General features: G+C 54.5%; 46 protein-coding genes and 1 riboswitch (1 of these 47 cut by a window edge). Of the genes, 19 read left to right on the forward strand and 27 right to left on the reverse strand.

Features of this window, described 5'->3' with window-relative positions:
- The 14 genes from HMPREF0201_RS13320 to HMPREF0201_RS13385 all read right to left on the reverse strand — a co-directional run.
- Positions 1-1,098 (reverse strand): mannose-1-phosphate guanylyltransferase/mannose-6-phosphate isomerase (locus HMPREF0201_RS13320; protein ID WP_016537234.1); only part of this gene is annotated, 1,098 nt, incomplete at its 3' end.
- Complete coding sequence (gene wcaI, locus HMPREF0201_RS13325; RefSeq protein ID WP_016537235.1) at positions 1,095-2,336, reverse strand: colanic acid biosynthesis fucosyltransferase WcaI; 1,242 nt, start codon at positions 2,334-2,336, stop codon at positions 1,095-1,097. The genes HMPREF0201_RS13320 and wcaI, both read right to left, overlap by 4 nt.
- Positions 2,333-2,812, reverse strand: a complete 480-nt coding sequence (locus HMPREF0201_RS13330; RefSeq protein ID WP_016537236.1) for a GDP-mannose mannosyl hydrolase — start codon at positions 2,810-2,812, stop codon at positions 2,333-2,335. The genes wcaI and HMPREF0201_RS13330 overlap by 4 nt, the downstream gene beginning before the upstream one ends.
- 2 nt (positions 2,813-2,814) lie before the next feature.
- Positions 2,815-3,780, reverse strand: a complete 966-nt coding sequence (fcl, locus tag HMPREF0201_RS13335) for a GDP-L-fucose synthase (protein ID WP_016537237.1) — start codon at positions 3,778-3,780, stop codon at positions 2,815-2,817.
- A gap of 2 nt (positions 3,781-3,782) precedes the next feature.
- Positions 3,783-4,904: a GDP-mannose 4,6-dehydratase gene (gene gmd / locus HMPREF0201_RS13340; RefSeq protein ID WP_016537238.1), complete on the reverse strand. Its 1,122-nt coding sequence runs from the start codon at positions 4,902-4,904 to the stop codon at positions 3,783-3,785.
- A 111-nt stretch (positions 4,905-5,015) separates the two neighbouring features.
- Positions 5,016-5,555, reverse strand: a complete 540-nt coding sequence (wcaF, locus tag HMPREF0201_RS13345; RefSeq protein ID WP_016537239.1) for a colanic acid biosynthesis acetyltransferase WcaF — start codon at positions 5,553-5,555, stop codon at positions 5,016-5,018.
- Between the two features lie 16 nt (positions 5,556-5,571).
- Positions 5,572-6,324 carry a colanic acid biosynthesis glycosyltransferase WcaE gene (wcaE, locus tag HMPREF0201_RS13350; protein ID WP_016537240.1) on the reverse strand — a complete coding sequence of 251 codons (753 nt, stop codon included), beginning with the start codon at positions 6,322-6,324 and terminating at the stop codon, positions 5,572-5,574.
- Positions 6,324-7,556, reverse strand: a complete 1,233-nt coding sequence (wcaD, locus tag HMPREF0201_RS13355; RefSeq protein ID WP_016537241.1) for a colanic acid polymerase WcaD — start codon at positions 7,554-7,556, stop codon at positions 6,324-6,326. The genes wcaE and wcaD overlap by 1 nt, the downstream gene beginning before the upstream one ends.
- Positions 7,531-8,748, reverse strand: coding sequence for a glycosyltransferase (locus tag HMPREF0201_RS13360; RefSeq protein ID WP_016537242.1), 1,218 nt, complete (start codon positions 8,746-8,748; stop codon positions 7,531-7,533). The genes wcaD and HMPREF0201_RS13360 overlap by 26 nt, the downstream gene beginning before the upstream one ends.
- Positions 8,745-9,230: a colanic acid biosynthesis acetyltransferase WcaB gene (gene wcaB / locus HMPREF0201_RS13365; protein WP_039898434.1), complete on the reverse strand. Its 486-nt coding sequence runs from the start codon at positions 9,228-9,230 to the stop codon at positions 8,745-8,747. Before wcaB ends, HMPREF0201_RS13360 begins: the two co-directional genes overlap by 4 nt.
- A gap of 2 nt (positions 9,231-9,232) precedes the next feature.
- Positions 9,233-10,081 carry a colanic acid biosynthesis glycosyltransferase WcaA gene (wcaA, locus tag HMPREF0201_RS13370; protein ID WP_039898435.1) on the reverse strand — a complete coding sequence of 283 codons (849 nt, stop codon included), beginning with the start codon at positions 10,079-10,081 and terminating at the stop codon, positions 9,233-9,235.
- A 10-nt stretch (positions 10,082-10,091) separates the two neighbouring features.
- Entirely contained in the window at positions 10,092-12,260 is a 2,169-nt protein-coding gene (gene wzc, locus HMPREF0201_RS13375; protein WP_016537245.1) for a tyrosine-protein kinase Wzc, read from the reverse strand.
- A 2-nt stretch (positions 12,261-12,262) separates the two neighbouring features.
- Complete coding sequence (gene wzb, locus HMPREF0201_RS13380; protein ID WP_016537246.1) at positions 12,263-12,706, reverse strand: low molecular weight protein-tyrosine-phosphatase Wzb; 444 nt, start codon at positions 12,704-12,706, stop codon at positions 12,263-12,265.
- A 6-nt stretch (positions 12,707-12,712) separates the two neighbouring features.
- Positions 12,713-13,852 carry a polysaccharide export protein gene (locus HMPREF0201_RS13385; RefSeq protein WP_016537247.1) on the reverse strand — a complete coding sequence of 380 codons (1,140 nt, stop codon included), beginning with the start codon at positions 13,850-13,852 and terminating at the stop codon, positions 12,713-12,715.
- A gap of 723 nt (positions 13,853-14,575) precedes the next feature.
- On the opposite strand from HMPREF0201_RS13385, the gene HMPREF0201_RS13390 reads away from it, so the two are divergent.
- Positions 14,576-16,156, forward strand: coding sequence for a TerC family protein (locus HMPREF0201_RS13390; RefSeq protein WP_016537248.1), 1,581 nt, complete (start codon positions 14,576-14,578; stop codon positions 16,154-16,156).
- Between the two features lie 45 nt (positions 16,157-16,201).
- Here HMPREF0201_RS13390 and asmA read toward each other — a convergent pair whose 3' ends face one another.
- From asmA to udk, 3 genes are all read right to left on the reverse strand, one after another.
- The gene (gene asmA, locus HMPREF0201_RS13395; RefSeq protein ID WP_039898438.1) at positions 16,202-18,058 is read right to left on the reverse strand and encodes an outer membrane assembly protein AsmA; all 1,857 of its coding nucleotides are present in this window, start codon (positions 18,056-18,058) and stop codon (positions 16,202-16,204) included.
- Between the two features lie 46 nt (positions 18,059-18,104).
- Positions 18,105-18,686 carry a dCTP deaminase gene (gene dcd / locus HMPREF0201_RS13400; RefSeq protein WP_016537250.1) on the reverse strand — a complete coding sequence of 194 codons (582 nt, stop codon included), beginning with the start codon at positions 18,684-18,686 and terminating at the stop codon, positions 18,105-18,107.
- A 125-nt stretch (positions 18,687-18,811) separates the two neighbouring features.
- Complete coding sequence (udk, locus tag HMPREF0201_RS13405) at positions 18,812-19,453, reverse strand: uridine kinase (RefSeq protein ID WP_016537251.1); 642 nt, start codon at positions 19,451-19,453, stop codon at positions 18,812-18,814.
- 357 nt (positions 19,454-19,810) lie between these two features.
- On the opposite strand from udk, the gene HMPREF0201_RS13410 reads away from it, so the two are divergent.
- The gene (locus HMPREF0201_RS13410; RefSeq protein WP_016537252.1) at positions 19,811-23,143 is read left to right on the forward strand and encodes a diguanylate cyclase; all 3,333 of its coding nucleotides are present in this window, start codon (positions 19,811-19,813) and stop codon (positions 23,141-23,143) included.
- Here HMPREF0201_RS13410 and alkA read toward each other — a convergent pair.
- On the reverse strand, positions 23,136-23,981 hold the full coding sequence (alkA, locus tag HMPREF0201_RS13415; RefSeq protein WP_016537253.1) for a DNA-3-methyladenine glycosylase 2: 846 nt from the start codon (positions 23,979-23,981) through the stop codon (positions 23,136-23,138). The two genes, HMPREF0201_RS13410 and alkA, sit on opposite strands and share 8 nt — an antisense overlap.
- A gap of 162 nt (positions 23,982-24,143) precedes the next feature.
- On the opposite strand from alkA, the gene yegD reads away from it, so the two are divergent.
- Positions 24,144-25,496: a molecular chaperone gene (gene yegD / locus HMPREF0201_RS13420; RefSeq protein ID WP_016537255.1), complete on the forward strand. Its 1,353-nt coding sequence runs from the start codon at positions 24,144-24,146 to the stop codon at positions 25,494-25,496.
- 41 nt (positions 25,497-25,537) lie between these two features.
- Here the strand turns inward: yegD and HMPREF0201_RS13425 are convergent, their stop codons facing one another.
- Both HMPREF0201_RS13425 and HMPREF0201_RS13430 read right to left on the reverse strand, forming a co-directional pair.
- Complete coding sequence (locus HMPREF0201_RS13425; RefSeq protein WP_016537256.1) at positions 25,538-25,834, reverse strand: helix-turn-helix domain-containing protein; 297 nt, start codon at positions 25,832-25,834, stop codon at positions 25,538-25,540.
- Positions 25,831-26,013, reverse strand: coding sequence for a hypothetical protein (locus HMPREF0201_RS13430; protein ID WP_176580264.1), 183 nt, complete (start codon positions 26,011-26,013; stop codon positions 25,831-25,833). Before HMPREF0201_RS13430 ends, HMPREF0201_RS13425 begins: the two co-directional genes overlap by 4 nt.
- Before the next feature lie 270 nt (positions 26,014-26,283).
- Here HMPREF0201_RS13430 and HMPREF0201_RS13435 point away from each other — a divergent pair, with 270 nt between their 5' ends.
- The 9 genes from HMPREF0201_RS13435 to yegS all read left to right on the forward strand — a co-directional run bounded on the left by HMPREF0201_RS13435 (position 26,284) and on the right by yegS (position 40,901).
- Entirely contained in the window at positions 26,284-27,537 is a 1,254-nt protein-coding gene (locus HMPREF0201_RS13435; protein ID WP_016537258.1) for an MdtA/MuxA family multidrug efflux RND transporter periplasmic adaptor subunit, read from the forward strand.
- Positions 27,537-30,659, forward strand: coding sequence for an MdtB/MuxB family multidrug efflux RND transporter permease subunit (locus HMPREF0201_RS13440; RefSeq protein WP_016537259.1), 3,123 nt, complete (start codon positions 27,537-27,539; stop codon positions 30,657-30,659). The genes HMPREF0201_RS13435 and HMPREF0201_RS13440 overlap by 1 nt, the downstream gene beginning before the upstream one ends.
- Entirely contained in the window at positions 30,660-33,743 is a 3,084-nt protein-coding gene (gene mdtC / locus HMPREF0201_RS13445) for a multidrug efflux RND transporter permease subunit MdtC (protein ID WP_016537260.1), read from the forward strand.
- A complete protein-coding gene (mdtD, locus tag HMPREF0201_RS13450) occupies positions 33,740-35,155 on the forward strand; it encodes an MFS transporter (RefSeq protein WP_016537261.1) in 1,416 nt (471 codons plus the stop codon). Before mdtC ends, mdtD begins: the two co-directional genes overlap by 4 nt.
- Complete coding sequence (gene baeS / locus HMPREF0201_RS13455) at positions 35,152-36,546, forward strand: envelope stress sensor histidine kinase BaeS (RefSeq protein ID WP_016537262.1); 1,395 nt, start codon at positions 35,152-35,154, stop codon at positions 36,544-36,546. The genes mdtD and baeS overlap by 4 nt, the downstream gene beginning before the upstream one ends.
- Positions 36,543-37,265, forward strand: coding sequence for an envelope stress response regulator BaeR (gene baeR, locus HMPREF0201_RS13460; protein ID WP_016537263.1), 723 nt, complete (start codon positions 36,543-36,545; stop codon positions 37,263-37,265). Before baeS ends, baeR begins: the two co-directional genes overlap by 4 nt.
- A 108-nt stretch (positions 37,266-37,373) precedes the next feature.
- Positions 37,374-37,631, forward strand: coding sequence for a hypothetical protein (locus HMPREF0201_RS13465; RefSeq protein WP_016537264.1), 258 nt, complete (start codon positions 37,374-37,376; stop codon positions 37,629-37,631).
- A gap of 129 nt (positions 37,632-37,760) precedes the next feature.
- Positions 37,761-39,122 carry a prephenate-dependent tRNA uridine(34) hydroxylase TrhP gene (gene trhP / locus HMPREF0201_RS13470; protein ID WP_016537265.1) on the forward strand — a complete coding sequence of 454 codons (1,362 nt, stop codon included), beginning with the start codon at positions 37,761-37,763 and terminating at the stop codon, positions 39,120-39,122.
- Positions 39,123-40,001: 879 nt separating this feature from the next.
- Positions 40,002-40,901 carry a lipid kinase YegS gene (gene yegS / locus HMPREF0201_RS13475; RefSeq protein WP_016537267.1) on the forward strand — a complete coding sequence of 300 codons (900 nt, stop codon included), beginning with the start codon at positions 40,002-40,004 and terminating at the stop codon, positions 40,899-40,901.
- A gap of 40 nt (positions 40,902-40,941) precedes the next feature.
- On the opposite strand, the gene fbaB is transcribed toward yegS, so the two are convergent.
- The 3 genes from fbaB to thiM all read right to left on the reverse strand — a co-directional run bounded on the left by fbaB (position 40,942) and on the right by thiM (position 43,747).
- The gene (gene fbaB / locus HMPREF0201_RS13480; RefSeq protein WP_039898441.1) at positions 40,942-41,994 is read right to left on the reverse strand and encodes a class I fructose-bisphosphate aldolase; all 1,053 of its coding nucleotides are present in this window, start codon (positions 41,992-41,994) and stop codon (positions 40,942-40,944) included.
- A 167-nt stretch (positions 41,995-42,161) separates the two neighbouring features.
- On the reverse strand, positions 42,162-42,962 hold the full coding sequence (gene thiD / locus HMPREF0201_RS13485) for a bifunctional hydroxymethylpyrimidine kinase/phosphomethylpyrimidine kinase (RefSeq protein ID WP_016537269.1): 801 nt from the start codon (positions 42,960-42,962) through the stop codon (positions 42,162-42,164).
- Entirely contained in the window at positions 42,959-43,747 is a 789-nt protein-coding gene (gene thiM / locus HMPREF0201_RS13490) for a hydroxyethylthiazole kinase (protein WP_039898444.1), read from the reverse strand. The genes thiD and thiM overlap by 4 nt, the downstream gene beginning before the upstream one ends.
- A 38-nt stretch (positions 43,748-43,785) precedes the next feature.
- A riboswitch (TPP riboswitch) is annotated at positions 43,786-43,882 on the reverse strand.
- Between the two features lie 227 nt (positions 43,883-44,109).
- On the opposite strand from thiM, the gene lpxO reads away from it, so the two are divergent.
- Entirely contained in the window at positions 44,110-45,012 is a 903-nt protein-coding gene (lpxO, locus tag HMPREF0201_RS13495; RefSeq protein WP_016537271.1) for a lipid A hydroxylase LpxO, read from the forward strand.
- Between the two features lie 44 nt (positions 45,013-45,056).
- Here the strand turns inward: lpxO and HMPREF0201_RS13500 are convergent, their stop codons facing one another.
- Positions 45,057-45,461 (reverse strand): DoxX family protein, encoded by a 405-nt coding sequence (locus HMPREF0201_RS13500; RefSeq protein ID WP_016537272.1) that lies wholly within the window; start codon positions 45,459-45,461, stop codon positions 45,057-45,059.
- A 42-nt stretch (positions 45,462-45,503) separates the two neighbouring features.
- On the reverse strand, positions 45,504-46,115 hold the full coding sequence (locus HMPREF0201_RS13505; RefSeq protein ID WP_244878514.1) for an FMN-dependent NADH-azoreductase: 612 nt from the start codon (positions 46,113-46,115) through the stop codon (positions 45,504-45,506).
- A gap of 269 nt (positions 46,116-46,384) precedes the next feature.
- On the opposite strand from HMPREF0201_RS13505, the gene HMPREF0201_RS13510 reads away from it, so the two are divergent.
- The 5 genes from HMPREF0201_RS13510 to HMPREF0201_RS13530 all read left to right on the forward strand — a co-directional run bounded on the left by HMPREF0201_RS13510 (position 46,385) and on the right by HMPREF0201_RS13530 (position 53,973).
- Entirely contained in the window at positions 46,385-47,311 is a 927-nt protein-coding gene (locus HMPREF0201_RS13510) for a LysR family transcriptional regulator (RefSeq protein ID WP_016537274.1), read from the forward strand.
- Positions 47,312-47,602: 291 nt separating this feature from the next.
- Complete coding sequence (locus HMPREF0201_RS13515) at positions 47,603-49,408, forward strand: hypothetical protein (protein WP_016537275.1); 1,806 nt, start codon at positions 47,603-47,605, stop codon at positions 49,406-49,408.
- Positions 49,409-49,448: 40 nt separating this feature from the next.
- Positions 49,449-50,324 carry a hypothetical protein gene (locus HMPREF0201_RS13520; protein ID WP_016537276.1) on the forward strand — a complete coding sequence of 292 codons (876 nt, stop codon included), beginning with the start codon at positions 49,449-49,451 and terminating at the stop codon, positions 50,322-50,324.
- Between the two features lie 215 nt (positions 50,325-50,539).
- Complete coding sequence (locus HMPREF0201_RS13525; RefSeq protein ID WP_016537277.1) at positions 50,540-51,670, forward strand: ABC transporter substrate-binding protein; 1,131 nt, start codon at positions 50,540-50,542, stop codon at positions 51,668-51,670.
- A 167-nt stretch (positions 51,671-51,837) separates the two neighbouring features.
- Entirely contained in the window at positions 51,838-53,973 is a 2,136-nt protein-coding gene (locus HMPREF0201_RS13530; protein ID WP_039898446.1) for a TonB-dependent receptor family protein, read from the forward strand.
- Between the two features lie 70 nt (positions 53,974-54,043).
- On the opposite strand, the gene HMPREF0201_RS13535 is transcribed toward HMPREF0201_RS13530, so the two are convergent.
- Together HMPREF0201_RS13535 and ascF are read right to left on the reverse strand one after the other, a co-directional pair.
- Positions 54,044-55,474 (reverse strand): 6-phospho-beta-glucosidase, encoded by a 1,431-nt coding sequence (locus HMPREF0201_RS13535; RefSeq protein ID WP_016537279.1) that lies wholly within the window; start codon positions 55,472-55,474, stop codon positions 54,044-54,046.
- Between the two features lie 12 nt (positions 55,475-55,486).
- The gene (ascF, locus tag HMPREF0201_RS13540) at positions 55,487-56,941 is read right to left on the reverse strand and encodes a PTS cellobiose/arbutin/salicin transporter subunit IIBC (RefSeq protein ID WP_016537280.1); all 1,455 of its coding nucleotides are present in this window, start codon (positions 56,939-56,941) and stop codon (positions 55,487-55,489) included.
- A gap of 168 nt (positions 56,942-57,109) precedes the next feature.
- On the opposite strand from ascF, the gene HMPREF0201_RS13545 reads away from it, so the two are divergent.
- Positions 57,110-57,671, forward strand: partial view of a LacI family DNA-binding transcriptional regulator gene (locus HMPREF0201_RS13545; protein WP_016537281.1) — the 5' portion only. 485 nt of this gene lie beyond the right edge of the window; 562 of the gene's 1,047 nt are visible here — the first part of the coding sequence; the start codon lies at positions 57,110-57,112; the stop codon falls past the right edge of the window.

Below are 57,671 nucleotides of genomic sequence, written 5' to 3' on the forward strand. Positions count from 1 at the left end.
ATGATGTTCATGGCGGCCGTCACCTTTGATTCGCTCGACCACTTTCTTCACGCTTTGAACGTGGTCGCGGTCGGCTATCAGCACCGCGTCTTTGGTCTGCACTACCACCAGATCTTTCACGCCTACGGTGGTCACCAGGCCGGACTCGGCATAGATATAGCTGTTTTCAGTCTCGTGGCTGATAACGTCGCCGTGATGCACATTGCCTTCAGAATTTTTGGTGCTGATTTCCCACAGCGATGACCAGGAGCCGACGTCGCTCCAGCCCGCATCCATCGGAACCACGACCGCATCAGCGGTTTTTTCCATAACCGCGTAGTCGATGGACTCATCCGGGCAGTCCAGGAAGGCCTGCTCGTCAACGCGCACAAAATCAAGATCCGGGTCAACGCCTGCCATAGCTTTCTCGCAGGCGGCCAGGATATCCGGGCGGAATTTCGCCAGTTCTTCGAGATAACGCCCGGCGCGGAACAGGAACATGCCGCTGTTCCAGTAATATTCACCGCTGGCGACATAGGCCTGTGCGGTGCAAAGGTCCGGTTTTTCAACAAACTGGGCCACGCCAAAGGCCAGCGAATCAGCCCCGTTTTCCGGGCTGGCAACGCCGCCCCGGCGAATGTAGCCATAGCCCGTTTCCGGCAGGTCGGGCACGATGCCAAAGGTCACCAGCTTCCCCGCTTCGGCGTAAGGCATCGCACTGCGCACCGCATCGCGAAACGCATCTTCATTCTGAATAACGTGGTCTGCGGCAAGGATCAGCATCAGCGGATCCTGCTGCGGCTGATTACGCAAAGCGGCAAGAGCCGCCAGCGCGATGGCCGGAGCGGTATTGCGCCCGGCAGGCTCCAGCACGATATTTTCGGTTAACTTGTTCAGCTGGCGCAGCTGCTCGGCCACGATAAAGCGATGCTGCTCATTGCAAATCACCACCGGGCTTTCGCATTCCACCCCGTTCAGGCGATTAATGGTCGTTTGCAGCATGGTCAGTTCCCCTTTCAGGCAGAGGAACTGTTTCGGGTACAGCACGCGGGAGAGAGGCCAGAGGCGGCTGCCGTTACCGCCTGCCATAATTACCGGATAGAGTTGTGAAGTACTCATAAATTATCCCCGACTGTTTTTGAAGATATGGCGGCAACAAATTGACTCAGCACGTTCTCTTTTTCGATCGTGCGTTCGGCATATTCACGCGCCACCGTGTTGTTTGCAGGAAGCTGCAGGCAGCGTTCAATCCCGTCTGCCAGCGCGTCCGCGGACTCAGGCTCAACGCAGACCGCGATCCCCGGATAGGCTTCGCACAGCTGCCCCAGTTCGGTTTCCGGTTCAGCGGTAATCACCGCATTGCCGCCAACCGCCAGAATATTTGTCAGTTTTGAAGGCAGCACGGCGTCCGCCGCGCCGCGCCGCTGGATAACCAGATGGCAATCGGCCAGGCCAAGCAGCGCCGGTAGCGCCTCATAAGATTGAAGCGGGTGGAACACCACGTTATTCAGCCCGTGCACATAAACCAGCTTTTCGAGACGCTCTTTGCCGCCGCCCTGCCCAACAATCACGAACAGGTACGGCATTTCGGCGAACTTGCCCGCAACTTCAATCAGCGTTTCCAGCCCCTGCTTCTCGCCGATATTGCCGGAGTAGAGAATGATTTTTTTATCTTCCGGCAGATTCAGGCTGGCGCGTAAAGCTCGCAGCTGTTCTGGCTCCACGTCGCGAAAACGCGCAACTTCCGACCAGTTCGGGAAGAAAATAACCCGCTGCGGATCGACGCCCTTTTCGACGGCTTTGTTCATCATCGAGCGGGAGATAGTGGAGACGTTATCCACGTTATGCAGGCCGCTCTGTTCGAAACGCTGCGCGAGGCGAGCGATTTTGCCGGGCGTTTTGCCCGCCATTCCCAGCCCAAGCATCGCGTCCACTTCATAATCCTGAATATGCAGCAGCGTGCGTGCGCCGCTGAGTTTTGCCAGCAGGCGCATACCCGGTACGCAAAACAGCGTAGGCACCACGCCGATAATGCGGTCCGGCTTCCAGCGGCGCTGCGCCAGGAGCGGGAACAAAGAGCTAAACGCGAAGCTACCGAGATGGATAAGGCGCTTCAGCGTAGAAGGCTGCTTCGGCACATAGAGCGGGCAGCGCCAGACGGTCGCTCTGCCCTGCTCTTTTTTGTATTTCCATGCCGAGTAGTCCGGGTGAACTTTCCATACCGGATAATAGGGAGGCGCGGTTATCACCCGCACCTCGTGGCCCTGGCTGGTCATCCACTCCACCATTTCACCGGTGTACTTGCCGATGCCGGTCAGTTCGGGTGAATAGTTAATGCCGTAGACCAGAATTTTCATAAGCCCGGTACCTTCCCTTTGCCCTGCTTAATGAAGTAAGCGCGGCTGTTATCGTGCACATCTTCGCGCTTGAGCAACGCTTCCGGCGTCAGCCAGCAGTAAGCTTTATGCTGCTCACCCGGCAGGCTTAGCTGCTTGTCATCCACCCGCAGGCGGAAGCCCAGCACGATGTAGTGGGTTGAAAAATCCTTGCCGGAAAAGTTATCGCCGTAGAAGTGCTGCCAGACGCCGTAAAACTCCCCGTCCGCAAGCGGGAAGGATGTGCCCAGCTCCGCCTCAGTCAGGCGGATAAAGGCGTTAGCCAGGGTTTCATCCTTCTGTACACGTCCGCCGGGCACGAACCAAAAGCCCTTTGCAGGGCGATTGGTGCGCAGGCCAAGCAGGAATTCTCCGGCCTGGTTTTCGACGATAAGATCGATGGAGATAAGCGGCGTAGAGCTGACTACGGTGACAAAATCTTCAGCGCTCAGAAACATGCTTACCCCCGGAACCGCTGCAGGTTTTCGAGGAACCACTGATAAGTGCTGGCGAGGCCGGCCTCCAGTGAAATCTCGTGATACCAGCCGAGGCGATGCAGGCGGGAAACATCCAGCAATTTGCGCGGCGTGCCGTCGGGCTTGCTGGCGTCGAACACCACGCGGCCACGGTAGCCGGTCACTTTTGCAATGGTCTGTGCCAGTTCCCGAATGGTGCAGTCGATGCCGGTGCCGACGTTGATGTGCGACAGCATCGGTTCGGTATTCTCCTGCCACACTTCCTGGTCCAGCTCCATTACGTGAATACTTGCCGCCGCCATATCGTCAACGTGCAGGAATTCGCGCATCGGCGTGCCGCTGCCCCAGACAACCACATCCGGCGCGTTATCCTGCGTGGCTTCGTGGAAGCGGCGCAGCAGCGCAGGAATAACGTGCGAGTTGCTCGGGTGGAAGTTGTCGTTCGGCCCGTAGAGGTTGGTCGGCATCACCGAGCGATAGTCGCGGCCATACTGACGGTTATAGGACTCGCAGAGCTTGATCCCGGCAATTTTGGCTATCGCGTATGGCTCGTTAGTCGCCTCAAGCGTGCCCTGCAGCAACTCGCTTTCAGCCATAGGCTGCTGCGCCATCTTCGGATAAATACAGGACGAACCGAGGAACAACAGCTTGTTCACGCCGTGCGTATGTGCGGCATAAATAATGTTGTTCTCAATCATCATGTTCTCGTAGATGAACTCCGCCGGATAAGTGTTGTTGGCAACAATGCCCCCCACTTTTGCCGCCGCAAGATACACCTGGTCGATTTTCTCACCGGCAAAAAAGGCGTTCACCGCTGCGCTGTCCAGCAGGTTCAGTTCGTCACGCCCGCGCAGTACCAGCTCCACGTCATCACGCTGCCCAAGCTGGCGTTCGATGGCCGAGCCCACCATTCCCCGGTGGCCGGCAACAAAGATACGTTTTTTATTCATGCTCAGGACTCCAGCGCGATGGCTACCTCATACCCGTGGGACTTCAGCAGAGAGTGTTTCTTCGCCGCTTCCAGATCTTTGGCTACCATTTCGCCGACCATTTCCTGAAGCGTAATTTCCGGTTTCCAGCCCAGGGTTTCGTGCGCTTTGGTCGGGTCGCCCAGCAGGGTTTCTACTTCGGCAGGACGGAAGTAACGCGGGTCAACGGAGATGATAATGTCGCCAGGTTTTACGCCCGGTGCGTCATGGCCAGTAACGGAAACCACAATGCCTTTCTCTTCCACGCCCTGGCCTTCAAAGCGCAGCTTAATGCCGAGCTGAGCGGCGGCCATTTCCACAAACTGGCGAACGGAATACTGCACGCCGGTGGCAATAACGAAATCTTCCGGCTTGTCCTGTTGCAGCATCATCCACTGCATTTTCACGTAGTCTTTGGCGTGACCCCAGTCGCGCAGCGAGTCCATGTTGCCGAGGTACAGGCACTTCTCCAGACCCTGAGCAATGTTGGCGATAGCGCGGGTGATTTTACGGGTCACGAAGGTTTCGCCGCGGCGCGGGGACTCGTGGTTAAAGAGAATGCCGTTACAGGCGTACATGCCGTAGGATTCGCGGTAGTTTACGGTTATCCAGTAAGCGTAAAGTTTGGCAACCGCGTAAGGAGAGCGAGGGTAGAAAGGCGTGGTCTCTTTCTGCGGGATCTCTTGCACCAGGCCGTACAGCTCGGAGGTAGAAGCCTGATAGAAACGCGTTTTCTTTTCCAGGCCAAGGAAGCGGATAGCCTCCAGCAGGCGCAGAGTGCCCATCGCATCAACGTCAGCGGTATACTCCGGCGATTCAAACGAAACCGCTACATGGCTCATGGCGCCGAGGTTATACACTTCATCCGGCTTCACTTCAGACAGAATGCGGGTCAGATTGGAAGTGTCGGTCAGGTCACCGTAGTGCAGGTGGAACTTAGGGTTGCCCGCATGCGGGTCCTGATAAATGTGGTCAACACGCTCGGTATTGAAAGAAGAGGCGCGACGCTTGATACCGTGAACTTCATAGCCTTTTTCCAGCAGGAATTCCGCCAGGTAAGAGCCGTCTTGTCCGGTGACACCCGTGATGAGAGCTACTTTAGTCATGATAATTTATCCTCTATGAACATTTTTATTGGCCCTTACCCCTCACCCCATCCCCCTCCCCGATGGAGAGAGGGCGAGAACCGCTAATGAGTAGAGCGAGGGTGAAAATAATTACGCGCGTTCGCGTATTTTTACTGCCGGGTTACCCCGGCAAATGGCATTCGCCGGTAATGATTTATAAACGCTGCTACGTGCCCCAACTACACAACCATCACCGATGGTTACGCCAGGAGAAACAAATACATCTGTCGCCAGCCAGCATTTTTCCCCAATCACAATTGGCGCCTGAGTAATATCAAAATGCTTACTCATATAATCGTGGCTGCCGGTGCACAAATAACACTTCTGCGATACAACCGAATTAGCCCCGACAACAATTTCGCCGAGGGTATAAAGCACTGCGTCATCGCCTACCCAGGCATGATCGCCAAGTGTTAATTTCCACGGATAGGTAATTTTAACCGATGGACGAATAACAACTTTCTTGCCCACCTTCGCGCCAAACAGACGTAATAAAAATGCACGCCAGGGATATAAAACCTGCGGCGACCAGGCAAATAATGTTGCCTGAACGGCCCACCACAATTGCACTTTAATGCCACCAGCGCCGCGAAATCCCCTCGGCACGCTGAAGCCGCTTAATTCCTGCATAATGATCCCCGTGCGCTCAGGCTTTGTTATAAAGCGCCTTGGCTTTACCGGTGGTTCTCAACCGCAGTTGAAAAGAAAGCTCCGCAATAAACCCCGGCACTCGTAATATTTTGCGCTGTACTTTTTTTGCATCACGACACAGCTCAATATTATTGGAGGTAGATACGCCGCCCATTGAAAACTCAGACACCAGCCCTTTAATGCGTTTAAATGCATAACCACTTTTATACATTTTTGCCGCCAGAGCGTAATCGGAAGAGACTTTATATTGCAGATCGTAAGGATGTTTACGCAGCCCGGAGAGCGGAAAAAATATCGCCTGATGGCTGGCAGGCAGGCTGTGGTAGATATACCAGCCGCGCTTGGCGCTGCGGCGAGTTTTGTTGCCGTCACCGAAGTCCAGCAGCGCATCGCCGATGACCATCGCGTTATCTCGCTCGCTAAGCACCACAAGCTGTTGAATAACTTCGGTGATTTCCGGGTGGAAGGCATCTCCGGAATTAAGGAATAAAGCATAACGCCCGCGCGCCATCGCGATGCCTTTATTCATGGCATCATAAATACCGTTATCTTTGTCGCTAACAAAGCGCAGGTTGTACTGGCCGTTCAGGCTGCCAAGAAATTCTGCGGTGCCGTCCGGCGAATTGCCATCGACGACAATCCACTCAAATTCAACGCCTTTTGCCTGAGCTAAATGAGCCAGCGACTGCCAGGTTTTCACCACGCCGTCATAATTACGCCATGCGACTGTAATAACACTTAATAACATTATTGCGCACCTCCTGGCAGCGTCGAATTAATTGCCTTGCGCAAAATAAATGGGCAAACAATTAAGAAAGCATATTCCGGACTAAAAATTGAGCCGGTAAAAAACAAGGATACAGGCATAAACAGCCAAAGCTGAACCCGATAATTCTCATTATTACCGAAAGCGTTACGCATCATTTTCAAAACGCGCCACATATAACCGGCGGTCATCAATACTGCAAACCATGAGAAATAAATAATCAGCAGATAAAGACCATTGTCCACGGTTTTACCCACGTCCGCACCGTTAAATATTCCGAATGATGCGACATATTCATAAAGTGAGCCAAAACGTACCACGCCATCAACGTTGGCCAGGGAATAACCTACCATCGCCAGCGGACCTATTATACGATAATAGGAAGATGACCCTTCGGTTCCCAAATCTCCGACTCGCGTCGCGATATAAGGAAATGCAAACACCAGCCCGATTAAAAAAACCGCCAAAGAAATAATTGCTAACGGCAACTTCTTTTTGATGGCGCTTTTATTAAGGTATTGGAACGCCCACTCCAGCAAATAAAACAGAATAAAAGTCATTACGCCGGAGAAAGATCCTGAAAGGATTATCCCTAAAAGAATCATAACATCAGTTTTCGGCGTTTTGATACCAAACTGTTTGATGCTGAGCCAAATTGAGATTAATGCCAGGGCGAAGAATGCCGGCTCAAAATAGAGAGCGGTAGTTCGCCGCCCGCCAAAGCTAATAAAGTTGAGTACATAGCTGTTGCTGTAGATAAGAAACTTCGAGATTTTCTCAATCAGGGTGCTGCCGCCGGTAAGGATAATCTGCGCCATTTCGGCAGCGGCAAGGATGACGATAATCCCCACCACACAGTAAAAGAAACGCAGGATTTTTCGGTGGTTACGCTGCGAAATGGTTTTAAAACGGCAACTCCACGTCATGCCGAGGATAAGCACGATGTAGACAAACAGCATCATCGACGTCACGTATTTAGCGGCATCAAGCGACTGACCAAAGATGTAGTTAAACGCCGTCAACCCTGCCCCTACTCCCAACGCAATCATTAACTTCTTCAGATTAATGCGCTCGATGTATAAAAACAGGATAGCGGGCAGAAACGTCACGATGGTGATGGGAAAGCTCTCCCCGAGAGAGGCCAGCTTGATGTTCACCACCAGATAGATGAACGGCAGCAGCAGATAGCTACAGACCCTGATAGAACGAGACATATTCCTCCAGCATCTGTTTTCCACTGTAGGCCTGGCGACTCGCTTCGCGGAAGGTGGCTAAATCGGTGGCAAATATCTGCCGGGCAAGCTGAGCTTTTTTGAGCTGAACCAGGGCCGGAACCCGATCGGAAGTGAAGGTTTTTCCGCCGACTTTACGCAGCACTTCGTCCGCAGCTTCACTGCGGGTTGCCACTACCGGCACGCCGATGGACAGCGCTTCACAGAGGATCAGCGGGTAGTTGTCCACCCTGGAGCTGAACACCAGACTGTCCATGGTATTCAGCTCGCTCATCAATGCCCGTTTGTCGGTCATATAGCCGTGATTAATCACGTTATTGCCGCTAAACGGAGAGAACTTGCCGAAGGTATGCAGCTCAATTTTATCGCCGAGTGCCATCAGTTCCTGCACCAGTTTTTGGTCTGTTTTGCCGTCGTAGCGCAGGTCATGGGCAACAATCGCTACCCGCGGTTTCGCGGTACCGGCCGCACTTTCAGGCAATTCCGCCAGAATAGCTTCGGTCGCTACGTCGATGCCGTTATTGATTATTTTGCAGCACCCTGCCCCGTACAGCTGGTTAAAAGCTTCGGCAACATGCTGGCTCGGGGAAATAAACTGGCAGCCGAGCGCCAGCATTTCACGAAACAGCTGGCGCTTGCCGTCTACCATCTGGTGAGCTTTATCGACCTTCACCGGCGGGTAGTTGTTCAGCGTCGGGCATTTTGTGCAGCCGGTTTTCCAACCTTCGCAGCCGTCAAGAAACGCACAGCGGCCGGTAATACTCCAGTGGTCGTGCAGCGTCCAGACGAAGGTCACGTCCGGCTTGTTGGCCTTTACTCGCTGGCAGAAAGAAACCATCTCATCGAGATTCAGCCAGTAGCTGTGTACGACGTGGAAGTGTAAAACCACCGGCTGCTGGCTGCGGATAACGCTTCGGTAAAGCTTATTGAGGTTGCCGAACGGGTCGCGATTTAAAAAGCGAAACAGCGCGATATTGGCGATAGAAACCAGGCGGGGCGTGTGCTTCACCACATCCGGGTAGATATCGTGGCTGGCGCTTTTTTTACCGCCCTTGCCGTAGCCATAAATAAAACGCGAAGATAATCCCGCAAGGCGCGCGCGCTGATGCAAGTCCAGCGCTACGCCAGCAGCTCCGCCTTCGGCCAGCCGCACGTTAAATTGCATAATGTTCATTTGATGACCTTCACCCGTGCTTTTTCACCGACTACCAGCGCATTGTCCGGCACGCTGTCCAGCACCACGCTCCCCGCCCCTATCGCCACGTTATTACCAATGGTGATATCGCCAACGATAACTACATTGGCACCCAGCTCAACGCCGTTACCGATGACCGGGCAGGCCAGGCTTTTGCCGCGGTTGCCAATCGTTACGCCGTGACGGATGGTTAAATCATCCCCGGCAACCACGAATTTATTGATAACCACCGCGTAGCCATGATGAATAGTAAAACGGCGGCCAATCGTGGCTCCGGCCTGGATCTCGTAGCCAAACAGGCATTCGGTAACGAAGCGATAAAAAAGTATCGCTGGCGCAGCCCAGAGGTTGTTGATGACGTTTTTTTTGCGCCACACCGAGCAGAAATGGGCGACGCGATAGGCCAGCACCATGCAGCAGGGCCGCAGGCTCCAGCTATTAGCTCGTAAGTCTTCCAGCACGCTTATTTCCCCCGCAGGCTGTCGGCCAGGCGCTTGGTATTACGCACGGTCAGCAGCGCCAGCAAAGTACGCATCGACATGCGCTTATTACGAATCTGGTAAAGGGTGTAGAGCTGGTATTTCTTACTGGCGCGGTCGAACTTGTCCTTGTGCTTGCGGTAGAAGTGGAAATAACCGGAAAACTTCTTCGGCGATTGGGTTATCTGCATTTCCCCGTGGTTCACATGCAGGATTTGCGTGGCCTCTTCCAGCTTCCACGGCTGGCCGTACTCGACCACCATACGCAGGAAAATATCGTAATCCTGAGCCGCCTTTAACGTCGTATCGAACAGGCAGTTTTTAAAGCGTTCAGCGTAGGTAAATACCTGATTGCCAATAATATTACGCTTATAAAACAGCTTCAGAGAGTAAGGTGACTTCGGATACAGCGGCAAACTACCCGGCTGGGAATAAACCTGCCCCTCACACAGATAATCGTTGGCATACAGGAAGGCATGCGTGACCAGCTGATGCTGATGAGAGAGGAAAGTAGACAGCCGGTTGGGCGTCCACTCGTCGTCGTCGTCAATACCGGTGACAAACCGCCCCTGCGCCAGCCCGATAGCCTGGTTGCGCACCGAACAGGCACCGCTATTAACGTCGTTATGGATGTAACGCACGCGCGGGTCGCCAAGCTCCTCAACAAACTGCTGAAGCTGTTGAAAATTAGCCGAGCAGTCGTCGACGATAATCATTTCCCAGTGAGTATAATCCTGACGCAATACCGACTTAATGGCGCGAATGGCCAACTGCTGCCGGTTCCACGTGGGCATATAAATAGAGATAAGCGGGCAGTCTGCGCTGCTGTTCATGGTCATCACCTTATTTAGCGTCCGACTTATATTCATATTCGTAGTAACCGTAATCCTGGTAGCCGGTTGCTCTGCGGAAGATCGAGTTAAGGATCACGCCGCGAACCGTAATACCGTTTTGCTCGAAGCGCCCAACGCTGGTCTCAACTTCTTTGAGCGTGTTCACGGCGTAACGAGCCACCATCAGCGTGGTGCCCGCGTGGCGACCGATAATTGCTGCATCCGTTACGGCAAGGATTGGCGGGGTATCTATCAGTACCAGGTCGTAGTTCTCGCTTGCCCATTTCACCAGCTGAGCAAACCGTTCGTTCATCAGCAGCTCTGAAGGGTTAGCGGGCACCTGCCCACGCGGGATCAGGTCGAAGTTCGGCACCGAGGTTTTCTGCGCGCAGCGGCTAATATCGCCCTGCCCGGAAAGCACGTCTGACAGACCGTTGGCGTTTGTCGTTCCCAGCAGTTCATGGGTGTAGCCTTTACGCATATCGCAGTCCATCAGCAGCACACGCTTGTTGGTCTGGCTGATTACCGCAGCAAGGTTGGCACAGACGAACGTTTTACCGATAGACGGGCTGACGCCGGTGAGCATCAGGACGTTGTTAGGCGCCTGCATCATGGCAAAGTGAAGGCTGGTTCGCAGGCTACGGATAGCCTCGATGGCAAGGTCGGTTGGATTACCCACCGCCAGCAGTTGACTCTGTTTATGGCGCTTAGCCCCTTTGACGTTGCGCACATTGGCGTGGTCACGAGTTTTCTGCCATTCGGAAAGCGGGATGCTGGCGTAAACGCTGAGGCCAGCCTCTTCCAGCGTCGTCGGGCTTTCGATGCCGCCGTTGAACAGCGAACGCAACAGCACGCCGATAATCGAAACAATCAGGCCAAGAATAATGCTGCCCAGCACCACCAGTGCTCTCTGTGGCTTAACAATGCCCGGCTGGGTAATCGCCGGGTCAACGATACGTACATCGCCTACGGTGCTGGCCTCGGTAATTTTCAGCTCCTGCTGCTTATTCAGCAGTTGCATGTAAACCTGCTGGCCGGACTCCACATCGCGGGTCAGGCGCACAATTTCCTGCTGGGTTTTTGGCATCGCGGTAACGCGGTTATTCAGGCGGGTTTTCTCGTCTTCCAGCGTCTTGCGTTTTTCCAGCAAGGTGCGGTAAGCCGGGTGCGCTTTGGTATACAGCTTGGAGATTTCTGCTTCCCGGAAGGTCAACTCGTTCAACTGGGAGTCGATGTTAACCATGGTATCGAGTACCGACTTCGCTTCCAGAGAAAGATCTACCGAGTCCTGCTGCTGGCGATAAGCATTAAGCTTGTTTTCTGCGGCATCAAGATTGTGGCGAACCTCGGGCAGCTGTTCAGCGAGGAACTTCAGGCTTTTCGCCGCTTCTTCCGATTTACGCTGGACGTTCTGCGCAAGGTAATTACGGGTGATGCTGTCGAGGATAGCGCGGATCTGGTCTTTATCTTCCCCGGTATAAGAAAGGCTAAGTACGCCGGTATCTTTGCCATTTTCAGTTACCGTCAGGTTCCCCAGCAGCTGGTTTACCATCCCGAGCGTGGAATATTTCACCACCGTAAAGCTGTCGCCCGGGCGAGCCTGGATGCCATCCACTTTCATGGTGACGCCGTTTTTACTCAGCGTCTGCCCCACTTCACCTTTGGCGCTAAAACCATTATCGCTGGTGAGCTGATATTGCTTCCCGTTAAGAACTTCGACGGTGAAGGTATCTTTATTCATCCCCGACGGCAGGTTGAAGGTCGTCACGTTGACCGTATCGTTCTGATGCCCGTGAAGCCGATCCCAGCCGACCCCAAACAACCAGAAGGTGTTTTTAGTCACCGAAATATCCAGGTTCAGGTCATCAACTGTCTTGCCAAGGACCAGGCGGGACTGGATCAGCTGAATTTCCGCAGCCGAGGCAGGAGGCTTATTGCTGAGCGCGGAACTGATATCGTTGACCAGTGTATTACCCGCGTTTTGTTCAATTTGCACCAGCGCATCGGCTTTATAAACCGGGGTGGCGAACAGGGCGTAAACTATCGCCAGCGCGGCAAAAAGGCCGGTAATGCCGATAACCCACCAACGAGCCTCCAGCACGGTGCCCAGTAAACGGCCGATATCAATTTCATCATTGCCCTCGGTCGGGGCGCTCGAACGGCGTGCTTTGTCTGTCATTGTTATCCCTGATGAGCTTTAAGTGCGTTAGCCCACTTCTGGGCAGAAAGGTCGAGCATGCTATAGACCGCTTCGAAAGCATCGCGGCTCTTGCGGTACGGATCGGGAATTTCCCGCTCTGCATCCCAGTGACCAAAGAGCATCACTTTGCCGCGCATCTCCGGCGCTATTTCACATAGCGCGGTGATATGGCGTTTTTCCATCGCCAGAATCAGGTCCTGCTCCCGGCACAGCCGCCCGCTAACCTGGCGGGCAAGGTGCCCTTCCAGCGACAAGTTATGCCGCCCCGCCACCTCAACCGCACCGATATCGGCCCCTTTGCCTACTAATGCCCCCAGCCCCGCAGAGCTGACGCTAAGCCCCGGCTGATACTGTTTCAGCAGCCGTTCAGCCGTAGGGGAACGGCAAATGTTCCCCACGCAAACTACAAGTATTTTGTTGAACATAGCGGGTTACCAGGTGTGAATATCTTTGGCGGTATCCGTCATGTAGCGAACGCCGCTGATGGTTGGCAGAAGCTGGTTGATCAGGCGATTCCAGCGGGTTACCGGCGCGGTGGTGACATAAACAACGTCATAAGGCTGTAGCTGGAATTCGGTCCCCATCACCAGCGAAGTCGCGTCGGACATATCAAGCTGGTAGATACTGGCAATCTTGCCGTTTTGCTGGTTTTTGCCTTTGAGCGGGCGAATAACGAAGACGCCGCTGGCGTTTGAGGAGGTAAGGTCGATACCTTCGGCCTGGCCCAGCGCCTCGGTCAGCGTCATGCCGCTGAAGTCCATTCTCAAGGTGGTTTGTTTTTTCACTTCACCCATCACGAACACTTTCAGGTCGTCATTGCGCGGCACAAACAGAATATCGCTCGGGTAGAGCAGATGGTTCTGGCTAAGGTCGCCGTTTTGCATCAGCGCCTGGAGCGAAATACGTTTTTCCTGCCCGTTATGGGTCAGAACGACATTGCGCCAGTCAGCAGCATCCGTCAGGCCGCCGGCGGCATTTATCGCATCAAGAATAGTCAGCGGAACGTTGGTGATCGGTTGCTGCCCTGATTTATTGACCTGCCCGGAAACGTAGGCTTTTTGGGAGCGGAAGGCGGCAATATTAACGTCTACCTGAGGTTCGGCGATGTACTGCGCAAGGCGGCGGGTAATATCGCTGCGAATTTCTGCCAATGTTTTACCGGTGACGCTGATTTTGCCCACGTACGGATAGAACATCGTGCCGTCGGACTGTACCCAGTTGCCGGTATCGCTGGAACTGCGGTACTGACCGGCGGGGGTGGTTAATTCCGGGTGATCCCAGACCGTGACGCTTAACACGTCTCCCGGGCCGACCCGATACTGATAATTGGCAATCTCTTTATCCAGCTCTACATTTGGCTGGGCAACGGCCGGGCGCGTCCTCAGCTGTTCAACCAGGCGTGGAGTCAGCGGATAAACATTCACCATTCGGTCAAGATCGAAGTCCGCATCCTGTTGTTTGATGACGTCTTTTCCCGAGCTGGACATATTGCTGCCCGGAAATACCGTACAGCCGCTCATCAGGGTTACCGACACCAATAAAGGCATCAACTTAAGTTTGTATTTTATCATTGAGTATTTATCACTATGGCTGAGTAATTATCCTGAGCGAATAAAGCAAGCAATTAGCCGAGAGAATGAAGTACAGAATTGAACATATTCGAGGAGCGAGATAACTGGCATTATTCCTAAAGTCAGTATATTTTCCGGCACTCCGATGACTCCATGACCTGCTTTTATTTGGCCGCATCCGGGCACGCTACCGCCCCTGGCTCACAGTCACCAACCTACTGAAAAGTTAAACAATCTTAATTGATTGACGCGTTGAAATATCCATAAAGATATTCAATTCTAACAATCAGAGCTTATAGAAACGCTGAGGCGAACCATTAACCAATGTATAAAAAATACATCTATTGCTAATCATCGATAAAGATTGTTGCAGCTTAAATCCGTGCAGGCAAGGAGACAAAAGGCCGCAACCGGACTTTTAAGAATAATATGAACCGCGCAATAATAACCTTTTAGGAATTTCTTTATATTGACAATAAAATAATCAGACAAACAACCCTAACCTATACAGATATATCTCATAGCCTATCAACGCCAATTAAAATAAATGAATACAAAGCCCAATTAATTACCCACATTAATTAACGGGAAGTTGTTGGTATTAGTCTGAGAAAAAATATAAGCCATTACGGATTAATCTCAGTCGGGCGTTGCTTTTTGTCACACGATTATCCATCATTTCACTGTGGCATTTGCCACAGGTCAAAAGGTTGTAAACCCCGTATGGAATGGATTGCCGACCCTTCAATTTGGGCCGGGTTAGTTACCCTGGTCGTTCTCGAACTGGTTCTTGGCATTGATAATTTAGTGTTCATTGCCATCCTTGCCGAAAAGCTCCCTGCCAAGCTGCGCGACCGCGCCCGCGTCACCGGCCTGCTGCTGGCGATGGTGATGCGCCTGCTGCTGCTGGCCTCTATTTCGTGGCTGGTCACCCTTACCCGCCCCCTGTTCAGCATTCAGTCGTTCAGCTTTAGCGCCCGGGATTTAATCATGCTGCTGGGCGGCCTGTTCCTGCTGTTTAAAGCGACGATGGAGCTTAATGAACGCCTCGAGGGTAAGGACTCAGAGCACCACGCGCAAAAGCGCGGGGCTAAATTCTGGCCGGTAGTCGCCCAGATAGTGATTCTTGATGCGGTTTTCTCTCTTGATTCCGTAGTCACCGCCGTGGGCATGGTCGATCATCTGGCGGTGATGATGGCCGCCGTGGTTATCGCTATCTGCCTGATGGTGCTGGCAAGCAAATCCCTGACGCGCTTCGTTAACAGCCACCCGACTATTGTTATCCTCTGCCTCAGCTTCCTGCTGATGATTGGTTTTAGCCTCGTGGCGGACGGCTTTGGCTACCAAATCCCCAAAGGCTATCTGTACGCGGCGATAGGTTTCTCGGTGATGATTGAATCCCTGAACCAGCTGGCGATATTCAACCGTCGGCGCTTTCTTTCCGCCAACCAGTCATTGCGCGAGCGCACCGCCGAAGCGGTATTGCGGCTGCTAAACGGTAAGAAGGAAGAAGCCGAGCTTGATGCGCAAACCGCCTCGCTGATAGCCGACGGCAGTCCGTTTGACGAAGTGTTTAATCCTCAGGAAACGCGGATGATTGAACGCGTGCTGCACCTTAACCAGCGCAGCGTCAGCAGCATTATGACTTCCCGCCATGACGTGGAATATCTGAATATTGCCGCCCCTCAGGAACAGCTTCTTGAGCTGCTGGACAAAAACCAGCATACGCGCATCGTCGTCACCGATGAGGGGGACGAAATTCTTGGCGTTGTGCATGTTATTGACCTGCTGCACCAGTCGCTTCGCGGCGAAACGCTGGACATTGCCCCACTGATTCGCCAGCCGCTGGTGTTCCCGGAAGCGCTGCCTTTACTTCAGGCGCTGGAGCAGTTCCGCACCGCACGTACCCACTTCGCTTTTGTGGTGGATGAATTTGGTTCGGTCGAAGGCGTGGTGACGCTTAGCGACGTGATGGAAACCATTGCCGGGAACCTGCCAAACGAAATCGAAGAGATTGATGCCCGCCACGATATTCAGAAAAACCCGGACGGCAGCTGGACAGCCAACGGCCATATGCCGCTCGAAGATCTGGTGCAGTATATTGCGCTGCCCCTCGACGAAAAGCGTGAATATCACACCATCGCTGGGCTGCTGATGGAGCACCTGCAGCATATTCCTGCTCAGGGTGAGAGCGTTGAGGTCGGTAATTATCGGCTAAAAACGCTGGAGGTGAAAAATCACCGCGTCAATAAAGTGCAGATAGAAACGCTGCTAGCGGATGATGCGCTGGATTATGAAGTATAAAAAAACCCGGCGATTTGCCGGGTTTTGTTTGCATCAGCCAAAACGCTAAAGCTTTTTAAGCAGCTGCTTCGCATCCTTCGCATTATCGCTATCTTTATGCTTATCCAGCCAGTCATTAAGGCGGCGTTTGGCTTCATCCTGAAGCTGTTTACGCAGCACCTGATCGACCTGCAGGGTGTAATTCAGCTCCTGCCACGGGCCGTATACACGTAGCGGAATCGGGGTCGTTTTCAGGACTTCAATCAGCTTGCTGTCGCTTCCCTGCCAGCCGCCATTTACTTTGATGGCAAAATTGGTGTCGCAAGTTTCTTTCACCAGATCCATCGTTCCCTGGCCGGTTAGTGACAGCACATTGGACTCGCCGACCATGTTATTCAGCGCCAGTGCACCGTTATCCAGCGAGGCCTGAGTGGTGAAATGGTTAAGCTCGGTGACGTTTTCACTGCTCTGCTGAGCATCCACGCCTGAATTACTGCGGCTCACCGCCTGCTGAATCAGCTGCTGGAAGTTCATGCCCTGAAGCCGGGAATGCGCCAGCTCAAGCTGAGCATCGCCCTGCCAGCTGCGGCGGAAAGCTTCGGCGTTAAGATGATCGCCGGAGAATTCACCGCTCATGGAGAACTGGCCGCTTAACGCTATCGGATAGTCGAAGGCGGTCAGAATACTGGCAATTTCAATGTTCTTAACCTGCGGCTGGAAGCTGAGTTTCGGCCGCGCGCCGCTGGCATCAAGCACGCCGGGCAGCGAGAGCGTGCCCTGCCCCAGTTTACCGTTGAGCTGGCTAATGGTCAGTATGCCGTCCTGGTTAGCCAGCGCCGAATGAACATCGCTAAACGCCAGCCCGCGCCAGCGCACCGCGTCAGCCGTGATATTCACCCCGGCATTAAAATCACGCAGGTCGCGGTAATCGGATTCCCCCGCTTCCTGGGCAATCACCGGGCTGGGCCGGTTTTGCGCCGCCGCCTGCTGAGCCTGTTGATTTGCACCATCGCCCGCAGCAGAGGAGGAATTTACTACCAGCTTGTCGAGGTTTAGCAGGCGAGAGTGCAGATTCACCTTCCACTCCGGCTTATCCTGCATCAGAACGCTGGCATCTCCCTGCAAATCGCTGTCGTTGGCGGTTATCTGGAGCTGACTCAGGGAAAGCTGGTTATTTTCGCTGCGCCATCCCAGCTGTAACGAACCCGCGCCGCTAATGCCCGAAGGCGGAAGAGCAGCCCCCTGTAACTGGTAGTTAAGTTGGCTAAGGTTGGCGGTAATCTGTTGCGGGTAATCGCTGACGTTAACATCGGCGGTCAGCGACAGCGTCAAATCACGCTGGTCGCGGGTGATTCGGCTGCTGAATTCAACATGCGCCTGCCGCTTATCGTCCTGCTCCATTTGCAGGTTAATATTGCGAACGGTCACCTGCTCGTCGCTGCCGCGCTGGAATACCAGAACGCTGTCGACGACTTTCAGTCTGGAAACATCAAACGACCAGCCGCGCGTGGCATCCGGCTCGCTGATGGTTCCCTTCGGCACTACCGGCGCATTTTTTGCGCGCTGGGCCTCTGCTTCGGGGGTCAGTTGAATCACCGCGCCCTTAAGCATCACCTGGCGCACCTGCAACTGGTGGGAAAGCAGCGGAATTAACGCCACGTCAAGGCGCATATTGTCGGCGCTGACCACTGGCTGGCTGGCGCCCGGTGCGGTTAACGACATGCGGCCGGATAAAATACTGAGCTGCGGCCAGACGTGCCAGCGCAGCGGCCCGTCGAGCTGAAGGTTGTAGCCGCTGCGGGCTTCAACCTGACGCACCATATAACCACGAAAGTCGTTGGGGTTAACCATCAACACCAGTGAGGTCAGGCCTGCCACCAGCACGACCAGCAGAATCATCAACGTGGTTAAAAGTCGTCTCATAACATTCTCCATTTTACCCGCCAGTTTGCGGGTAAAGGACGGCGATTTAGTCTTTATCGATACGGCTTGCTACCGCGCCCTGCTGGTCGCGATATTTGGCGTCCTGGCGGCGGTTATAAGGGCGAGCGGCCGGGCCGGAGAGCGGCTCAAAGCTGAGAGCGCCAATCATCATGCCCGGGCGCAAGGCCAGCGGCAGTTTGCCTGAATTGTAGAATTCGAGCACGATGCAGCCATGCCAGCCGGGATCGATACGGTGCGCGGTTACGTGAACCATCAGGCCGAGGCGAGCTAACGACGAGCGTCCATCGAGCCAGCCCACTAAGTCGTCCGGCAGGGTGACCGACTCAAGCGTGACCGCCAGCGCCAGTTCACCGGGATGCAGAAAGAACGCATCCCCTTCTTTTAGCACAATCTCGTCGCTCATTACGCGCTCGAGCGCCGCGCTGACTTCATCTTTTGGGCCACTGAGATCGATAAAGGCAGCCGTGTGGCCGCTGAAGGTGCGGAATTTATTGCCCAGGCGGACATCCACCGTTGCGCCATTAATGCGTTCAATCGGCGGGCGTGGCGTAATTGCTAAACGGCCGTCATCCAGCCAGGCTTCGATATCACGATCGCAAAGACGCATCGCAAATTCTCCTTATCAATCTCAGTTTTACCCACACTGCCACAGAGCGGCTTCGATAGCCACCGGGCGTTCAGCATGGGGTTCAACATAAAGGCGAGCGGCTTACGCTCGCTCGCGGACGGTCATCATTCAAAGAACTGACTGATTTTGGCTTTCAGAATATCAATAGCAATGCGGTTTTTACCCCCGCGAGGCACGATGATATCGGCGTACTGTTTAGAAGGTTCGATAAACTGCAGGAACATTGGACGAACCGTCTTCTGGTACTGCGCCATCACCGAGTCCATTGAACGACCGCGCTCGTTAACATCTCGCTTCATGCGGCGCATCAGGCAGATGTCCAGCGGAGTATCAACGAAAATAGAGAAGTTCATTTCCTGGCGCAGACGGGCATCTGTCAGCAGCAAAATGCCTTCAAGAATAATAACTTTCTTTGGCACCAGGTGAATCGTCTGGTCGGTACGGGTGTGCTCGACATAGCTGTACACCGGCAGTTCAATAGCCTTGCCTGACTTCAGCGTTTGCAGATGCTGAAACAGCAGGTTATGGTCCATTGCGCTGGGGTGGTCGTAGTTGGTTTTTACACGTTCTTCCATCGACAGATGGCTTTGATCTTTGTAATAACTGTCTTCCGGAATGACACCAATGTGTTCATCGCCGACTTGCTCGCGCAGTTCACGATACAGCGTGCTGGCAATGAGGCTTTTCCCTGAAGCCGATGCGCCGGCTATCCCGATGATGACGCATTGATGAGACTGATCGGTCATATTATTTACGGCCTGAATACTAAAAGTGATGGAAGGACGACGCGGAGGGCGTCAAACGCGGCAATTATAGGGACAACCGCCGTTTGATACCAGCCTCTTACCCGCCGCATTCGCTAATTTACCCGCCTTGCTCAACAGAAAGTTGCGGTGTAATCGCCTCAAGGAGGCGTAAAGCGGTCAGTTAGAGTGGAATTATTTAATTACGTGATTTGACTACGCAATTTCTGACGCTCTGTAGGTAAATTCTGACAGCCGAGCATAGGAATTGTAAAACGTTTGTACTAGCATAAACCGATTCTTTATTTATATGCATCCGGGCGTTGCTCCTGGCGGCAGTGTCTAAGCGGATTTGCGGTTATGATTATAAAAAACAGACAAACTGATACCGCCCTCCATTTGCTGATACTGCTGGTCGGCCTGGCGATTTTAAGTTTTATTTTTACCCTTTACTCGATGGAGCTGACCCTCAAGGGAACCGATTTGGTTCCTATTTGGTTCACGACATCGGTGATGATGGCCGCCTTCTTCCGCAACCCGCTGCATCGCTGGCCGGTTATTGCTCTGGCCTGCGCCGCAGGGAGTCTGGCGGCAAGTCTTTTGCTCTACCCGCCGAGCTGGCTGAACCTGATCCTCACCTCTATTAATGTGCTTGAGGCGCTGCTAGGGGCCATACTGCTGCGCCGCTTTTTACCGCGCAAAAATCCGCTGCAAACGCTTAATAACTGGAGCAAGCTGGCAATTTGCAGCGCGGCGATCCCGCCGCTGGTTGGCGGGCTGCTGGTCGTTCTGCTGCCGACCCCGGTTGACTCCACAACCCTGAAAACCTTCCTTATCTGGGTACTCTCGGAATCAATAGGTGCGCTGGCTCTGATGCCTGCGGGCCTGCTTTTCAAGCCTTACTACCTGCTGCGCCACCGTAAAACCTCACTGCTGTTTGAAACGCTGGCTACGTTCGCCATTACCCTGGGCCTGAGCTATTTATCGCTTATTTACCTGCCGTGGCCGTTCACTTTTATTATCGTCATTCTGATGTGGAGCGCTATCCGCCTGCCTCGCCTGGAAGCCTTTATTATCTTCCTTGCCACGCTGATGATGGTTTCCGCGATAATCGCGATCGGCAAAATGCCGCTTTCCACGCCGCATCCAAAAGTGCTGGAGTATGCTCCGTGGCTGCCGTTCTTGCTGATTCTGTTACCGGCAAACGTCATCACCATGGTGATGTACTCTTCGCGCATAGAGCGTAAGCACATCACCGAGAGCGAAACTCGTTTTCGCAATGCGATGGAATATTCCGCTATCGGCATGGCGCTGGTCTCTACCGAAGGTAAATGGATCCAGGTGAATAAATCGCTGTGCAAGTTCCTCGGCTATTCCGGCGAAGAGCTGGGCAACCTCACCTTTCAGGAAATTACCTGGCCCGAAGATTTAAATCTCGACCTTCAGCACCTTAGCAAGCTGGCCGCCGGCCAGATCAATAGCTACTCGATGGAGAAGCGCTATTACACCAGCGCGGGCAACGTGGTGTGGGCGATGCTGACGGTTTCCGTGGTGCGCAATACCGACGGCTCCCCGCTCTACTACATTGCACAGATTGAAGACATTAACGACCTGAAGCATACCGAGTGGATCAACAAACGCCTGATGGAACGCATTACGCTTGCCAACGAGGCGGGCGGGATCGGTATTTGGGAGTGGGACCTGACCAGCGACGTGATCAGTTGGGATAAGCGGATGTTCGAACTTTATGACGTTCCGCAGCACGTTAAGCCGACCTACCAGCTTTGGCTTGAGCGCCTGGTGAAAGAGGATCTTGCCCATTCAGAGCAGGTGATCCGCGACTCGCTGAAAAATCGCCTCCCGTTTAAGCTTGAGTTCCGCATCAACGTGAAAGGCGGCATTCGCCATATTCGCTCTCTCGCCAACCGCGTGCTGAATAAAAACGGCGACGTGGAAAGACTGCTTGGCATCAATATGGATATGACCGAAGTTAAGCAGCTTAATGAAGCGCTTTACCAGGAAAAAGAGCGCCTGCACATCACGCTCGACTCTATCGGCGAGGCGGTGATTTGTACCGATGTCGATATGAACGTCAGCTTTATGAACCCGATTGCCGAGAAGCTCAGCGGCTGGGCGCAGGAAGACGCCGTCGGCCAGCATATTCTGGCGATACTGCGCATCACCTTCGGCGACAACGGCCCGGTGATGGAAAACATCCACAGCGGCGATTTCTCTCGTACCGCCATTGAGCAGGATGTAGTGCTGCATTGCCGCAGCGGCGGCAGCTACGATATTCATTACACCATTACGCCGCTGACCACGCTTGACGGACAGAGTATTGGTTCCGTGCTGGTTATTCAGGACGTGACCGAATCCCGTAAAATGCTGAAACAGCTGAGCTATAGCGCCTCGCACGATAGCCTGACTCACCTGGCCAACCGGGTGAGTTTTGAAAACCATCTCAAGCAGTTGCTACAGGGCGCTCTCGATCACCGCCAGCGCCATGCGCTGGTCTTTATCGATCTCGATCGCTTTAAGGCCGTTAACGACTCGGCGGGCCACGCCGCCGGAGATGCTTTGCTGCGGGAGCTGGCGGCGATGATGCTGGGTATGCTGCGCACCGGAGATTTCCTTGCGCGCCTCGGCGGGGACGAATTCGGCCTGCTGCTGCCGGACTGCTCAACGGAAAACGCCCGCTATATTTCCGAACGTATTATTCGCAGCATCAACGACTATCATTTCATGTGGGACGGGCGTCTGCACCGCATCGGCGCCAGCGCCGGGATAACGCATATCGACGGCGATAACGCGATAGCTTCTGAAGTGATCTCCCAGGCTGATATCGCCTGCTACGCCTCGAAAAACAGCGGCCGCGGGCAGGTTACCGTCTATGAACCGAATCGCCATTATATGGAGCAAGGCCGCGACACTATGCCGCTGGACGAGCAGTGGCGGGTAATTGACGACAACCCGCTTCTGATGGTCGCCCTGGCCGTCGCTCCGCCGCGCATCCCGGAGTCTACTTGCTTCTATCTGCTTTCCCTGCGCTTCTGGGGCAGCGAAGGTGATGTCATCGATGAACCCGCTTTCCGGGCGGGGCTTGCCGATCCGGCGCTTCATCTCGCCCTGGATCGCCGGGTATTTAACGAGTTCTTTGTTAAATTTGCCGCGCAGGTAACGATGAAAGGGTTTGGCGTCGCGCTGCCGCTATCCGGCGCTGGCCTCGCCAGCAATAGCTTTGTTGATGAGCTGCTGGACCGGCTCAGGGAAACCCGCACGCCCGCGCGCCTGCTGCATTTAACGATAAACAGCGCCGACCTGCTCGAAAACCCTGAGCCCGTTCACGCCAACCTGAAAAAGCTACGTGCGGCGGGCTGCCGTACAATACTGAGCCACGTCGGGCGCGACCTGGAACTGTTTAATACCCTCAGCCACCAGCTGTTTGATTATGTGATGATTGATCCGGAACTTATCCTCAACGTTCACTGCAATTTAATGGACGAAATGATGATAACCATCGTGCACGGCCACGCCCAGCGCCTGGCGCTGCAAACTATTGCCGGGCCGGCGGATATGCCGCTGGTAATGGATACGTTATCCGGGATCGGAGTCGATTTAATCTACGGGGAAACGATTGTTCAGCCGCAGCCGCTTGAGCTTCTGCTGAGCAATAGCTACTTCGGGATTAACTGACCGGCAACCAGCCGTCGCTATACCAGATATGCAGCAAAGCGTACGAGCGCCACGGCTGCCAGCGCTCGGCATAGCGCCGGATTTGCGCTGGCGTCATGTCTGGAAAGCGCTGCTTAATCAAATAATCATCCGGCAGAAAAACATCGCTGGCCTGCCAGCCGCGCAGGGCAAAGTAGCTTGCGGTCCAGCGGCCAATGCCCGGCAGAGCCATTAGCGATTTTACGCCCCGCTCCACATCATCGGGCTGCAGCAGCGGGAACTGCCCCTGCTCGACCAGACCGGCAAGATGCACGATGGCCTCCGCCCGCTTCAGCGACATTCCCAGAGATTTGAGCTGTTGCACATCGCAACGCGCCAGCGTTGATGCCTCCGGGAAAAGATACCAGTTCTCATGCCCTGCAAGCCGTTTACCGTAAGCCCGGGCGACTTTCCCGGTAAGCTTCGATGCCATCGCCACGCTGACTAACTGCCCAAGAATAGCCCGTATGGCCTGCTCAAAAGGGTCCATGCAGCCGGGTAGGCGCAGGCCAGGGCGAGCCGCCGCAAGCTCACCGAGGCTGTGAAGCACCTGATGCGGATCTCGGTCGAGATCCAGCAGCCGTTTTACGTGTCCTGACACCTCATCGGCTACCGCAATCAGGCCCTCGCTCAGCGTCACCCTGAGGCAATGGTTAACCTCGTCGGGTTCGAGCGTGACCAGCCCGGCATGTCCGTGTAGGGCAAAACTCCGCTGGTAGCGGCTCGCGGTCACAACTTCAATGCCCTCTACGGCACGCCCTTGCAGAAAACCGAGGATCCAGGACCAGTCGTATGGAGGTTGATAGCTAAGGGTGTACATAAATAATCCTGAATGGAATGAGGGCATTAGCCAGAATACATCGACTATTTATCATACTGCTAAACGGCGATTTCTGCCTTGCTTTGATATTCAGTTGCCCGCGGCCCGCCATTCGGCTAAAGTCGCCCCCCTTCTCACCGGCATGGGGATAAATAAACAAAAATGAATATTGGTTTTGACTACGGAACGGCGAACTGCTCGGTCGCAATTATGCGCGACGGCAAGCCACAATTACTGGAGATGGAAAACGGCTCGTCGCTGCTTCCCTCCATGCTTTGCGCCCCGACTCGTGAAGCGGTGAGCGAATGGCTTTATCGCCATCACGAAGTCCCGGCTACCGGGGATGAAACCCAGGCGCTACTGCGCCGGGCGGTAAGCTACAACCGCGAAGAAGACATAGAAGTGCTGCCGGGCAGCGTGAAGTTTGGCCTGGACTCGCTGCGCCAGTATATGGAAGACCCGGAAGAGGTTTACTTCGTTAAATCACCGAAGTCATTCCTCGGCGCTACCGGCCTGAAACCGCAGCAGGTTGCGCTGTTTGAAGACCTGGTTTGCGCCATGATGCTGCATATCCGCAAGCAGGCCGAAAGCCAGCTGACCGAAAGCATCAACCAGGCGGTTATCGGCAGGCCGATTAACTTCCAGGGGCTGGGCGGCGAAGACGCCAACCGGCAGGCCCAGGGGATTCTGGAACGCGCAGCGCACCGGGCAGGCTTCCGCGATGTGGTGTTTCAGTTCGAGCCGGTAGCGGCCGGGCTGGATTATGAAGCCACTTTGCAGCAGGAAAAACAGGTGCTGGTAGTCGATATCGGCGGCGGCACCACGGACTGCTCGGTATTGCTGATGGGGCCGGAGTGGCACCATCGTCGCGACCGCGAGCAAAGTCTGCTGGGCCACAGCGGCTGCCGCGTTGGCGGTAACGACCTCGATATTATGCTGGCCTTCAAGCAGCTGGCTCCCCTGCTCGGCATGGGTGGCCAGACGGAAAAAGGCATCGCGCTCCCGGTTCTGCCGTGGTGGAACGCGGTAGCAATAAACGACGTTCCGGCGCAAAACGACTTTTACAGCGCAGCTAATGGCCGCTCGCTCAATGAGATGGTGCGCGACTCACGTGAGCCGGAGAAAGTGGCCTACCTGCAAAAAGTCTGGCGTCAGCGCCTGAGCTACCGGCTGGTACGTGCGGCGGAAGAGAGCAAAATAGCCCTTTCCGACAGCCAGCAGGTTGCCACTCTGCTGCCGTTTATCGCCAAAGAGGTGGGCTGTGATATCAGCCAGCAGGCGCTGGAAACCGCCATCAGCCAGCCGCTGCAGCGCATTCTGGAGCAGGTTACGCTGGCGATGGAAAACAGCAGCGCGAAGCCAGAGGTGATTTACCTCACCGGCGGCAGCGCTCGCTCACCGCTGCTTAAACATGCGCTTGCGCAGCAGCTTCCCGGCATCCCAATTGCGGGCGGCGATGACTTCGGCTCCGTAACCCAGGGGCTGGCCCGCTGGTCGGAGGTTGTCTTCCGCTAATCTATGTTCTAAAACATCAACCGCAGGCTTCCTGCGGTTTTTTATATCCGAAACTGCTTCATCCCTTCCGGGAACTCAAGCTGCAGCGAAAGCCTGCCGCCCAGCGCCTCAACATAGCGCTTCAGGGTCAATACTTTTAAATCATTGCCGCGCTGCTCTATCGCCGCTATTGCCGGTTGGGACACGCCCATTTTTTGCGCCACCTGCTTCTGGGAAAGCCCCAGATCTTCGCGTACCAGCTGTAAACCCGTTTCCAGAATCAGCGCCTCGGTCAATTTATGAATTTCGGCCTGATCTTCTGGCGAAAATTCGGCAATCACTTCCGTTAACGTTTTCATTTTATTTTCTCCTGCTCCGCAAGATGGAGCGCGAACTGCGTATCCGCCAGCGGCCTGCTTAATTCCGGCCCCCAGAAACCTATGTTGCCGAAGGCTGCCGCCAGTCTTTTACGCAAGGCCAGCGGCTGGGCCTGATACCAGAAATAAAAGTAATCTGTAAAAATAACAGTCCATATCATGACCAACTCCATAAACTATAGTTTATAAAAGAAAGATAAACTACAGTTTATTTTTCAAGTCGTGACATGGCTATCGGTTAATCACATGATTGGGAACGGGCTCGGAAGAAGGTTGTTTTAGAGCACGAATACGCTCATCAAAACGCCGTGCTTCGGCGATATCTTACTAATCTGACAGTATTTCATATTTCCTCCATCATTGAGGGGCTATCGATTACTAAACTAGTATCATCAACGAATAATCGTTTCAGGAAGAGAACTCGCCACATTATGAAAGGCACGCACACACCTCGCTGGTTATGGATTGCAGGACTCATTCTCGTTGCTATTGCTGCGGCCTGGTTCTGGCACAGCCATACGGCTTCGTCCGATGCTCAACCCCAGGCTAAGGCCGGGCAATCACATTCCCAGGGCGGGCGTCGCGGCATGCGCGGTGCGCTGGCACCCGTTCAGGCGGCAGCGGCAACCAGTGAAGCCGTGCCTCATTATCTGACGGGCCTCGGCACCATCACCGCCGCCAATACCGTTACGGTTCGCAGCCGCGTTGACGGGCAGCTTCTGGCTATCCACTTCCAGGAAGGCCAGCAGGTTAAAGCCGGAGATTTGCTGGCAGAGATTGACCCAAGCCAGTTTAAAGTCGCCCTCGCTCAGGCCCAGGGCCAGTTGGCAAAAGATCGGGCTACGCTGGCAAACGCCCGCCGCGATTTAGCCCGCTACCAGCAGTTGGTGAAAACCAATTTAGTTTCCCGCCAGGAGCTGGACACGCAGCAGTCGCTGGTTGACTCCAGCGCCGGAACGGTCAAAGCGGATGAAGCCGCCGTAGCCAGCGCTCAATTGCAGCTCACCTGGAGCCGCGTGACCGCTCCGATAGACGGCCGGGTTGGCCTGAAACAGGTCGATATCGGCAACCAGATTTCCACCAGCGACACCAACGGCATCGTGGTTCTGACCCAGACACACCCGATTGACCTGGTGTTTACCTTGCCGGAAAGCGACATCGCTACTGTCATTAAAGCGCAGAAAGCAGGCCAGACGCTCAGCGTAGAAGCGTGGGACCGTACTAATTCTATCAAGCTCAGCAGCGGCAAGCTGTTAAGCCTGGATAACCAGATAGATGCCACCACCGGCACCATCAAGCTCAAAGCACGTTTTGATAACCAGGACGATGCCCTGTTCCCGAACCAGTTCGTCAACGCCCGCATGCTGGTAGACACTCAGGAAAATGCGGTGGTTATTCCTGCCGGGGCGCTGCAAATGGGCAATGAAGGCCACTTTGTCTGGGTGCTGAACAGCGACAATAAAGTCAGCAAGCATCTGGTCACGCCGGGGATTCAGGACAGCCAAAAAGTGGTGGTCAGCGCCGGGCTTTCTGCCGGTGACCGGGTCGTGACGGACGGCATAGACCGCCTGACGGAAGGCGCTCAGGTTGAAGTTGTTGCGCCGCACAGCGCGGATGCGGATACCGCCGCCAAACCGGCCGCTGAAACAAAAACCGGCCGTAAACATAACGGAGCGGGTTCCTGATGCAGGTGTTACCTCCAGGGGCTACGGGCGGCCCTTCCCGCCTGTTTATCCTGCGCCCGGTAGCCACCACGCTGTTGATGGTGGCCATTTTGCTGGCGGGGATTATCGGTTACCGCTTCCTGCCCGTTTCGGCGCTGCCGGAAGTTGACTACCCGACCATTCAGGTAGTGACGCTTTACCCTGGCGCCAGCCCGGACGTCGTGACCTCGGCGATAACCGCGCCGCTGGAGCGGCAGTTCGGCCAGATGTCCGGCCTCAAGCAAATGTCTTCCCAAAGCGCGGGGGGCGCATCGGTCGTCACGCTCCAGTTCCAGCTAACCCTGCCGCTGGATGTCGCCGAGCAGGAAGTACAGGCGGCTATCAATGCGGCGACTAACCTGCTGCCGACCGACCTGCCAAATCCGCCGGTTTACAGCAAGGTTAACCCGGCTGACCCGCCGATTATGAGCCTCGCCGTTACCTCAAGCGCTCTGCCGATGACTCAGGTTGAAGACATGGTTGAGACCCGCGTTGCGCAGAAAATTTCGCAGGTTTCCGGCGTCGGGCTGGTTACGCTCTCGGGCGGCCAGCGCCCTGCGGTGCGGGTTAAGCTTAATGCTCCTGCGATTGCCGCCCTGGGCCTGACCAGCGAAACCATTCGCACGGCTATTACCAGCGCAAACGTCAATTCGGCTAAAGGTAGCCTCGACGGCCCGGAGCGCGCGGTCACGCTCTCCGCCAATGACCAGATGAAGTCCGCGCAGGAATACCGCAACCTCATCATTGCTTATCAAAATGGCGCGCCTATTCGCCTTGGCGATGTCGCAACCGTTGAACAAGGGGCGGAAAATAGCTGGCTCGGCGCGTGGGCAAATAAGCAACCCGCCATCGTAATGAACGTGCAGCGCCAGCCGGGCGCCAATATTATTGATACCGCAGACAGCATCCGTCAGATGCTGCCGACGCTGACCCAAAGCCTGCCGAAGTCGGTTGAAGTAAAACTGCTTAGCGACCGCACCACCAACATTCGTGCTTCGGTAACCGACACTCAGCACGAGCTGATGCTGGCTATTGCTCTGGTGGTGATGATTATTTACCTGTTCCTGCGCAACGTTCCGGCCACCATCATTCCCGCCGTCGCCGTGCCGCTGTCGCTGGTTGGCACCTTCACGGTGATGGTATTCCTCGACTTCTCTATCAACAACCTGACGCTGATGGCCCTGACTATTGCCACCGGCTTTGTGGTGGACGATGCCATCGTCGTTATCGAGAACATCTCGCGCTATATAGAGAAAGGCGAGAAGCCGATGGCCGCGGCCCTCAAAGGCGCGGGCGAGATTGGCTTCACCATTATCTCCCTTACCTTCTCGCTGATTGCGGTGCTTATTCCGCTGCTATTTATGGGCGATATCGTTGGCCGCCTGTTCCGCGAGTTTGCGGTCACGCTGGCGATTTCAATATTAATCTCCGCCGTGGTCTCGCTGACGCTGACGCCGATGATGTGCGCCAGAATGCTGAGCCACGAATCGCTGCGCAAACAGAACCGCTTCTCCCGCGCCAGCGAGAAAATGTTCGACAATATTATTGCCGCCTATGGCCGTCTGCTAAGCAAGGTGTTAAACCACCCGTGGCTGACGCTTGGCGTGGCATTTGGCACCCTGGCGCTCACCGTCGTGCTGTGGGTGTTCATTCCTAAAGGCTTCTTCCCCATCCAGGACAACGGCATTATCCAGGGCACGCTTCAGGCACCGCAGTCCGTCTCCTTTGCCAGTATGGCGCAGCGCCAGCAGCAGGTTGCAGACGTCATTCTGAAAGATCCGGCGGTTGAAAGCCTGACGTCCTTTATCGGCGTTGACGGCACCAACCCGGCGCTGAACAGCGCTCGCCTGCAAATAAACCTTAAGCCGCTGAGCGAGCGAGATGACCGTATTCCTGTGGTTATCGACAGGCTCCAGCAGAATGTTGCCGGCGTGCCGGGCGTGCAGCTATTCCTGCAGCCAATTCAGGACCTGACCATCGACACCACGGTGAGCCGCACGCAGTACCAGTTCACCTTGCAGGCTACCTCTCTGGAAGAGTTGAGCACCTGGGTTCCGCAATTAGAAGATAAGCTCAAAGAGCTGCCTCAGCTCTCCGACGTCAGCAGCGACTGGCAGGACAAAGGGCTGATGGCGTACGTGAATGTTGACCGCGACAGCGCCAGCCGCCTCGGCATTACCATGTCCGCCGTGGACAGTGCCCTGTATAACGCCTTCGGCCAGCGGCTTATCTCGACGATTTATACCCAGGCCAACCAGTACCGCGTGGTTCTGGAGCACGATACCAGCACTACGCCGGGCCTGAGCGCGCTGGACAATATTCGCCTGACCAGCAGCGACGGCGGCAATATCCCGCTCAGCGCAATCGCCAAAGTGGAACAGCGGTTTGCCCCGCTTTCCATCAACCACCTTGACCAGTTTCCGTCGACCACCTTCTCGTTCAACGTGCCTGAGGGCCAGTCCCTGGGCGATGCGGTTAACGCGATTACCGCTGCGGAAAAAGATCTCTCCCTGCCGTCGGACATTACCACCCAGTTCCAGGGCAGCACTCTTGCCTTCCAGGCCGCTCTGGGCAGCACTATCTGGCTGATTGTCGCCTCAGTAGTGGCGATGTATATCGTGCTGGGCGTGCTGTATGAGAGCTTTATTCACCCGGTCACTATCCTTTCCACTCTGCCAACGGCGGGCGTGGGTGCGCTGCTGGCGCTGATGCTGGCGGGTGCGGAACTGGACGTTATCGCCATCATCGGCATCATTTTGCTGATTGGTATCGTGAAGAAAAACGCCATCATGATGATCGACTTCGCCCTGGCGGCCGAGCGTGAACAGGGTATGGCGCCTTATGAGGCCATTTACCAGGCCTGCCTGCTGCGCTTCCGTCCGATCCTGATGACCACCCTCGCCGCTCTGCTTGGCGCTCTGCCGCTGATGTTATCAACCGGGGTTGGGGCTGAACTGCGCCGCCCTCTGGGTATTGGCATGGTGGGCGGCCTGCTGGTGAGTCAGGTGCTGACGCTGTTCACCACGCCGGTGATTTACCTGCTGTTTGACCGTCTGTCGCACTACACTCGTCGGCGCTTCGGCCGACAGCATGAGGAGGCGTAAGTGAAGTTTTTTGCCCTCTTCATTTACCGCCCGGTGGCGACGATACTGCTGACCGTGGCGATTACGCTTTGCGGCGTGCTTGGCTTCAGGCTGCTGCCCGTCGCCCCGCTGCCGCAGGTGGATTACCCGGTGATTATGGTTAGCGCCTCGCTGCCTGGCGCTTCTCCGGAAACCATGGCTTCTTCGGTGGCAACGCCGCTTGAACGGTCTCTGAGCCGCATCGCAGGCGTGACCGAGATGACCTCCTCCAGCTCGCTCGGCAGTACCCGCATTATTCTGGAGTTTAATTTCGACCGCGATATCAACGGCGCGGCGCGAGACGTGCAGGCGGCAATTAATGCCGCCCAAAGCCTGTTGCCGAGCGGCATGCCTGGCCGCCCGACTTATCGCAAAGCCAATCCGTCGGACGCGCCGATAATGATCCTGACGCTCACCTCCGACACGCTGTCGCAGGGCGAGCTGTATGATTTTGCTTCCACGCAGCTGGCGCAAACCGTGTCGCAAATCGACGGCGTGGGCGATGTTGACGTTGGCGGCAGTTCGCTACCGGCGGTGCGAGTCGATCTCAACCCGCAGGCGCTGTTTAACCAGGGCGTGTCGCTGGACGCGGTGCGCACCGCCATCACCAATGCCAACGTTCGTCGCCCGCAGGGTGCGGTTGAGGACGGCATAAATCGCTGGCAGATCCAGACCAATGACGAACTGAAAAAAGCGGCAGAATATATGCCGCTGATAGTCCACTACAACAACGGTTCGGCGGTGCGGCTTAAGGACGTCGCTAACGTTACCGACAGCGTGCAGGACGTGCGCAACGCGGGCATGACCAACGCCAAACCGGCGATTTTGCTGATGATCCGCAAGTCGCAGGAAGCCAACATCATCGAAACCGTGGACCGCATTCGCGCCAAAATCCCTGAGCTAAGGGAAACGATTCCGGCCTCGATTGATTTACAGGTGGCACAGGATCGCTCCCCCACCATTCGCGCCTCGCTGGAGGAAGTCGAGCAGTCGCTGGTAATTTCCGTTTCGCTGGTCATTCTGGTGGTGTTCCTGTTCTTGCGTTCGGGGCGCGCGACTTTTATCCCGGCGATCGCGGTGCCCGTTTCGCTGATTGGCACCTTTGCCGCCATGTATTTATGCGGCTTTAGCCTGAACAACCTTTCGCTGATGGCATTAACCATCGCCACCGGCTTTGTGGTGGATGACGCCATCGTGGTGCTGGAGAACATTTCGCGCCATCTGGAAGCGGGCGTGAAGCCGATGCAGGCGGCGCTGCAAGGGGTGCGTGAAGTCGGCTTTACCGTACTCTCCATGAGCCTGTCGCTGGTTGCGGTCTTCCTGCCGCTGCTGCTGATGGGCGGCCTGCCGGGGCGGCTGTTCCGGGAGTTTGCGGTGACGCTTTCGGTGGCGATAGGCATCTCACTGGTGGTTTCCCTGACGCTAACCCCAATGATGTGCGGCTGGCTGCTGAAGAGCCGTCCGCCGGAAAAACGAAACAAAAATCGCGGTTTTGGCCGACTGCTGATTGCCATGCAGGGCGGCTATGCCCGCTCGCTAAAATGGGTGCTGAACCATACGCGCCTGGTCGGCGTCGTCCTGCTTGCCACCATCGCGCTTAACGTCTGGCTGTATATCGCCATTCCGAAGACGTTCTTCCCGGAGCAGGATACCGGCAGGCTGATGGGCAATATTCAGGCCGACCAGAGCATCTCCTTCCAGGCGATGCGCGGTAAGCTACAGGACTTTATGAAAATCATTCGTGAAGATCCTGCGGTAGACAACGTGACCGGCTTTACCGGCGGTTCAAGAGTTAACAGCGGCATGATGTTTATCTCCCTCAAGCCGCTGAGCGAGCGAACCGAAACCGCCCAGCAGGTTATCGATCGGCTGCGCGGGAAGCTGGCCAAAGAGCCGGGAGCCAACCTGTATTTAATGGCGGTGCAGGACATCCGCGTTGGCGGCAGGCAGGCCAACGCCAGCTATCAGTACACGCTGCTGTCCGACGAACTAAGCGCGCTGCGAGAGTGGGAGCCAAAAATCCGTAAAGCGCTGGCGGCGCTGCCGGAACTGGCCGACGTTAACTCAGACCAGCAGGATAACGGCTCGGAGATGGATCTTATCTACGACCGCGAGACCATGTCACGGCTGGGAATCAGCGTTTCTGACGCCAACAACCTGCTGAACAACGCCTTCGGCCAGCGCCAGGTTTCCACCATCTACCAGCCGCTGAACCAGTACAAAGTCGTGATGGAGGTTGACCCGCGCTACACCCAGGACATCAGCTCGCTGAACCAGATGTTTGTGATTAATAGCGAGGGCAAGTCGATTCCGCTTTCGTACTTCGCAAAATGGCAGCCTGCGAACGCCCCGCTGGCGGTAAACCACCAGGGCCTGTCCGCCGCGTCCACCATTTCGTTTAACCTGCCGGATGGCGTTTCGCTGTCAGAAGCAAGCGACGCCATCGACCGCACCATGACCTCGCTTGGCGTGCCCTCCACCGTGCGCGGCAGCTACGCCGGTACGGCACAGGTCTTCCAGCAGACGATGAATTCACAGGTGATTCTGATTCTGGCGGCAATCGCCACGGTATATATCGTGCTGGGTATGCTCTACGAGAGCTATGTTCATCCCCTGACTATTCTCTCCACGCTGCCTTCCGCGGGGGTCGGAGCGCTGCTGGCGCTGGAACTTTTCGGTGCCCCCTTCAGCCTGATAGCGCTAATCGGTATCATGTTGCTTATCGGTATCGTGAAGAAAAATGCCATTATGATGGTGGACTTCGCGATTGAAGCTCAGCGCAAGGGCGACCTGACCCCGGAAGAGGCTATTTTCCAGGCCTGCCTGCTGCGCTTCCGCCCGATTATGATGACCACCCTCGCCGCGCTATTTGGCGCATTGCCGCTGGTGTTGACCAGCGGAGACGGCGCGGAGCTGCGTCAGCCGCTGGGGATAACCATCGTGGGTGGCCTTGTTGTCAGCCAGTTGCTTACGCTTTACACCACGCCGGTGGTTTACCTGTTCTTTGATCGACTGAGATTGCGCTTTAGCCGCAAGCCCCGTGAAAGTAAGGCTCTGTCCGTATGATTGATTTGCCCCCCGCCGTTCGCTGGCAGCTATGGATTGTCGCCTTTGGCTTCTTTATGCAGGCGCTGGATACCACGATTGTTAACACCGCCCTGCCCTCTATGGCGCACAGTCTGGGCGTCAGCCCGCTGCATATGCACTCGGTGGTGGTGGCCTATGTACTGACGGTTGCGGTGATGTTACCCGCCAGCGGCTGGCTGGCGGACAGAGTGGGCGTGCGTAATATTTTTTTCACCGCCATTATCCTGTTCACCCTTGGCTCCCTGTTTTGCGCCAACGCCAGCACCCTCAATGAGCTGGTGCTGGCGCGCGTGGTTCAGGGCATCGGCGGCGCGATGATGGTGCCCGTCGGGCGCTTAACGGTGATGAAAATCGTACCGCGCACGCAGTATATGGCGGCGATGACCTTCGTCACCATTCCCGGCCAGGTTGGCCCGCTGCTGGGACCTGCACTCGGCGGCGTGCTGGTAGAATATGCCTCCTGGCACTGGATCTTCCTGATTAATATTCCGGTTGGCATCGTCGGGGCCATCGCTACCCTTTGGCTGATGCCGAACTACACTATGCAGACCCGCCGCTTTGATATTTCTGGGTTCCTGCTGCTGGCGTTCGGCATGGCGGCGCTGACCATCGCCCTCGACGGGCAAAAAGGCCTTGGTATCTCCAGCCAGACCCTGGCCCTGCTGGTAGCAGGTGGAATAATCGCGATTGCGCTTTACCTGTGGCATGCGCGCGGCAACCCCAACGCGCTATTTGACTTAAATCTTTTTAAAACCAAAACCTTCTCAATCGGCCTGTTTGGCAGCCTGTGCGGGCGCATCGGCAGCGGAATGCTACCCTTTATGACGCCGGTATTCCTGCAAATCGGCCTCGGTTTTTCGCCTTTCCACGCCGGACTGATGATGGTGCCAATGGTGCTCGGCAGTATGGGAATGAAGCGTATTGTGGTGCAGGTGGTAAACCGCTTTGGCTACCGCAATGTGCTGGTGGCGGCCACGCTCGGGCTGGCGCTGATAACTCTGATGTTTATGGCCGTCGCGCTGATGGGCTGGTACTACCTGCTGCCGGTGGTGCTGTTCGTGCAGGGCATGGTCAACTCTATGCGCTTCTCCTCGATGAATACCCTGACGCTTAAAGATTTACCGGACGACCTGGCCAGCGGCGGCAACAGCATGCTGTCGATGGTGATGCAGCTTTCAATGAGTATCGGCGTGACCGTGGCCGGGCTGCTGCTCGGCATGTTCGGCCACCAGCAATTGCCCGCCGACGGCGCTCAGGCCCACAGCATCTTTATGTACACCTACTTCTGTATGGCGCTGGTCATTGCCCTGCCCGCCCTGCTGTTTACCCGCGTGCCGAAAGACGGCTCTCAAAATGCCGTTATCGCCCGCCGTAAAAGGAGCGAAACATGAAACTCTGGCGCTCTGGTATTACCAGCAAGTTATTCCTGGCGATTTTCTCCACCTGCCTGCTGCTGCTGGCCATCATGCATTGGGGGGTCCGGCTCAGTTTTGAACATGGTTTTATCGACTACATCAAACGCGGCAACGCCCAGCGGCTTGAGATGTTAAGCGATGCTCTCGGCGAGCAGTACGCGCTTCACGGAGACTGGAAATTTTTACGCCACAATGACCGCTTTGTGTTTCAGATTTTGCGTTCTTTTGAGCGTGACGGCGACGAAGGGCGTGGCCTGCCGCCCCACGGCTGGCGCACCCAGTTTTGGGTCGTTGACCAGAATTATCGCGTGCTGGTCGGCCCGCGAGAAAAGCCGCCGATGGACGGCATGCGTAAAGCAATCAACGTCGATGCCAAAGACGTGGGCTGGGTTATCGCCTCCCCGGTTGAGCGCCTGACGCGCAGCACGGATATCAATTTTGATCGCCAGCAGCGGCGAACCAGCTGGATAATCGTCGCGCTCTCTAGCCTGCTTGCGGCGGCGGCCACCTTCCTGCTCGCCCGCGGGCTGCTTGCGCCGGTAAAACGGCTGGTTGAGGGAACCCATAAACTCGCCGCCGGGGACTTTACCGCTCGCGTGGACGTCAGCAGCGGCGACGAACTGGGGCGGCTGGCCCAGGACTTTAACCAGTTAGCCAGCACGCTGGAGAAAAACCACACCATGCGCCGCGCCTACATGGCGGATATTTCCCACGAACTGCGAACGCCTCTGGCGGTATTACGCGGCGAGCTGGAAGCTATTCAGGACGGCGTGCGCAAATTTACCCCTGAGTCGGTGACCTCGCTGCAAATGGAGGTTGCCACGCTGACCAAGCTGGTGGACGACCTGCACCAGCTCTCGATGTCCGATGAAGGTGCGCTGGCGTACCAGAAGAAATCCCTCGATATCATTACGCTTATCGAAGTGGTTGCCGGGGCGTTCCGCTCCCGTTTTGATTCACGCGGCCTGACCATACGCCTGGCGCTGCCGGACAGCGCGATGATCTTTGGCGACGGCGACCGCCTGATGCAGCTGTTTAATAATCTGCTGGAAAACAGCCTGCGCTACACGGACGCAGGCGGCCAGTTAGTGATTAGCGGCAAAGTAGTAAACCAGCAGTTCGTGATGAACTTCGACGACAGCGCGCCGGGCGTTTCCGACGAGCAGCTGAAGCAACTTTTTGACCGTTTTTACCGCGCCGAAGGGTCGCGAAACCGGGCCAGCGGAGGCTCCGGCCTTGGCCTGTCCATCTGCCAGAACATCGTCACCGCCCACGGCGGTACGCTAAGCGCCGACCATTCGCGTTTGGGCGGGGTTAGCATTACAGTAGAACTTCCTCTGGAAGCCGAAACGTCGAGAACACTATGACCGAGCTACCGATTGATGAAAACACGCCGCGCATTTTGATAGTAGAAGATGAGCCAAAGCTCGGGCAGCTGCTGATTGATTACCTGCGCGCGGCCAGCTATGCGCCCACTCTACTGACCCACGGCGACCAGGTGCTGCCTTATGTGCGCCAGACCCCGCCAGATCTGATCCTGCTGGATCTGATGCTCCCCGGCGTAGACGGCCTGACGCTGTGCCGGGAAATCCGCCGCTTCTCCGAGGTGCCCATCGTAATGGTGACGGCTAAAATCGAAGAGATCGACCGCCTGCTGGGGCTGGAAATTGGCGCGGATGACTATATTTGCAAACCCTACAGCCCACGCGAAGTCGTCGCCAGGGTAAAAACCATTCTGCGCCGCTGCAAGCGCCAGGCCGCCAATATTCCCGGCTCCGAAGAAAGCCCGCTGATCATCGACGAAGGCCGTTTCCAGGCCATATGGCGCGACAAGCTGTTAGACCTCACGCCAGCCGAATTTCGACTGCTAAAAACGCTCTCCCACGAACCGGGAAAAGTGTTCTCACGCGAAATGCTGCTGAATCACCTTTACGACGATTACCGCGTGGTCACCGACCGCACCATCGACAGCCACATCAAAAACCTGAGGCGCAAGCTTGAGGCGCTGGATGCCGATCAATCGTTTATTCGTGCAGTTTACGGGGTTGGCTACCGTTGGGAAGCCGACGCGGGGCGGGTTATCTAACGTTATGGGCGACTACTACTTTTAGTAACTGCCCTGCACGTCAAAAACACTCTACGATGGGTTATTAGCCGGCCTTGTTGACCGGCACTTCCCTTCAAGGAGTTCATCGTGGAAAAGTATGTTTTCTATAGCAAAGATATTGCCTTCAATATCTACCCGAAAACATCTCTCGGTGCAGAAGTGAAAAAGCAGCTGGCCGCCGACGGTTTTCAAAAAATCGGTTTCCAAACTCGGGCGGCGGATGAAGCCGAGGCGCTGGAAAACTTCATCGCTCACTTCAAAGAAAATACCGAGGCGTTAAAAGAATACACGGAGAACATTGCCTTCGCGTCGCTGCTTTTTGTCGGCATCCCGCTGATAGCCTGACTTAGCAAGAAGGTTTACTCCCCCGCCCCACGGCGCTACAATTCCCGCCCTTAAATTGTGGTAATCCACTCAACTTTAGCCGTTCCACCTGGTGGGGCGGTTCTGACCTGATATCAGAACGAGAAATTCATGTTTAAACCGGAACTCCTTTCCCCGGCGGGAACGCTGAAAAATATGCGTTACGCTTTCGCCTATGGCGCAGATGCCGTGTACGCTGGCCAGCCTCGCTACTCGCTGCGCGTGCGCAACAACGAATTCAACCACGAGAACCTGCAACTGGGCATTAATGAAGCCCACGCGCTGGGTAAAAAATTCTACGTGGTGGTTAACATCGCCCCGCATAACGCCAAGCTGAAGACCTTTATTCGCGATCTCAAGCCGGTCATCGACATGGGGCCAGACGCCCTGATTATGTCCGATCCTGGGCTGATAATGATGGTGCGTGAAGCGTTCCCGGAGATGGACGTTCACCTCTCGGTACAGGCCAACGCCGTCAACTGGGCCACAGTGAAATTCTGGAAACAGATGGGCCTGACGCGCGTCATCCTCTCCCGCGAGCTGTCGCTCGACGAAATTGCCGAAATCCGCGAGCAGGTTCCTGAGATGGAGCTGGAAATTTTTGTTCACGGCGCGCTGTGTATGGCCTACTCCGGCCGCTGCCTGCTCTCCGGCTATATCAACAAGCGCGACCCTAATCAGGGCACTTGTACCAACGCCTGCCGCTGGGAATATAAAGTTCAGGAAGGCAAAGAGGACGATATCGGCAATATCGTTCACGTTCACGAGCCGATTCCGGTACAAACCGTAGAGCCTACGCTCGGCGTTGGCGCGCCGACGGATAAAGTGTTTATGGTGGAAGAAGCCCAGCGCCCTGGCGAATACATGACCGCCTTTGAGGACGAGCACGGCACTTACATCATGAACTCGAAGGACCTGCGCGCCATCGAACACGTAGAGCGCCTGACCAAAATGGGCGTACACTCGCTGAAAATCGAAGGGCGCACCAAATCTTACTACTACTGCGCACGTACCGCTCAGGTTTATCGCCGCGCCATTGACGATGCCGCCGCGGGCAAGCCGTTCGACCCGACGCTGCTGCAAACGCTGGAAGGCCTTGCCCACCGCGGCTATACCGAAGGCTTCCTTCGTCGCCACACCCACGACAGCCACCAGAACTACGAATACGGTCATTCAATTTCTGAGCGCCAGCAGTTCGTCGGCGAATTCACCGGCGAGCGCCGCGGCGAGCTTGCTGCGGTGGCGGTAAAAAACAAATTCCTGTTTGGCGACAGCCTGGAAATGATGACCCCGCAGGGCAACATCACCTTCCAGCTGGATAAAATGGAAAACGGCAAGGCGGAACCGATTGAAGTGGCCCCGGGCGACGGTCATACCGTATGGATACCTGTACCCCAGGACATCGCGCTGGATTATGCGCTGCTGATGCGCAATCTGGCTGGTCAGACAACCCGTAAACCGCACGCTAACTAGTTAATTAAGGTTATTTTTTCGCGCTAAGACCATTCTTAGAAACCGATCACATACCGTTACACAAGATGACGTTATTATCCGCGAGCTGAAAAACATAACCGATAAATGCTAGCTGTACCAGGAACCACCTCCTTGGCCTGCGCAATCTCCCTTGCGCAGGCTTTCTTTTTTGTGAGCATAAATATTAAAGGCCACCGGCGGTAAACCGGTGGCCTTAGTTACGTTTCCTGGTTGCTTATGACAAGCAAGCCAGAATCAGCTCGATAAAAGCAACAAGTGCTTTCAGAACGATGACAGCTACGTCAAGGAATGCTTTCATCCGTCTGCTCCAGTAACAGGAGCGCGATATCGCTGTTAAAGCCTTTGAATCGCCTGATTAACGGCGTCGCTTCATTGTTAGTGGAAACAGTACGCACTCTGGTTGAGGCTCTGAACCGACACCACTCGTAACCCAGCCAGGACTTGAACACATTTCCGCAAACGCAGAAATCCATTTCAATGGCCATAAACGCGAACAAGCTACACCAGAGATTAACCTCACTAACAAAATGGATTATAGGGATGGAAGATTAAAATTCAAACAATTAAGCCCGATTTACAGACATAAAAAAACCCAACGGGTAAGGTTGGGTTTTTATCGCTCCACTTTGGTTGGTCGCCTCAGAAAGAACGCGTACTGCTTCCACTAACTGCTGTTATTTTATCCTCAACCGACTTCAATAGCAATTAATTGTACATATATCGCACTACCAAAACGATACTGAAAGCCTTCGCGTTCCTCTTAAACTCACGCTTTTTTCTGCTGATTCAGCCAGTTCTTACTCCTCCAGCTCCGGTTTGCTCTACACTTTGATAATGCTCATTTTTCTGAGGTAAGTCATGGAGACATTTCCACTTTCACTTTTGGTATTAAACGGCAAGGGTGCCGGTGACCCGCTGCTGCGTGAAGCGGTGAAAACACTGCGTGAGGAAGGTTACACGCTGCATATCAGAGTGACCTGGGAGAAGGGCGACGCGGAACGTTATATCGAAGAAGCGCTGGAGCTCGGCGTGGATACCGTGGTGGCCGGAGGCGGCGACGGCACCATCAACGAAGTCGCTACCTGCCTCGCAAAACTCGCCCCTGACAGGCGCCCGGCTCTGGGTATTTTACCGCTCGGGACGGCCAACGACTTCGCCACCAGCGCGGGTATCCCGGAAGATCTTGAAAAAGCTTTGCGCCTGGCAATAGCAGGCAAAGCGGCAGATATCGATCTGGTGCAGGTCAATGACCACGCCTTTTTCATCAACATGGCGACCGGTGGATTTGGCACCCGCATCACCACTGAAACGCCTGAAAAGCTGAAAGCGGCGCTCGGCGGCGTCTCCTACTTCATTCACGGGCTAATGCGTATGGATATGCTAAAGCCCGATCGCTGTGACATTCGCGGAGACAATTTTAGCTGGCAGGGCGACGCGCTGGTGATCGGCATCGGTAACGGGCGTCAGGCTGGCGGCGGCCAGCAGCTTTGCCCCGAGGCGCTGATCAACGACGGTTTGCTTGAACTGCGAATTTTTACCGGGGAAGATTTACTCCCGGCGCTGCTGACGACCTTAACGCGCCCGGAAGAAAAACCCAACGTGGTAGAAGCAAAATCGGCGTGGTTTGAAATTTCTGCTCCGCACGATATTACCTTTAATCTGGATGGAGAGCCGCTAAGCGGCAAGCACTTCCGAATCGAAGTACATCCCGGCACTCTGGCCTGCCGGTTACCGCCAAACTGCGCGCTATTGGGATAAAGAAAACTCAGCCGTACCGCGAAGGTACGGCTGTTTGCTATTACGCTATCGTCACTTTGCCGCTCAGGTATACATCCTGCACCGCATTGATCAGCTTCACGCCGTCGGCCATTGATTTCTTGAATGCTTTACGCCCCAGAATCAGGCCCATGCCGCCCGCTCGTTTATTGATAACCGCCGTGCGAACCGCATCCGCGAGATCGGTTTCACCGCCCGCCGCGCCGCCGGAGTTAATCAGCCCCGCGCGCCCCATATAGCAATTTGCCAGCTGATAACGAACCAGGTCGATTGGGTTATCGGTAGTCAGTTTGCTGTAGACTTTCTCGTCGGTATAACCAAAGTTCACCGCTTTATAGCCGCCGTTGTTCTCGGCCATTTTCTGCTTCACGATGTCGGCCCCGATGGTTGCCGCAAGGTGGTTAGCCTGGCCGGTTAAGTCGGCGCTTACGTGGTAATCCACCCCGTCTTTTTTAAACTCCGGGTTGCGCAGATAGGCCCACAGCACGGTAACCAGCCCCAGCTCATGTGCGCGTTCAAAGGCGGCAGAGATCTCTTCTATCTGGCGGCGAGACTCGGGTGAACCAAAGTAAATTGTCGCCCCAACCGCCACGGCCCCCATATTGAACGCCTGCTCGACGCTGGCATACAGCGTTTGGTCATAAGTCGTTGGGTAGCTGAGGGTTTCGTTGTGATTAAGCTTCACAAGGAAGGGGATGCGGTGCGCGTAGCGGCGTGAAACCGAGGCCAGCACGCCATAAGTCGAAGCCACACAGTTACACCCGGCCTCGATGGCGAGCTCAACAATGTTTTTCGGATCAAAATAGAGTGGGTTAGCGGCGAAAGAAGCGCCGGCGGAGTGCTCAACGCCCTGATCGACTGGAAGAATGGAAAGGTAACCCGTTCCGGCAAGACGCCCGGTGTTGTACAGCGTCTGCATGTTTCGCAGCACCGCTGGCGGGCGATTATTGTCGACCATGACTCTGTCAACGTAGTCCGCACCGGGCAGGTAAAGCTGGTCTGCCGGAATAGTCATACAACGATGCTGTAACAAGCCGTCGGCGTCTTTGCCAAGCAACTGCGCAATATCAGTCATAATACGCTCCCGTAACGGCGGCGGGCACCCTGCCCTCCGCGCAAGAAAAATCCCGGCCCACGCAGTCAAAAATGTGGGCAGCCCTAATCCTGGTACCCGCAGCGCAGATTCGCCAGTTAAAGCGCACTTTTGCACCCTTTCCAGGAGTAAAGCCAGCATGACATCGGTTACCACCACTCATGGAAGTGGTGCACCGGCCCAATGCCGTGCCCGACTTCCAGCGAATCCGCCTGCGCCAGCGCTTTCGATAGCCATATTTTTGCCGCAGCCACGGTCTGCCCCCAATCATCATGGCGCGGACGCAGCGCGGCTAACGCGGCAGATAAGGTACAGCCGGTGCCGTGAGTATTTTTGGTCTGAACGCGTGGCGCGGTAAAACGTTGAGCGTCGCCACGGGTAAACAACCAGTCCGGGCTTTCCTCATCGTCAAGGTGGCCGCCTTTCATCAGTACCGCCTCGCAGCCCATACCCAGCAGCGCTTCGCCCTGCTCACGCATCTCTTTTTCAGTTCGGGCGTGGGGAGCGTCAAGCAGCGCGGCAGCCTCGGGAAGATTTGGCGTAATTAAAGCTACGCGGGGCAGCAGCCTACGGCGCAGGCTTTCCACCGCCGAAGGCGCCAGCAGCGCGTCTCCGCTTTTCGCCAGCATAACCGTATCCAGCACCACATTTTGCGCCTGATAAAATGCCAGCCGCTCCGCCACCGCCTCAACAATATCTGCCTCTGCAAGCATGCCAATCTTGGTTGTATCTATGCGCACGTCGCTTAAAACCGAATCCAACTGGGCGGCAACAAATTCAGGTTCGATACGGTAGACCGACTGCACGCCGCGAGTGTTTTGTGCCACCAGTGCCGTAATCACGCTGGTGCCATAGGCGCCGAGCGCCGAGAAGGTTTTAAGGTCGGCCTGAATACCCGCCCCGCCGCTTGGGTCCGTGCCTGCAATGGTTAAAGCGTTGATTCGCTTCATGCCAACACCTCCGCATTCAGCTGGTAGAGCGCATCGAGAAACGCGGGCGTAAAGCTGCCTGGGCCGCGGCTGACGGCGATAGCCTGTTCCCCCGCCAGCGACATAAACCGACATGCGCTGGCGACGTTTTCAAGCATTGAGCCGGGCAAAGCGCAGCAGGCCGCCACTACCGCCGACAGCGCACAGCCGGTGCCTACCACGCGCGTCATCAGCTCCCCGCCACCGCTCACCGCAATAATCCTTTCGCCGTCGGTGACGTAGTCTGTCTCCCCGGTTACGGCGACCACCGCCCCGGTTTGCCGCGCTAGTTTCTGCGCCGCAGGCAGCGCGGAAAGGGCATCGTCCGTGCTATCCACGCCGCGCCCGCCGGCCTGCTCACCCGCCAGCGCGAGGATTTCAGAGGCATTACCGCGTATTGCTGCGGGTTTCAGGGCGATAACTTCATGGGCAAAACGGGTGCGGAATGCTAATCCGCCTACCGCAACGGGATCGAGCACCCAGGGCGTACCCGCCTGGTTCGCGGCCTGGATAGCCGCCAGCATCGCGCCCTGCCGCTCAGAGGTCAGCGTGCCGATGTTAATCAGTAATGCGCTTGCCAGCGGGCTGAACTGAGCGGCCTCTTCGGCCTCAATGACCATCGCAGGCGCGGCCCCCAACGCCAGCAGTACATTGGCGGTAAAGGTTTGCACTACGTCGTTGGTCATACAGTGAACCAGCGGGGAATGATGGCGAAGATGAAGTAAAACGGACGCGGCGGTGGCGCCGGGTAGCAGGTCAGGTTGCATAAGGTTAAGGCTCCTGTCCGGCGTGAAAGAAGGGACGCCGGACAGGCATCTGACTTCCCTACGCTGGCATTATCCAGATCAGGTGGTACGGGTATTTCTCAGCCTTCACGTGGAAGGGCACCCCGAGTCATTTAAAATCAAAATGTTGTGATTAATACATTGTGTTAATCGCGTTCAGAATAATGCCAGCGGGCAAGCATTTAGACAAGCGCCAAACCTGTCCGGCGATTATTTACTTCGCTAAAACCACTGCTAAGCTGTATTGCTGCAACAGATGCGAATTTAGTGTTCAGGGTACTCTGAACCTTTATAAAGGTTCGGCTGGGAACGATAAAAAACACACAGCGGTCAGATAATAGAATATGAAATATATCATTTTGCTTATTCTCGTTATTTCAGTGGTCTACGTGCATTATCGCGGCCGGGTTCGCTTCCGCTTCTGGCGGCAGCTCTCCGATCATTCAACTTTTACCGCCCCGCTCAACGGCTTTATGTATCTGTTTTCCAGGGTGCCCAATACGCCTTATTTAAACGTGCAGACTTTCCCCGAGCTGGCAATTTTGCAGCAGAATTGGGATGTTATTCGCGAGGAAGGGATAAACCTGCAAAGGCTGGAGCAAATTAAGGCAGCAGAGAAATTCAGCGATGCCGGGTTTAACTCATTTTTTAAAACCGGCTGGAAGCGCTTCTATCTGAAGTGGTATGAAAACGCCCACCCGTCCGCAAGCCAGCTTTGCCCGAAAACAACCGAGCTGCTGCGCGCCATTCCTTCGGTCAAGGCGGCGATGTTTGCCACGCTCCCGGACGGCAGCCGACTGCCTCGCCACCGCGATCCTTACGCAGGATCTCTGCGTTTTCATCTGGGGCTGGCAACGCCAAATGATGACCGCTGCTTTATCGAAGTGGACGGCAAACGCTACAGCTGGCGGGATGGCGAAGGCGTGCTGTTTGATGAAACCTATATTCACTACGCGGAAAATACCAGCGGCGAGAACCGCCTGATCCTGTTTTGCGATGTCGAAAGACCGATGCGCTACCGCTGGGCGCAGTGGGTCAACCACTGGCTGGGGCGTAATCTGATGAGCGCCGCCTCTGCGCCTAATGATGAAAACGATCGGATCGGGGGAATTAACCGGGCTTTCCGCTATATCTACCAGATTCGCATCGTTGGCAAGAAGCTGAAAAGCTGGAATAAGACGATTTATTACATCGTCAAATGGATTTTGTTTGGCGGTATTGCGGTACTTATCTGGCGGGCGTTTTAATACGGGATTGAGGCCTCTGTTGAAGAGGCCTCTGATAAAGCGAATTACCGCAGCTGACGGCGCAGGCGGCGCGTATCAAAGCTCAGTGAAGTTGCCCCCAGCGCGGAGATTTGCAGCAGCCCTGACGCGATCATCAGGTTCTTCAGGAAGTGCAGCACGGTGTTCTGGTCGGCAAAGTTGTGGTGGAAGAATACCGCCGTCGCCACGGTGAAGATTGCCAGTAACGCAGCAATCAAACGAGTGCGATAGCCCACCAGCAGCAACACGCCGCCTCCCACTTCAGCCGCCAGGGCGATAATGTACCCGAGCAACGGGAACGGCAGCCCTACCGAGGCAATATAGCCCTGCGTCGCCTCAGGCGCGGCAATCTTCCCAAGACCGCTGACGATAAAAATCGCGGCAATCACAATACGACCCACGGTCGCGAAGTTAGTAGCGTATCTGTCCATTCGGGTTTCTCGTTAAATTGATTTAAGGCGCGAGGTCAGTTATCAGGACAGCGCGGCAATCTGCTCTTTTGCCTCGGCAAGCGCGGCGTTTTTAACTTCATCACCGCGGCTTACGCCCTCGGCACGGATCACGGTCACATCGGTCAGGCCAATGAAACCAAGCACCGCTTTAAGATAGGTTTCCTGGTGTTCGAGGAATGCCGCCGGGCTGTCACCTGTGTACTGGCCGCCTCGCGAGGAAGCGATAAATACCTTCTTGCCTTTTGGCAGCAGACCTTCCGGGCCGTTAGCGCCGTACTGGAAGGTGCGGCCCGCCACACAAACGCGGTCGATCCACGCTTTCAGCTGTGAAGGAATGGAGAAGTTGTACATCGGCACGCCGAGAACAATAACGTCAGCGGCAAACAAGTCGTCGATGTAAGCGCCGCCAACGGCCAGGTCGGCACCCAGTGCGGCATCGGTTACTTCTGCGCCCTGGAAGGCGGCGATGTGTTTATCGGAAAGATGCAGCGCTGGCGCTTCTACCAGGTCACGATAGATAACTGTCGCGTTGGGATGCAGGGTTTTCTGGCGAGCAACAATCTCGGCCGACAGCTGGCGGCTGACGGAGTAACCGCCAAGGATACTGGTATCAATATGCAGAATGGTCGACATGGTTTTAGCCTCCGGGCTGGAACTCTGAGTAGTGGATGAACGGGTAAAGAGCTTTTTCAGGGCAGTGAACATAGGCGCGCTCAATTCTTTGGCATTCGCTGAACATGGCTGCCACTATGCCACCGCCTTTTTCACCCGAATAGCCGTTATATTTCGATGCAATCCATCGCCTCAGCCGATGGATGAATTTACCAATGTCCGCGATGACAAAGTCAGGCGTTAGGGCTATATTCCGCTTCTCCCCCTGCCACAGCTAACAAGGCGCAACCATGCTGGACGGTATTTCGCTCGATCAACTCAGAACTTTCATTACCGCCGTAGATGAGGGCAGCTTTTCTGCCGCAGCCCGCAAAATGTATCGGGCGCAGTCGGTTATAAGCGATCTGATTAGAGGACTTGAGGCGCAAATTGGCGTGCAGTTGTTCGACCGTTCGGGCCGTTATCCGAAGTTAACCGCAGAAGGGACCGTGCTGCTGGCCGATGCCCGGGGCATTGTCTCACGCGTTGATTTTATGAAAGCCCGGGCGCGCGGCATGTCTTCCGGGCTGGAGTCCGAGCTTTCGGTAGTCGTGGATGTTTTCTTCCCGCTGGAAGCTATCACCTCGGCGGCAAAAGCCTTCAGGGAACAGTTTCCGGGCACGCCGCTGCGGCTGCTTGTCGAAGCCCTGGGCGGCGGCTATAAGCCGGTACTTAACGGCAGCGCGGGCATTGGTATTCTCGGCTCGCTGCCGGATATGCCCGACTCATTAACCGGCGAGCGGCTGACCGGCGTTTCACTGGTTATGGTTGCCGCCCCCGAGCACCCGCTGGCGCAGATCAAAGGCATGGTGCCAAAAGCAGAACTGAGTAAACACGTTCAACTGGTGCTGACAGACCGCTCCGAACTTTCCAAAGGAAAAGAATTTGGCGTGATGTCGCCTTCCACCTGGCGGCTGGGCGACCTTTTAGCCAAGCATGCATTTTTGCTGGACGGCCTGGGCTGGGGCAGTATGCCGTCGCACGTGGTGCAGCGAGATATTCAGGAAGGTCGGCTGGTTGAGCTGTCTATTGAGGATGTTCCGCCGGGCGGGCTGGCGCTGCCAATGTTTGGTGTTTATCCCATCGCTTCACCTCCAGGCCCCGCAGGACGTTGGCTGATAGAGCGGCTGAAGAATTTATGCCCGGCGAAGCTGGCCGCCAGGCAGAGCAGGAGCTAGCCGCTGATAGCTATAATTTAGCCGGTAGTCAGCGGTATTATTTATATCAGAGGGGGCGGCTTATTCTCTATATACATCCCCACAACATTTATTATTCATTTTAATACTATTTCATTAAAGACAATAAAAAATAGCCAACATATTAGCCACTCAATATTGATTGAGATCTTATTTACTCTTAAAACTCTATGATCAAGTTCACGCGTTTATAACTCAATCATTATTTCAAAGTAATTTGCAATTATCCTCCCCTTCATTATCACTGAGGGAATAACCCCAACCGGAGGATAAATGCTAAACCTAACCCCTAATATTTACAACGCAAACACACTTGCAAAAAATGACTATTTAATCCGACGCCATTCCTTTTCTGTAGGTGATGCAGTTACATTCACCGACAAGATAAAAGAGATACAAAACTCATCGACAACACCGATGCACGAAAAATTAAAGGAGGGCCTAACACTGACCAGCAATAACAAATCCACTCGGCACATGGCGAAAATAAAATACAACGAAACCTTAGCTAACAATATCAGCTCAAAAAACTATGTATATTGTGGCATGGCAAAAATGCTACCCATAAATAGTTTAGGCATGTCTATTGACGATGAGGGTCACCTTGTATTAATCAAGGGAAAGCAATATGATTTATTTAAAGGTTTAGTCGTAAAAAACACTTCTGGTTATAAATACAAAACAGCGCAGCTTATAAATGATAAGTGTGACATACGTTTTAAAGATCTTTATATAAATGATGATGGGCTATTAATCGGCGTTGACAAAAAAACTGAAAAAAGCTATTCCATTGAAATATCCGCCCCTGAAACCGACATTAACACCAGCGAACAATTTGTTAATCTCAACTTTTCAGAACATGGAAAAAACAATAAAATTGATGAACTGGCATTTAAAACTGACGAAAACACTTCCTCTTCTTATTTTTGTAAAAATGGAAATCTTTACCTGAAGTCTATTAAGAAAGAAAACAGCATAAAGGACTACTCTTTTATGCAATATGAAATAAAAATCCCTCTTCCGTCCGGATTTAGCGTAATAAGTATAAAAAAATCCATGGGCTTCCTGCAAATAAACACCAGCAATGGGAAAAAGGGAAGAGTATTTTTCATTAACCCAAAACACATATCAAACAGGAGGCTTTCAGTAAGTAGAATTAGCCATAAACCGCCACAGAATTTCTCATCACGTTTGGGCAATGACCCACATGAAAAGTACCACGCCGGTCTCCCGTTTACTTCAGACCGCAAAGCCAACTTCAGCAGCACGACGATCCCTCTCTTTTCTTCAATCGTCGATAATTTTAGAACTCATATAAAGCGTTCCAGGTCCTGTTCTGCGGAAGGTCTAAAGAAACGAACCCTGATCCATGCAGCAAAAGCTATTGATCCGGGCGTAAGCGGCATTTGCGCTAGCGTCTCGGCAAAAATCAGGGCGGCCTCCGGGCAGCAAGGAAGCAAAGTCACTCGTAAAGGTGAATTATACGACCGCAATATCAATATATTAGGGTCACCGAATCACCCTTTATCCAGAGCGGTTGATAACGCTCTGGGTGTTGAATCCAGGACGGAAACGTCAGAGTCGTTACTTCATCTGGCAAAACAAATAAAGCCCAAAGAGGCGATTCATCTGACCAGAACTGACAGAATCGCTGCATTTTTCGGTATATCCTCCGGCGGCATACCTTTCGCTCCCGGGTGGTTTGCTGGTGTGGTCGCTGAGCTATCAAACAGCCATAACTTGACGATTTCAAAAACAGACATGGGTAATATTAAGTTATCATTTAGCAACAGGCGTAAGTCTGCTGTCACTGGTCTGGCAGGGGGTGGGCAGGGCTTAGAAAAAACTATGCTTAGTGCAAGCGGTCTAGATTTCATGACGATAATGCCTTTCGAGGCCAATGCTATAATGGCGGCGAAATGTATTTCTGGAAATGATTTTTCATTTGACCTGTCGGAAGATAACTTCTATAAGTTTGCCACGCAATTTTCCAACCCGCAAAAAAAGTCAGAGATTAAGAATATAATTATTAATAAATCTGAGGCTGAAAAAAATAAAGGAAAAAGAATTTGTTATTAAAATAGAAGCGAAAAGTGAACTCAGACTACAGGCAGGTGGAATGGCCAATGCCAGCACGTATATGGTTATGCCGCGTACCGCCGTTGGTGCCCGACTCGCTTTAGAGTTATTAAATATAAAGAGTAAAACATCAAAATCAGTAGTGGGTAAAGAGAATGAATTCTCGGCTAAGAAGAGCAACGTAAAGATCACAACACTCTCCCAGAATGCCAATTTGTTTGCTGAATGGAAAATCATGCCCGTTGCCATGTACGAGACAGAGAATGGAATGCACCTGTGCCAGCCATTACCCTTACTGGAGGAAAATAAGGCATTAGGTAAAGTCTACAGCAAAGATGGTCTGACTCTGGTTGACACCCAACAAGCCAATAATAAAAAAATGGCATCAGATAATGTTTTTCACAACACAAAAAACATTAGCAGCGTAGAAAAAACCCCAATGTTCATCACTCTTGATGGTAAGAAAAAGCTCAAGAAAGTTCTTTCTCTGAAAAAAATGGCGATGGTGGATAAAAGAATAAGTCTGGTGAATGAAACAATCGATCATTTGAGAAAAACTTTACTCTCCCAGGAGAGAGATAGCCAAAATAAGGCTTGCGTGATCAATGTTGTGTCTCACTACGAGCTTATTCCCGGCACACCCCCAGCCTTACATGATTCAATCAACGTCAAATCCCCGGAAGGAGCGATACACAGCGCTGATGGGAAAAGATCCTATCGATTAAAAAAACTAGAATTTCGCCGGGTCAGTTCGTTGCTGCTAAAAAAATCAACAATCCCTTTGCCGATTTTGAGTTTCTCCAGCACCAACGGTATTACCTATGATCAACTCCTGGGCGAGATTGACTTTCAGTACAACAACAATGGCGATATATCGCCCGCCAGCGTGAGGCGCAAACTGGCTACGCTGTACTGATAGCCAGTAAACAAAGCGCGTGTGAATAGATAAAGCGCCGGTCCGGAGGACGGCGCTTTATTGATCACTAAGTCCGTTAATCACCAGCACTGAATCCTGAGGTTCCGCACGCGGCCGCATCCTGGCGCTCAGAAAAATTCCCACAGCCCCGTTCCAAACGGTATGAGATCGATTATCATTCCCTTTCGAAATGTTCCCCGTTCTGAAGGTCACCCATGTTCACAGTGTTTACCGCCAAAGCTCGCTGGCTGCTTGCCGCCGTTGCATTACTGAGCTGCGCGGCCCAGGCTGCACCGATTGTAGTTACCGACGTCGCCGGGCGCGAAGTTACCCTGCCAGGCCCGGCAAAACGCGTGATGCTGGCCGATGCCCGCGCCCTGCTGGCGTTGAATATCATCCACCCGAAAGATCCTCTCCAGGACGTTATCGCCTGGGATAACTCGCTAAAAACCAAAGCGCCGGATCTGGCGGAGGCCTACGCGAGAAAATTCCCGCAGGTCAGCAAAATCACCATGTTTGAAAACCCCTACTACACCGACTTCAGCGTAGAAAAGGCGGTAAGCCTGCAGCCGGATTTAATCATTTTTGATATTGGCGTCCTGCCAAAACTGAAGAACAGCGGCGTGCTGGGCCAGCTGGAAAAGGTAGGTATTCCGGTACTGATTATCGATTTCCGCCAGCAGCCGCTGACCAATACCCTGCCAAGCATCGAACTGCTGGGTAAAGTGTTTGATGAGCAGAAAAACGCCGACGCTTTTATTCAGTATTACCAGCAGCGCATGAACCTGGTGCGCGAGCGCGTTGCCACTCTGAAGCCGGAGCAGCGCCCGAGCGTGTTTATTGAACGTGCGGCAGGCATTCGCGGCGACGAATGCTGCCAGACCTTCGGCAAAGGTAGCTATGGGCAGTTTATTGATACCGCCGGCGGGAATAACATCGGCAGCAAGCTGTTCCCGGAAATGAGCGGCCAGGTGAACACCGAGCAGGTTATCACCAGCAATCCGGACTTCTACCTGATGACCGGTGCCGACTGGAACCGCGGCAACCGTGCGCCTCAGGCCGTGCCGCTGGGCTACGTTGCCGATAAAGCAGTTGCAGAGCAGAAGCTCAAAGCGCTGATGAACCGCACCGGAATCAACGTGCTTACGGCGGTAAAAGAGAAGCGTGTTATGGCGATTTACCACCAGTTCTACGACTCACCGCTGAACTATATCGCCGTGGAAACCATCGCCAAATTCCTGCACCCGGATTTGTTTAAAGATATCGACCCGCAGGCCGACATCGAACAGGTGCATAAACAGTTCACCGCCCTGGACTACAGCGGCGTGTTCTGGGTAACGCCTTAATCCAACCCGAGCCGGGTCTGAAATAAAGACTCGGCTTTCTTTGCTTACTTTTCGTCTTATCCCGAATTATTCCGCAACAAAACTATTTACTTGAAAATAATTATCATTAAGATTGTCATTTCCAAAAAAATAACATAACAGCAAACCCACGTTGTAAAGGAATGATGATGCGCCCCCTCTTTCGTGTCTCTCTCTTGGCCAGTGCGATAGCCTTTGCGTTACCGACGCTTGCCGCAGAACAAACTCAAACTGATAAAACCAAAACCGAGAAACCGGCTGATGACATTACCGTCGTCGGTAACTGGCTGGATAACCCGGACAACAGCACCGTACTGCTTAACCACCCGGGTGCCCGCTCGATCGTAACCGAGCAGCAGCTGCGCGAGCAGGGTTCCGAAACCGTCGCCGATGCGCTGAAGGGCATTCCTGGCGTTCAGGTTCGCGACAGCAACGGCACCGGCGGCAGCGATATTTCCCTCAACGTTGGCGTGCGCGGCCTGACTTCGCGCCTGTCTCCACGCTCCACCATTTTGATGGACGGCGTGCCGTTGGCAGTCGCCCCTTACGGCCAGCCTCAGCTTTCTATGGCTCCGCTGGGCATCGGCAATATTCAGTCCGTTGACGTGGTTCGCGGCGGCGGTGCGGTGCGTTACGGGCCGCAAAACGTCGGCGGCGTGATTAACTTCGTCACCCGCGACATTCCAAAAGATTTTGGCGGCACCGTTAGCGCTCAGACCCAGGGCGCAAGCCACGGCGGCCTGAAAACGCTGACCAGCGCCTCCGTCGGCGGCACGTCCGATAACGGTCTGGGTGCCGAGCTGCTGTACTCCGGCCTGCACGGCCAGGGCTACCGCGACAGCAACGACAATACCGACATCGACGACTTTATGCTGAAGACGAAGTACGCCTTCACCGAACGCGATGAACTCCAGGCTAACTTCCACTATTACGATGCTAAAGCAGGTATGCCGGGCGGCCTGACCAGCGCGCAATATGCGGCTAACCCGTTCCAGTCCACCCGCGCGTGGGATCAGTTTGAAGGCCGCCGCAAGGATATGTCCTTCAAATATAAGCACAGCGAAGATGACAAGCAGCTCGAAGTCCTGACCTACTTCACCGACAGCTATCGCGGCAGCGATATCGCGCAAAAGGTGGGTAACAAAGGCCTGTTCCAGATGGGCTCCTTCCCGCGCCATTACACCACCTGGGCTTTCGAACCTTCTTATTCACAGCTGTTCCGCTTCTGGGATATGTCTCATGAAGTCACCGTCGGTTATCGTTACCTGAACGAAACCGCGGATGAAAAAGCCTTCCGCTCGACCAGCTACAACCCGGATAAAACCTGGCAACAGCCTGATGCATCGACCTATTATCAGCACACTTACGGCGGCACAGCGGCCAACGCATTTTATATTGATGATGCCATCAACGTCGGCAACTGGACCATTACGCCGGGCATGCGCTATGAAAGCATCAAGACCCACATAAGCGACGACTTTAACAACATCAGCCGCGAGAAGAACTACAGCCAGCCGCTGCCTTCCATCAGCGTGATGTACCACCTGACGGACTCCTGGAATGTCTTCACCAACGCCAGCACCTCGTTTGGCAGCATGCAATACTTCCAACTGACCAAAGGCGGCAACGGCAGCCAACCTGCACCGGGGCTGACGCCAGAGAAAGCGCACACTTATGAAGTGGGCACCCGCTACGACGATACGGTAATCAAAGCCGAAGCAACGCTGTTCTATATCGACTTTGACGATCAGCTGCAATACATCAGCAACACCGTGGGCTGGACTAACCTTGGCGCAACCAAACACCAGGGGATTGAGCTGGCGCTTAACTACGATCTGAGCGAGCTGAACCGCGCGCTGGACGGCGTGAGCGTTTACACGACTTATACCTACACCAAAGCTACCAGCGACAACGGCGCCTTTGCGGATAAAGACCTGCCGTATTACTCGCGCCAGGTTTACACCGTTGGCACCCGCTATGCGACCGGAGACTGGGTGTGGAATCTGGACAGCTTTGCCCAGTCTAAGCAACGCTCTCCGGGTACCGGCGATACCTACATCACCGACGAAAGCGCGGACGGCCAATACGGCAATATCGCGGGTTATATGGTGTGGAATATGCGCGGCGAATATGACTTCGGCCCGTCTCTGTCTCACCTGAAACTGGGCGCAGGGATTAAAAACCTGTTCGATCAGCGTTATTACACCCGCTCAAGCGACAACAACTCGGGCAAATACGTTGGTGAGCCGCGTACCTTCTTCGTACAGGGTTCTATCGCATTCTGATAAACATCCTCACCCTCTCCTGACGAAGAGGGTTTTCCCCCATCCGCCTGGAGGGGGAAACAAAGGAGATTTACTCCAGATCTCCGCCGTTGCTGGCAATCACCTTCTTATACCAGTGGAATGACTTCTTCGGCGTACGCGCAAGCGTGCCTTTCCCTGCATCATCGCGGTCAACGTAGACGAAGCCGTAGCGCTTGCTCATCTCGCCGGTAGAAGCGGAAACCAGGTCAATACAGCCCCAGGAGGTATAGCCCATCACCGGGATGCCATCCTCAATTGCCTCGCCCATCGCCTTAATATGCTCACGCAGATAGCTAATGCGGTATTCGTCGTCAACTTCCCCCTTCGCATTTAGCTCGTCCTTCGCGCCCAGCCCGTTTTCCACCAGGAACAGCGGCTTCTGGTAACGGTCATACATCATATTCATGGTAATGCGCAGGCCAAGCGGGTCGATGCCCCAGCCCCATTCGCTGAAAGTAATATGCGGGTTCTTGAGCGACTTAATGATATTAGCCGGGTTAGTATTCCCCTCGTTCATGTCTGCTGAAGCACAGCGCGAGGCGTAATAGCTGAAGGAGACGAAGTCTACGGTATTTTTCAGGATCTCCGCGTCGCCCGGCTCGGTCACAATCTCAATACCTTTCTCACGGAACATGCGTCCGGCATAGGCCGGATAAGCCCCACGAGCCTGAACATCAATAAAGAACAGGTTTTCACGATCTTTTTCCAGCGCAGCCCAAACATCCTCCGGCTTGCAGCTGTAAGGGTAGAAGTTGCCGCCCGCCAGCATGCAGCCGACCTGGTTTTCCGGGTTAACTTCGTGGGCGATTTTGGTCACCAGGGCGCTGGCGACCAGTTCGTGGTGCGCGGCCTGGTACATCACCTGCTCTTTGTTATCGCCTTTCTCAAACACCAGCCCGGCCCCGGAAAACGGGCTGTGGAGCATGATGTTGATTTCGTTAAAGGTCAGCCAGTATTTCACCTGGCCGTTAAAAGCCTCAAAGCAGGTGCGGGCGTAGCGGCTGAAGAAATTCACCATTTTACGGTTGCGCCATGAGCCGTATTCACGCACCAGATGCATCGGCACGTCGAAGTGACACAGGGTAACCAGCGGCTCAATATTGTACTTTTTACACTCGGCAAACAGTTCGCGGTAGAACGCGATCCCTTGTTCATTTGGCGTAGCTTCATCGCCATTCGGGTAGAGGCGGCTCCACGCGATAGAGGTGCGGAACACGGTGAAACCCATTTCGGCCATCAGGGCGATGTCTTCTTTATAGCGATGGTAAAAATCAATCGCCTGGTGGCTCGGATAAAATTCATCATCGCGCAGCTCAAAGCGTTTCTCCACGCCGAGCTTTACCCCAAGGCGATTTTCACCATGAGGGATCATATCCACGGTGCTCAGCCCCTTTCCGCCTTCCTGATAAGCGCCTTCCGCCTGGTTAGCCGCTATTGCTCCGCCCCACAAAAATCCTTTTGGAAATGCTGTCTCTGCCATGTTTACCTCTGCTTAAAGTGTTTTTACTGCATTATCTGGTGCTACAAACGCCGTAGTGCTGCCCTTCTCCACCGCTTCTTCAACCGGGATATCTTCAAAGCCAAGAATAAGCGTAGTGATAAATGAGAGCACCACGGCCAGAATCATTACAGCGGCGACCCAGACAATGCTCATTGGGTTAGCCGGGTCAAAAAACTGCACGCTGGTGAATAAGCCCGGCGAGGCCATAGAATGGCTTGCCAGCCCGCCAATACCGGCAACGGCACCGCAAATAAACCCGCTAATCAGGCAGGCAATCAACGGGCGCTTGAGCCGCACCGCCACGCCATAAAGCGCGGGTTCAGAAATACCTGCCACAATAGCCGAAGCCGCAGCGGCCAGAGCCGTCTGGCGCAGTTCAGGGTTTTTCGTTTTCCAGGCAACGGCAAGCGAAGAACCACCCAGAGACAAGTTGGCCCCGATTTCCGACGGCATAACCATGCCCTCTTTTCCGGTTTCAGCTATGGTCTGAATAATTGTTGGAGTGAATACGCGGTGCATCCCGGTCATCACCAGCAGCGGCCAAATCGCTCCCATAATGGCAACGGACAGCCAGCCCAGATAGCCGTGAACGGTATAAACCAGCGAGGAAATACCGCTGCCAATCCAGATACCCAGCGGGCCAATCAGCAGAATTGCTATCGGAGCGGACACCAGCACGATAAGCATCGGCTTAAGGAAGTTTTTTGTTACCGCTGGCGTGATACGGTCGATGGCCCTTTCGATATAAGACAGCAGCCAGGTCATCACCAGCGCAGGAATAACGGTGTAGGTATATTTCACCGCCGTCACCGGCACGCCCATAAAATCAACATGCTGGCCCTGAGCCGCTTTTGCCATCAGGTCGATAAACGCCGGATGAACCAGCACCCCGGCAATAGCAATCGCCAGCGACATATTGGTTTTAAATTTCACCGCAGCGGAGGCCGCCACCATCACCGGCAAGAAGAAGAATGCTCCGTCGCCGATAAGATTCAGGATAATCAGCGTGGAGGAGGTTTTTTCGAACAGGCCCGCCATATCAAGGATCATCGCCAGCAGCTTAACCATCGAGCCGCCGATAATGGCCGGAATAAGCGGCGACATGGTGCCTATCAACGCATCGAGTATTCCCGCGCCAATTCGCTTTAAGGTCAGCTTATTTTTTCCGGCAGGCACTTCCGCCGGCCGCGAGCCTTCGGGCAGATGTTTCAGCACTTCGGCGTAAGCCTGAGAAACGGTATTGCCGATAATAACCTGGCACTGCTGGTCGCTTTTCACCACGCCCAGCACGCCGCTAATAGATTTCAGCCTTGCGCCGTCAATAGCGGCGTTATCCCGCAATACGAAGCGCAAACGGGTCATACAGTGGGTCACCGCCACTACGTTTCCTGGCCCGCCTAAAGCCTCAACAATCTGCCGGGATACATCCACATATTTGTTCGCCATGAAGTAGGGTTCTCTTGTTATGATTTCGTAGGTAACCGGTTCCACACAATCATGTTAAGTTGAAAATTAGATCACAATAATTATTTTTATATTGATCTAAATTTGTGATTCAGATCGCCAGATAACGCACACTGCGTCCGTGAGGCGAAGAGTGTAAAATGGCGGAAAATGAACAAGCTACGGGAAGCCTTTATGTCAACAATGCAGGAAGTGGCGAAAAAAGCAGGCGTCTCGAAGGCGACCGTTTCGCGCGTGCTGACCGGAAAAGGCTACGTCAGTGAAGCCACTAAAACGCTGGTTTATCAGGCCATTGAAGAAACGGGTTACCGGCCAAATTTGATGGCCCGTAACCTGGCGACCAGCAAATCAGGCTATATCGGCCTGGTGGTAACCAACACCCTGTATAGCGGCAATTACTTCAGCGAGCTGCTGTCGCAGGCGGCGCTTAAACTTGAGGCCAGCGGGCGACAGCTCATTCTGGTAGACGGAAAACACAGCGCCAGGGAGGAGCAGGAAGCGGTGCAGTTTCTGCTCGACCTTCACTGCGATGCGGTGATTATCTATCCGCGCTTTTTGAGCGTGGACGAAATGGACTTGCTTATCGGGCAGCACAAGCAGCCGATAATGGTGATGAACCGCAAGCTGCGTAAGCACCAGAGCCACTGTATTTGCTGCGATCATAAAGGCTCCAGCTATAACGCCACGCGCCATTTAATTGATAAAGGCCACC

The organism is Cedecea davisae DSM 4568 (assembly GCF_000412335.2).
Classification (GTDB): domain Bacteria; phylum Pseudomonadota; class Gammaproteobacteria; order Enterobacterales; family Enterobacteriaceae; genus Cedecea; species Cedecea davisae.

Excerpts from the sequence above, each read along its gene's own strand:
- yegD (WP_016537255.1), top strand. The coding sequence starts at position 24,144 with ATGAATATTGGTTTTGACTACGGAACGGCGAACTGCTCGGTCGCAATT.
- HMPREF0201_RS13435 (WP_016537258.1), top strand. The coding sequence starts at position 26,284 with ATGAAAGGCACGCACACACCTCGCTGGTTATGGATTGCAGGACTCATT.
- wcaF (WP_016537239.1), bottom strand. The coding sequence starts at position 5,555 with ATGCAGGAATTAAGCGGCTTCAGCGTGCCGAGGGGATTTCGCGGCGCT.
- trhP (WP_016537265.1), top strand. The coding sequence starts at position 37,761 with ATGTTTAAACCGGAACTCCTTTCCCCGGCGGGAACGCTGAAAAATATG.
- HMPREF0201_RS13430 (WP_176580264.1), bottom strand. The coding sequence starts at position 26,013 with ATGATATGGACTGTTATTTTTACAGATTACTTTTATTTCTGGTATCAG.
- baeR (WP_016537263.1), top strand. The coding sequence starts at position 36,543 with ATGACCGAGCTACCGATTGATGAAAACACGCCGCGCATTTTGATAGTA.
- asmA (WP_039898438.1), bottom strand. The coding sequence starts at position 18,058 with ATGAGACGACTTTTAACCACGTTGATGATTCTGCTGGTCGTGCTGGTG.
- HMPREF0201_RS13425 (WP_016537256.1), bottom strand. The coding sequence starts at position 25,834 with ATGAAAACGTTAACGGAAGTGATTGCCGAATTTTCGCCAGAAGATCAG.
- baeS (WP_016537262.1), top strand. The coding sequence starts at position 35,152 with ATGAAACTCTGGCGCTCTGGTATTACCAGCAAGTTATTCCTGGCGATT.
- thiD (WP_016537269.1), bottom strand. The coding sequence starts at position 42,962 with ATGAAGCGAATCAACGCTTTAACCATTGCAGGCACGGACCCAAGCGGC.
- HMPREF0201_RS13500 (WP_016537272.1), bottom strand. The coding sequence starts at position 45,461 with ATGGACAGATACGCTACTAACTTCGCGACCGTGGGTCGTATTGTGATT.
- HMPREF0201_RS13390 (WP_016537248.1), top strand. The coding sequence starts at position 14,576 with ATGGAATGGATTGCCGACCCTTCAATTTGGGCCGGGTTAGTTACCCTG.
- HMPREF0201_RS13510 (WP_016537274.1), top strand. The coding sequence starts at position 46,385 with ATGCTGGACGGTATTTCGCTCGATCAACTCAGAACTTTCATTACCGCC.
- HMPREF0201_RS13525 (WP_016537277.1), top strand. The coding sequence starts at position 50,540 with ATGTTCACAGTGTTTACCGCCAAAGCTCGCTGGCTGCTTGCCGCCGTT.
- HMPREF0201_RS13385 (WP_016537247.1), bottom strand. The coding sequence starts at position 13,852 with ATGATAAAATACAAACTTAAGTTGATGCCTTTATTGGTGTCGGTAACC.
- HMPREF0201_RS13330 (WP_016537236.1), bottom strand. The coding sequence starts at position 2,812 with ATGTTTCTGAGCGCTGAAGATTTTGTCACCGTAGTCAGCTCTACGCCG.
- wzc (WP_016537245.1), bottom strand. The coding sequence starts at position 12,260 with ATGACAGACAAAGCACGCCGTTCGAGCGCCCCGACCGAGGGCAATGAT.
- mdtD (WP_016537261.1), top strand. The coding sequence starts at position 33,740 with ATGATTGATTTGCCCCCCGCCGTTCGCTGGCAGCTATGGATTGTCGCC.
- dcd (WP_016537250.1), bottom strand. The coding sequence starts at position 18,686 with ATGCGTCTTTGCGATCGTGATATCGAAGCCTGGCTGGATGACGGCCGT.
- ascF (WP_016537280.1), bottom strand. The coding sequence starts at position 56,941 with ATGGCGAACAAATATGTGGATGTATCCCGGCAGATTGTTGAGGCTTTA.
- wzb (WP_016537246.1), bottom strand. The coding sequence starts at position 12,706 with ATGTTCAACAAAATACTTGTAGTTTGCGTGGGGAACATTTGCCGTTCC.
- wcaE (WP_016537240.1), bottom strand. The coding sequence starts at position 6,324 with ATGTTATTAAGTGTTATTACAGTCGCATGGCGTAATTATGACGGCGTG.
- wcaD (WP_016537241.1), bottom strand. The coding sequence starts at position 7,556 with ATGTCTCGTTCTATCAGGGTCTGTAGCTATCTGCTGCTGCCGTTCATC.
- alkA (WP_016537253.1), bottom strand. The coding sequence starts at position 23,981 with ATGTACACCCTTAGCTATCAACCTCCATACGACTGGTCCTGGATCCTC.
- HMPREF0201_RS13440 (WP_016537259.1), top strand. The coding sequence starts at position 27,537 with ATGCAGGTGTTACCTCCAGGGGCTACGGGCGGCCCTTCCCGCCTGTTT.
- lpxO (WP_016537271.1), top strand. The coding sequence starts at position 44,110 with ATGAAATATATCATTTTGCTTATTCTCGTTATTTCAGTGGTCTACGTG.
- gmd (WP_016537238.1), bottom strand. The coding sequence starts at position 4,904 with ATGACTAAAGTAGCTCTCATCACGGGTGTCACCGGACAAGACGGCTCT.
- HMPREF0201_RS13520 (WP_016537276.1), top strand. The coding sequence starts at position 49,449 with ATGGCCAATGCCAGCACGTATATGGTTATGCCGCGTACCGCCGTTGGT.
- HMPREF0201_RS13410 (WP_016537252.1), top strand. The coding sequence starts at position 19,811 with ATGATTATAAAAAACAGACAAACTGATACCGCCCTCCATTTGCTGATA.
- fcl (WP_016537237.1), bottom strand. The coding sequence starts at position 3,780 with ATGAATAAAAAACGTATCTTTGTTGCCGGCCACCGGGGAATGGTGGGC.
- HMPREF0201_RS13530 (WP_039898446.1), top strand. The coding sequence starts at position 51,838 with ATGCGCCCCCTCTTTCGTGTCTCTCTCTTGGCCAGTGCGATAGCCTTT.
- HMPREF0201_RS13535 (WP_016537279.1), bottom strand. The coding sequence starts at position 55,474 with ATGGCAGAGACAGCATTTCCAAAAGGATTTTTGTGGGGCGGAGCAATA.
- wcaA (WP_039898435.1), bottom strand. The coding sequence starts at position 10,081 with ATGAACAGCAGCGCAGACTGCCCGCTTATCTCTATTTATATGCCCACG.
- HMPREF0201_RS13360 (WP_016537242.1), bottom strand. The coding sequence starts at position 8,748 with ATGAACATTATGCAATTTAACGTGCGGCTGGCCGAAGGCGGAGCTGCT.
- yegS (WP_016537267.1), top strand. The coding sequence starts at position 40,002 with ATGGAGACATTTCCACTTTCACTTTTGGTATTAAACGGCAAGGGTGCC.
- thiM (WP_039898444.1), bottom strand. The coding sequence starts at position 43,747 with ATGCAACCTGACCTGCTACCCGGCGCCACCGCCGCGTCCGTTTTACTT.
- HMPREF0201_RS13505 (WP_244878514.1), bottom strand. The coding sequence starts at position 46,115 with ATGTCGACCATTCTGCATATTGATACCAGTATCCTTGGCGGTTACTCC.
- HMPREF0201_RS13515 (WP_016537275.1), top strand. The coding sequence starts at position 47,603 with ATGCTAAACCTAACCCCTAATATTTACAACGCAAACACACTTGCAAAA.
- fbaB (WP_039898441.1), bottom strand. The coding sequence starts at position 41,994 with ATGACTGATATTGCGCAGTTGCTTGGCAAAGACGCCGACGGCTTGTTA.
- udk (WP_016537251.1), bottom strand. The coding sequence starts at position 19,453 with ATGACCGATCAGTCTCATCAATGCGTCATCATCGGGATAGCCGGCGCA.
- wcaI (WP_016537235.1), bottom strand. The coding sequence starts at position 2,336 with ATGAAAATTCTGGTCTACGGCATTAACTATTCACCCGAACTGACCGGC.